General features: G+C 70.8%; 47 protein-coding genes and 2 pseudogenes (2 of these 49 only partly in view). 21 read left to right on the top strand and 28 right to left on the bottom strand.

Features of this window, described 5'->3' with window-relative positions:
* From ACZ5TL_RS12170 to ACZ5TL_RS12160, 3 genes are all read right to left on the bottom strand, one after another.
* Positions 1–722, bottom strand: partial view of an amidohydrolase family protein gene (locus ACZ5TL_RS12170; RefSeq protein ID WP_468589383.1) — the 5' portion only. The gene continues 385 nt to the left of window position 1, outside the view; the window shows 722 of its 1,107 coding nt (coding positions 1–722); its start codon is at positions 720–722; its stop codon lies beyond the left edge, outside the window.
* A 177-nt stretch (positions 723–899) separates the two neighbouring features.
* Entirely contained in the window at positions 900–1,232 is a 333-nt protein-coding gene (locus tag ACZ5TL_RS12165; protein WP_468589381.1) for a hypothetical protein, read from the bottom strand.
* Positions 1,233–1,290: 58 nt separating this feature from the next.
* Entirely contained in the window at positions 1,291–2,208 is a 918-nt protein-coding gene (locus tag ACZ5TL_RS12160; protein WP_468589380.1) for a heme o synthase, read from the bottom strand.
* 383 nt (positions 2,209–2,591) lie between these two features.
* Here ACZ5TL_RS12160 and tkt point away from each other — a divergent pair, with 383 nt between their 5' ends.
* Genes tkt through pgl form a run of 5 tightly spaced genes read left to right on the top strand, consistent with a single transcriptional unit; the run spans position 2,592 to position 9,305 of the window.
* Complete coding sequence (gene tkt / locus ACZ5TL_RS12155; RefSeq protein WP_468589379.1) at positions 2,592–4,679, top strand: transketolase; 2,088 nt, start codon at positions 2,592–2,594, stop codon at positions 4,677–4,679.
* Positions 4,680–4,713: 34 nt separating this feature from the next.
* On the top strand, positions 4,714–5,832 hold the full coding sequence (gene tal, locus ACZ5TL_RS12150) for a transaldolase (protein ID WP_468589378.1): 1,119 nt from the start codon (positions 4,714–4,716) through the stop codon (positions 5,830–5,832).
* A 4-nt stretch (positions 5,833–5,836) separates the two neighbouring features.
* Positions 5,837–7,360 (top strand): glucose-6-phosphate dehydrogenase, encoded by a 1,524-nt coding sequence (gene zwf, locus ACZ5TL_RS12145; RefSeq protein ID WP_468589377.1) that lies wholly within the window; start codon positions 5,837–5,839, stop codon positions 7,358–7,360.
* A complete protein-coding gene (gene opcA, locus ACZ5TL_RS12140; RefSeq protein WP_468589376.1) occupies positions 7,357–8,523 on the top strand; it encodes a glucose-6-phosphate dehydrogenase assembly protein OpcA in 1,167 nt (388 codons plus the stop codon). The genes zwf and opcA overlap by 4 nt, the downstream gene beginning before the upstream one ends.
* Positions 8,520–9,305 carry a 6-phosphogluconolactonase gene (gene pgl / locus ACZ5TL_RS12135; RefSeq protein ID WP_468589375.1) on the top strand — a complete coding sequence of 262 codons (786 nt, stop codon included), beginning with the start codon at positions 8,520–8,522 and terminating at the stop codon, positions 9,303–9,305. Before opcA ends, pgl begins: the two co-directional genes overlap by 4 nt.
* Before the next feature lie 130 nt (positions 9,306–9,435).
* Here the strand turns inward: pgl and ACZ5TL_RS12130 are convergent, their stop codons facing one another.
* From ACZ5TL_RS12130 to ACZ5TL_RS12110, 5 genes are all read right to left on the bottom strand, one after another.
* On the bottom strand, positions 9,436–10,275 hold the full coding sequence (locus tag ACZ5TL_RS12130) for a carbohydrate ABC transporter permease (protein ID WP_468589374.1): 840 nt from the start codon (positions 10,273–10,275) through the stop codon (positions 9,436–9,438).
* Complete coding sequence (locus tag ACZ5TL_RS12125) at positions 10,272–11,633, bottom strand: carbohydrate ABC transporter permease (protein ID WP_468589373.1); 1,362 nt, start codon at positions 11,631–11,633, stop codon at positions 10,272–10,274. Before ACZ5TL_RS12125 ends, ACZ5TL_RS12130 begins: the two co-directional genes overlap by 4 nt.
* A 6-nt stretch (positions 11,634–11,639) precedes the next feature.
* Positions 11,640–12,965 carry an ABC transporter substrate-binding protein gene (locus ACZ5TL_RS12120; protein ID WP_468589372.1) on the bottom strand — a complete coding sequence of 442 codons (1,326 nt, stop codon included), beginning with the start codon at positions 12,963–12,965 and terminating at the stop codon, positions 11,640–11,642.
* A 37-nt stretch (positions 12,966–13,002) separates the two neighbouring features.
* On the bottom strand, positions 13,003–14,661 hold the full coding sequence (locus tag ACZ5TL_RS12115) for a glycoside hydrolase family 13 protein (RefSeq protein WP_468589371.1): 1,659 nt from the start codon (positions 14,659–14,661) through the stop codon (positions 13,003–13,005).
* A 166-nt stretch (positions 14,662–14,827) separates the two neighbouring features.
* Positions 14,828–16,099, bottom strand: a complete 1,272-nt coding sequence (locus tag ACZ5TL_RS12110) for an ABC transporter substrate-binding protein (RefSeq protein WP_468589370.1) — start codon at positions 16,097–16,099, stop codon at positions 14,828–14,830.
* 121 nt (positions 16,100–16,220) lie between these two features.
* Here ACZ5TL_RS12110 and ACZ5TL_RS12105 point away from each other — a divergent pair, with 121 nt between their 5' ends.
* Genes ACZ5TL_RS12105 through ACZ5TL_RS12095 form a run of 3 tightly spaced genes read left to right on the top strand, consistent with a single transcriptional unit; the run spans position 16,221 to position 19,945 of the window.
* Positions 16,221–16,736, top strand: coding sequence for a PadR family transcriptional regulator (locus tag ACZ5TL_RS12105; RefSeq protein ID WP_086561728.1), 516 nt, complete (start codon positions 16,221–16,223; stop codon positions 16,734–16,736).
* Positions 16,733–17,488 (top strand): ABC transporter ATP-binding protein, encoded by a 756-nt coding sequence (locus ACZ5TL_RS12100; RefSeq protein WP_468589369.1) that lies wholly within the window; start codon positions 16,733–16,735, stop codon positions 17,486–17,488. Before ACZ5TL_RS12105 ends, ACZ5TL_RS12100 begins: the two co-directional genes overlap by 4 nt.
* 51 nt (positions 17,489–17,539) lie before the next feature.
* Positions 17,540–19,945, top strand: coding sequence for an ABC transporter permease (locus ACZ5TL_RS12095; RefSeq protein ID WP_468589367.1), 2,406 nt, complete (start codon positions 17,540–17,542; stop codon positions 19,943–19,945).
* Positions 19,946–20,242: 297 nt separating this feature from the next.
* On the opposite strand, the gene pgi is transcribed toward ACZ5TL_RS12095, so the two are convergent.
* The 12 genes from pgi to uvrC all read right to left on the bottom strand — a co-directional run bounded on the left by pgi (position 20,243) and on the right by uvrC (position 35,820).
* A complete protein-coding gene (gene pgi / locus ACZ5TL_RS12090) occupies positions 20,243–21,895 on the bottom strand; it encodes a glucose-6-phosphate isomerase (protein WP_468589366.1) in 1,653 nt (550 codons plus the stop codon).
* A 69-nt stretch (positions 21,896–21,964) separates the two neighbouring features.
* Entirely contained in the window at positions 21,965–23,233 is a 1,269-nt protein-coding gene (locus ACZ5TL_RS12085) for an MFS transporter (protein WP_468589365.1), read from the bottom strand.
* Between the two features lie 123 nt (positions 23,234–23,356).
* Positions 23,357–23,692 (bottom strand): RNA polymerase-binding protein RbpA, encoded by a 336-nt coding sequence (locus ACZ5TL_RS12080; protein WP_003957010.1) that lies wholly within the window; start codon positions 23,690–23,692, stop codon positions 23,357–23,359.
* Between the two features lie 207 nt (positions 23,693–23,899).
* Positions 23,900–24,136, bottom strand: coding sequence for a preprotein translocase subunit SecG (gene secG / locus ACZ5TL_RS12075; protein WP_468589364.1), 237 nt, complete (start codon positions 24,134–24,136; stop codon positions 23,900–23,902).
* Positions 24,137–24,231: 95 nt separating this feature from the next.
* A complete protein-coding gene (gene tpiA / locus ACZ5TL_RS12070) occupies positions 24,232–25,008 on the bottom strand; it encodes a triose-phosphate isomerase (protein ID WP_468589363.1) in 777 nt (258 codons plus the stop codon).
* 5 nt (positions 25,009–25,013) lie between these two features.
* Entirely contained in the window at positions 25,014–26,225 is a 1,212-nt protein-coding gene (locus ACZ5TL_RS12065) for a phosphoglycerate kinase (protein ID WP_468589362.1), read from the bottom strand.
* 142 nt (positions 26,226–26,367) lie between these two features.
* Positions 26,368–27,375: a type I glyceraldehyde-3-phosphate dehydrogenase gene (gene gap, locus ACZ5TL_RS12060; RefSeq protein WP_468589361.1), complete on the bottom strand. Its 1,008-nt coding sequence runs from the start codon at positions 27,373–27,375 to the stop codon at positions 26,368–26,370.
* A 227-nt stretch (positions 27,376–27,602) separates the two neighbouring features.
* Complete coding sequence (locus tag ACZ5TL_RS12055; protein WP_468589359.1) at positions 27,603–30,554, bottom strand: M14 family metallopeptidase; 2,952 nt, start codon at positions 30,552–30,554, stop codon at positions 27,603–27,605.
* A 151-nt stretch (positions 30,555–30,705) separates the two neighbouring features.
* Positions 30,706–31,695 carry a DNA-binding protein WhiA gene (gene whiA, locus ACZ5TL_RS12050; RefSeq protein ID WP_468589358.1) on the bottom strand — a complete coding sequence of 330 codons (990 nt, stop codon included), beginning with the start codon at positions 31,693–31,695 and terminating at the stop codon, positions 30,706–30,708.
* On the bottom strand, positions 31,686–32,765 hold the full coding sequence (locus ACZ5TL_RS12045) for a gluconeogenesis factor YvcK family protein (protein ID WP_468589357.1): 1,080 nt from the start codon (positions 32,763–32,765) through the stop codon (positions 31,686–31,688). Before ACZ5TL_RS12045 ends, whiA begins: the two co-directional genes overlap by 10 nt.
* Positions 32,762–33,721: an RNase adapter RapZ gene (rapZ, locus tag ACZ5TL_RS12040; RefSeq protein ID WP_468589355.1), complete on the bottom strand. Its 960-nt coding sequence runs from the start codon at positions 33,719–33,721 to the stop codon at positions 32,762–32,764. Before rapZ ends, ACZ5TL_RS12045 begins: the two co-directional genes overlap by 4 nt.
* The gene (gene uvrC, locus ACZ5TL_RS12035) at positions 33,718–35,820 is read right to left on the bottom strand and encodes an excinuclease ABC subunit UvrC (protein ID WP_468589353.1); all 2,103 of its coding nucleotides are present in this window, start codon (positions 35,818–35,820) and stop codon (positions 33,718–33,720) included. The genes rapZ and uvrC overlap by 4 nt, the downstream gene beginning before the upstream one ends.
* A 255-nt stretch (positions 35,821–36,075) precedes the next feature.
* On the opposite strand from uvrC, the gene ACZ5TL_RS12030 reads away from it, so the two are divergent.
* From ACZ5TL_RS12030 to ACZ5TL_RS12010, 5 genes are all read left to right on the top strand, one after another.
* A complete protein-coding gene (locus ACZ5TL_RS12030) occupies positions 36,076–36,237 on the top strand; it encodes a hypothetical protein (RefSeq protein WP_468589351.1) in 162 nt (53 codons plus the stop codon).
* 279 nt (positions 36,238–36,516) lie between these two features.
* Complete coding sequence (locus ACZ5TL_RS12025; protein ID WP_468589350.1) at positions 36,517–37,464, top strand: hypothetical protein; 948 nt, start codon at positions 36,517–36,519, stop codon at positions 37,462–37,464.
* A 182-nt stretch (positions 37,465–37,646) separates the two neighbouring features.
* Positions 37,647–38,690, top strand: coding sequence for a LacI family DNA-binding transcriptional regulator (locus tag ACZ5TL_RS12020; protein ID WP_468589349.1), 1,044 nt, complete (start codon positions 37,647–37,649; stop codon positions 38,688–38,690).
* The gene (locus ACZ5TL_RS12015) at positions 38,687–39,595 is read left to right on the top strand and encodes a carbohydrate kinase family protein (RefSeq protein WP_468589348.1); all 909 of its coding nucleotides are present in this window, start codon (positions 38,687–38,689) and stop codon (positions 39,593–39,595) included. Before ACZ5TL_RS12020 ends, ACZ5TL_RS12015 begins: the two co-directional genes overlap by 4 nt.
* 274 nt (positions 39,596–39,869) lie before the next feature.
* On the top strand, positions 39,870–40,091 hold the full coding sequence (locus ACZ5TL_RS12010; protein WP_468589347.1) for a hypothetical protein: 222 nt from the start codon (positions 39,870–39,872) through the stop codon (positions 40,089–40,091).
* A 116-nt stretch (positions 40,092–40,207) separates the two neighbouring features.
* Here ACZ5TL_RS12010 and uvrA read toward each other — a convergent pair whose 3' ends face one another.
* Positions 40,208–43,228 (bottom strand): excinuclease ABC subunit UvrA, encoded by a 3,021-nt coding sequence (uvrA, locus tag ACZ5TL_RS12005; RefSeq protein ID WP_468589346.1) that lies wholly within the window; start codon positions 43,226–43,228, stop codon positions 40,208–40,210.
* 221 nt (positions 43,229–43,449) lie between these two features.
* Here uvrA and ACZ5TL_RS12000 point away from each other — a divergent pair, with 221 nt between their 5' ends.
* Both ACZ5TL_RS12000 and ACZ5TL_RS11995 read left to right on the top strand, forming a co-directional pair.
* Positions 43,450–44,139 carry a maleylpyruvate isomerase family mycothiol-dependent enzyme gene (locus ACZ5TL_RS12000; protein ID WP_468589345.1) on the top strand — a complete coding sequence of 230 codons (690 nt, stop codon included), beginning with the start codon at positions 43,450–43,452 and terminating at the stop codon, positions 44,137–44,139.
* 35 nt (positions 44,140–44,174) lie between these two features.
* The gene (locus ACZ5TL_RS11995) at positions 44,175–44,831 is read left to right on the top strand and encodes an MBL fold metallo-hydrolase (RefSeq protein WP_468589344.1); all 657 of its coding nucleotides are present in this window, start codon (positions 44,175–44,177) and stop codon (positions 44,829–44,831) included.
* A gap of 235 nt (positions 44,832–45,066) precedes the next feature.
* Here ACZ5TL_RS11995 and aroQ read toward each other — a convergent pair whose 3' ends face one another.
* Positions 45,067–45,540, bottom strand: coding sequence for a type II 3-dehydroquinate dehydratase (gene aroQ, locus ACZ5TL_RS11990; RefSeq protein ID WP_468589343.1), 474 nt, complete (start codon positions 45,538–45,540; stop codon positions 45,067–45,069).
* A gap of 218 nt (positions 45,541–45,758) precedes the next feature.
* On the opposite strand from aroQ, the pseudogene ACZ5TL_RS11985 reads away from it, so the two are divergent.
* A pseudogene (locus tag ACZ5TL_RS11985) lies at positions 45,759–45,966 on the top strand (LD-carboxypeptidase); the annotation flags it as partial.
* An 8-nt stretch (positions 45,967–45,974) separates the two neighbouring features.
* Positions 45,975–46,240: pseudogene (locus ACZ5TL_RS11980) on the top strand (MFS transporter); the annotation flags it as partial.
* A 145-nt stretch (positions 46,241–46,385) separates the two neighbouring features.
* Here ACZ5TL_RS11980 and ACZ5TL_RS11975 read toward each other — a convergent pair.
* The 5 genes from ACZ5TL_RS11975 to ACZ5TL_RS11955 all read right to left on the bottom strand — a co-directional run bounded on the left by ACZ5TL_RS11975 (position 46,386) and on the right by ACZ5TL_RS11955 (position 53,492).
* On the bottom strand, positions 46,386–47,387 hold the full coding sequence (locus ACZ5TL_RS11975; RefSeq protein WP_468589341.1) for a TerC/Alx family metal homeostasis membrane protein: 1,002 nt from the start codon (positions 47,385–47,387) through the stop codon (positions 46,386–46,388).
* 222 nt (positions 47,388–47,609) lie between these two features.
* Positions 47,610–49,628, bottom strand: coding sequence for a TerD family protein (locus ACZ5TL_RS11970; protein ID WP_468589339.1), 2,019 nt, complete (start codon positions 49,626–49,628; stop codon positions 47,610–47,612).
* Between the two features lie 76 nt (positions 49,629–49,704).
* A complete protein-coding gene (locus tag ACZ5TL_RS11965; RefSeq protein WP_468589337.1) occupies positions 49,705–50,283 on the bottom strand; it encodes a TerD family protein in 579 nt (192 codons plus the stop codon).
* A 139-nt stretch (positions 50,284–50,422) separates the two neighbouring features.
* Positions 50,423–52,576, bottom strand: coding sequence for an excinuclease ABC subunit UvrB (uvrB, locus tag ACZ5TL_RS11960; protein WP_468589336.1), 2,154 nt, complete (start codon positions 52,574–52,576; stop codon positions 50,423–50,425).
* Between the two features lie 40 nt (positions 52,577–52,616).
* Positions 52,617–53,492, bottom strand: coding sequence for an MHYT domain-containing protein (locus ACZ5TL_RS11955; RefSeq protein ID WP_468589335.1), 876 nt, complete (start codon positions 53,490–53,492; stop codon positions 52,617–52,619).
* 288 nt (positions 53,493–53,780) lie between these two features.
* On the opposite strand from ACZ5TL_RS11955, the gene ACZ5TL_RS11950 reads away from it, so the two are divergent.
* Both ACZ5TL_RS11950 and ACZ5TL_RS11945 read left to right on the top strand, forming a co-directional pair.
* Positions 53,781–54,653, top strand: coding sequence for a glycerophosphodiester phosphodiesterase (locus ACZ5TL_RS11950; RefSeq protein ID WP_468589334.1), 873 nt, complete (start codon positions 53,781–53,783; stop codon positions 54,651–54,653).
* Positions 54,654–54,706: 53 nt separating this feature from the next.
* A complete protein-coding gene (locus tag ACZ5TL_RS11945; RefSeq protein WP_468589332.1) occupies positions 54,707–55,261 on the top strand; it encodes a methylated-DNA--[protein]-cysteine S-methyltransferase in 555 nt (184 codons plus the stop codon).
* Positions 55,262–55,274: 13 nt separating this feature from the next.
* On the opposite strand, the gene ACZ5TL_RS11940 is transcribed toward ACZ5TL_RS11945, so the two are convergent.
* Positions 55,275–55,703, bottom strand: coding sequence for a VOC family protein (locus ACZ5TL_RS11940; protein WP_468589331.1), 429 nt, complete (start codon positions 55,701–55,703; stop codon positions 55,275–55,277).
* A gap of 107 nt (positions 55,704–55,810) precedes the next feature.
* On the opposite strand from ACZ5TL_RS11940, the gene ACZ5TL_RS11935 reads away from it, so the two are divergent.
* Positions 55,811–56,719, top strand: coding sequence for a pseudouridine-5'-phosphate glycosidase (locus ACZ5TL_RS11935; protein WP_468589329.1), 909 nt, complete (start codon positions 55,811–55,813; stop codon positions 56,717–56,719).
* Positions 56,716–57,340 carry the 5' portion of a carbohydrate kinase family protein gene (locus ACZ5TL_RS11930; protein WP_468589328.1) on the top strand. 326 nt of this gene lie beyond the right edge of the window, so only the first 625 of its 951 coding nucleotides appear in the window; it begins with the start codon at positions 56,716–56,718; its stop codon lies beyond the right edge, outside the window. The genes ACZ5TL_RS11935 and ACZ5TL_RS11930 overlap by 4 nt, the downstream gene beginning before the upstream one ends.

Below are 57,340 nucleotides of genomic sequence, written 5' to 3'. Positions count from 1 at the left end.
GTCAGCAGCACCGGGTCCGTACGGTCGGTCCGCAGACCCGGCGCCCCCAGTCCCGCGTGCAGCTGGAGCGGCAGCCCCGAGGCGACCGCGCTCCACAGCAGGTGCCGCAGCAGCACCGGGTCGCTCAGCTCCCCGCCGACCCCGCGCCCGGCGAGCCAGCGGCCGACGGCCCCCCGCACCTCCCCCGGCCCGGGCGGCTCGGGCGCGAGCGCGAGGCCGTGCCGTACACCCGCGACCGAGGTGAAGGCGACGGCGTGCGCGGCGGCGGCGTGCACGGACTCGGCGAGGTTGGCGAGGAAGGACTCGACGGTTCCGGAGGTGTCGGCGACCTGCTCGGCGAGCAGTTCCAGGCGGACGATCTCGTGGGCCTCGGCGGCTCCGGCGGAGGCCAGCTCGCCGGGTTCCGTCAGATCGCCGGGGAGGCCGGTGTCGACCAGGTAGGTCGTGATGCCGCTGCCGCGCAGGAGCCGGCGGGCGGACTCCTGGACACCCAGTTCGCGGCGGCGGGCCAGGTAGCGGGCCGGTGCGCAGTGGGGTTCCAGGCCGAGCAGGGGCGGGCACCAGCGCCTCACGGCGAAGCCGGTCTGGGTGTCGAAGAGGGTGGTGCCGGGGGCGGGTGGGCCCTCGGTGCGGGAGAGGTGGGCCTCGAAGGTGCCGAGGCCCAGCTCTGTACGCAGCACTCCGTGGCAGTACTGGTCCACTAGGGACGGCGTTTCGATCATCCGGGCTCCCCGGTGTGGACCCTGTTCTCAAGGGGCCTAACGGGTGAGCGGGGTTCGAGGTCGCGGTCCCGGAGTGGCGGGGGCGGGGTCTGTTCGGCGGGTGCGGGTCGGGCGTGGTCGTTCGCGCCACGCGGCGGAGCCGCACATCGATGCAGCCCCGCGCCCCTGAGAACAGGGTCAGTCGTTCTTCGGGCCGCCCACCTGGATGCCCGCCATGCGCGTCCACTCGTAGGGGCCCGTCTTCACCTTGGCCGCGAACTCGCCGTCGAAGGACTCGTGGGCCGTGATGCCGGACTTCTCCACGGCCTTCTCGGCGATCTCGAAGGACGGGGCGACCAGGTCGCCCCAGTTGCCGTCCTCGCCGACCAGGACGATGCGGGCGCCGCGTTCGCCGAGGTGGGCCACCTGGCCCTCGGCGCCGCCGTGGGCCTTGGAGAAGGAGCTGATCTGCTGGGCCAGCCGGGCCACCTTGCGCTCGGCCTTCGGGTCAACCTGCTGCGTCTCTGCCATGACCAGGATGCTACTCACGGGTAGACCGACTGGCGAGGGCAGGGCCCTGTGACGTACGTCAGCGCAGGAAGGGATCGACCGCGACCGCCACGAACAGCAGCGAGACGTAGGTGATCGACCAGTGGAACAGGCGCATCTCCTTCAGCTTCGCGCCCGTCACCTCCGCCCTCGCGCGGTTCTGCAGGCCGTGCGCCTCCCAGAGCCAGAAGCCGCCCGCCAGCAGGGCGACCGACGTGTAGAACCAGCCGGTGTAGCCGAGCGGGGTCAGCAGGAGCGAGACGGCGACCATGACCCAGCTGTAGATCACGATCTGCTTGGCGACGACCTTGTTGGAGGCGACCACCGGCAGCATCGGCACGCCCACGCGCGCGTAGTCCTCCCGCACCTTCATGGACAGCGGCCAGTAGTGCGGCGGCGTCCAGAAGAACATGACGAGGAAGAGGATGACCGGCGCCCACGACATCGAGTTCGTGACCGAGGACCAGCCGATCAGCACGGGCAGACAGCCGGCGATGCCGCCCCACACGATGTTCTGCGAGGTACGGCGCTTGAGGATCATCGTGTAGACGACGACGTAGAAGAGGAGCGCGCCGAGGGAGAGCCAGGCGCTCAGCCAGTTCACGGTGAGGCCGAACAGCAGCGTCGAGGCGACCGCCAGCGTGATGCCGAAGACCAGGCACTCGCGCGGGCTGACCATGCCGGTGACCAGCGGACGCTGCGAGGTGCGGTCCATCAGGGCGTCGATGTCGCGGTCGATGTACATGTTGAGCGCGTTGGCGCCGCCCGCGGACATGTATCCGCCGACGCAGGTCAGCAGCACCAGCGTCAGGTCGGGCACGCCCTGCTGCGCCAGGAACATCACCGGCACCGTGGTGATCAGCAGCAGTTCGATGATCCGCGGCTTGGTGAGAGCCACGAACGCCTTGACACGGGCCCCGAACGGCCGGTGGACCGGGCTCTGGTCCGCCCCAAGCATCCCCGCTGGACGGGATTCTACGGCCGTCACGCACACCCCTACAGAGACATCCCAGCAAGCCTCACCCGTGTGAAGTCCCGGTAAAGGCTCGCGCGTACCACGCCACTTTAGACGTTGCCCAGACTCGGACATTCGCGGGGGTCGGCTCGTGTTGGGCGGCACCTTCCGACGGGCGCGCGGAAGCTCGATTGAGCACCCGGATGAGCGGCTCCGTATTCACCTGTCGAATGGGATACGCCCCAGGCAGGAAGCGGATCGAAACGTGTCCCGGCACTCTGGAGTGACTCGAAAGAACGCACGTCCCACGGGGGTAGGCTCGGCTGCGGCCGGTGGACGCCCCGATACACCGGCATCCGACATGTGGAGAGGAGCCCTGACCCAGGGTGAGCACCAAGCCGACCACCACAGACCTCGAGTGGACCGAGTTGGACCAGCGGGCCGTCGACACCGCGCGTGTCCTGGCCGCCGATGCCGTACAGAAGGTCGGTAACGGCCATCCGGGTACGGCGATGAGCCTGGCGCCTGCCGCCTACACCCTCTTCCAGAAGGTGATGCGGCACGACCCGGCGGACGCCGACTGGGTCGGGCGGGACCGCTTCGTGCTGTCCGCCGGCCACTCGTCCCTGACCCTCTACACCCAGCTGTACCTGGCCGGCTTCGGCCTGGAGCTGGACGACCTGAAGTCCTTCCGCACCTGGGGTTCGAAGACCCCCGGTCACCCCGAGTACGGGCACACGACCGGTGTGGAGACGACGACCGGCCCGCTCGGGCAGGGTGTCGCGAACGCGGTCGGCATGGCGATGGCCGCCCGCTACGAGCGCGGCCTGTTCGACCCGGAGGCCGCCGAGGGCGAGTCGCCCTTCGACCACTTCGTCTACTGCGTCGCCGGTGACGGCTGCCTGCAGGAGGGCATCTCCGCCGAGGCGTCCTCGATGGCGGGCCACCAGAAGCTCGGCAACCTGATCCTGCTGTGGGACGACAACCACATCTCGATCGAGGGCGACACCGAGACGGCCGTCTCCGAGGACACCGCACTGCGCTACGAGGCCTACGGCTGGCACGTGCAGCGCGTGGAGCCGAAGGCCGACGGCGACCTGGACCCGGCCGCGATCTACGAGGCGATCCAGCAGGCCAAGGCCGTCACGGACAAGCCGTCGTTCATCGCGATGCGGTCGATCATCGCCTGGCCGGCCCCGAACGCGCAGAACACCGAGGCCGCGCACGGCTCGGCGCTGGGCGAGGACGAGGTCGCGGCCACCAAGCGGGTCCTGGGCTTCGACACGGAGCAGAGCTTCGAGGTCTCCGACGAGGTCATCACGCACACCCGCAAGGCGCTGGAGCGGGGCCAGGCGGCCCGCGCGGTGTGGGAGAAGGCGTACCAGCAGTGGCGGGACAACAACCCCGAGCGCGCCGCCGAGTACGACCGGATCGCCAAGGGTGAGCTGCCCACCGGCTGGGAGGAGAAGATCCCGGTCTTCGAGGTGGGCAAGGGCGTTGCCACACGTGCCGCCTCCGGCAAGGTCCTCCAGGCCCTCGGCGGGGTCATCCCCGAGCTGTGGGGCGGCTCGGCCGACCTGGCCGGTTCCAACAACACCACGATCGACAAGACGAGCTCCTTCCTCCCGGCGGACAACCCGCTGCCGGAGGCGGACCCGTACGGCCGCACGATCCACTTCGGTATCCGCGAGCACGCGATGGCCGCCGAGATGAACGGCATCGCGCTGCACGGCAACACCCGGATCTACGGCGGCACCTTCCTGGTCTTCTCCGACTACATGCGCAACGCCGTACGCCTGTCGGCGCTGATGCACCTGCCGGTCACCTACGTGTGGACGCACGACTCCATCGGCCTCGGCGAGGACGGCCCGACCCACCAGCCGATCGAGCACCTGGCCTCGCTGCGCGCCATCCCGGGCCTGAACATCGTCCGGCCCGCCGACGCCAACGAGACCGCCATCGCCTGGCGCGAGATCCTGAGGCGCTGGACGAAGGAGTTCGGCAAGGGCCAGCCGCACGGCCTGGCGCTGACCCGTCAGGGTGTGCCGACCTACGAGCCGAACGACGACGCGGCCAAGGGCGGTTACGTCCTGTTCGAGGCCGACGGCGGAGAGCCCGAGGTCATCCTCATCGCCACCGGCTCCGAGGTGCACGTCGCCGTCGAGGCGCGCGAGCAGCTCCAGGGCGCCGGCGTGCCCACCCGCGTGGTGTCCATGCCGTCCGTGGAGTGGTTCGAGCAGCAGGACCAGGGGTACCGGGACAGCGTCCTTCCGCCCAGCGTGAGGGCGCGCGTCGCGGTGGAGGCCGGGGTGGGACTCACCTGGCACAAGTACGTGGGAGACGCCGGCCGCATCGTTTCCCTGGAGCACTTCGGTGCTTCGGCCGACGGCAAGGTCCTCTTCCGCGAGTTCGGCTTCACCGCCGAGAACGTGGCCGCCGCCGCGCGGGAATCGATCGCCGCAACTCAGCGCTGACGCTTATATACGACACGTAGGAGATGGAATTTCCATGACAGACGCACTCAAGCGCCTCTCCGAGGAAGGCGTGGCGATCTGGCTGGACGACCTGTCGCGCAAGCGGATCACGTCCGGCAACCTCGCCGAACTGCTCGACCAGCAGCACGTCGTGGGCGTCACCACCAACCCGTCGATCTTCCAGAAGGCGATCTCGCAGGGCGACGGCTACGACACGCAGCTGACCGACCTCGCCGCCCGCAAGGTCACCGTCGAAGAGGCCATCCGCATGATCACCACGGCGGACGTCCGTGACGCCGCCGATGTCCTGCGCCCCGTCTTCGACGCCACCGGCGGCAAGGACGGCCGGGTGTCGATCGAGGTCGACCCGCGCCTGGCGCACAACACGCGGGCCACGGTCGCCGAGGCCAAGCAGCTCGCCTGGCTGGTGGACCGGCCCAACACCCTGATCAAGATCCCGGCGACCGAGGCGGGCATCCCGGCCATCGCCGAGACCATCGGCCTGGGCATCAGCGTCAACGTCACGCTGATCTTCTCGCTGGAGCGCTACCGCCTGGTCATGGACGCGTTCCTGACCGGCCTGGAGAAGGCCAAGGAGCGCGGCCTGGACCTGTCGCAGATCCACTCGGTGGCGTCGTTCTTCGTCTCCCGCGTGGACACCGAGATCGACAAGCGGATCGACGCGCTGGGCACCGACGAGGCCAAGGCACTGCGCGGCAAGGCCGCCATCGCCAACGCCCGTCTGGCCTACCAGGCGTACGAGGAGGTCTTCTCCTCGGACCGCTGGAACGCGCTGGAGAAGGCGGGCGCCAACAAGCAGCGTCCGCTGTGGGCGTCCACCGGCGTGAAGGACAAGGCGTACAAGGACACCATGTACGTCACCGAGCTGGTCGCGCCGAACACGGTGAACACCATGCCGGAGGCGACCCTGTACGCCACCGAGGAGCACGGCGAGATCACCGGCGACACCGTCGCCGGCACGTACGAGCAGGCCCGCGCCGACCTCGACGCGGTCGAGAAGCTCGGGATCAAGTACGACGACGTGGTCCGGCTGCTGGAGGAGGAGGGCGTCGAGAAGTTCGAGGCGTCCTGGACCGACCTGCTGAAGTCGACCGAGGCCGAGCTTCAGCGCCTCGCCCCCTCGGAGGGCTGAACAGGTGTCGAGCAGCAACCCGCTGCGTGACCCCGCGGACCGACGGCTCCCGCGTATCGCGGGGCCGTCGGGCCTGGTCATCTTCGGCGTCACGGGCGACCTGTCCCGGAAGAAGCTCATGCCCGCCGTGTACGACCTCGCCAACCGGGGTCTGCTGCCGCCGGGCTTCTCGCTGGTGGGCTTCGCCCGCCGCGAGTGGGCGCACGAGGACTTCGCCCAGGAGGTCCACGACGCGGTCAAGGAGCACGCCCGCACGCCCTTCCGCGAGGAGGTCTGGCAGCAGCTCATCCAGGGCATGCGCTTCGTGCAGGGCACCTTCGACGACGACGACGCCTTCGAGCGGCTGCGCTCCACGATCGACGAGCTGGACAAGGCACAGGGCACGGGCGGCAACTTCGCCTTCTACCTGTCCGTGCCGCCGAAGTCCTTCCCGGTGGTCATCCAGCAGCTGAAGAAGCACCAGCTGGCCGACCAGACGGGCGGATCCTGGCGGCGCGCGGTCATCGAGAAGCCGTTCGGGCACGACCTGAAGTCGGCCGAGGAGCTCAACAAGGTCGTCCACGAGGTCTTCGCCCCGGACCAGGTCTTCCGCATCGACCACTACCTGGGCAAGGAGACCGTCCAGAACATCCTGGCGCTGCGCTTCGCGAACACGATGTTCGAGCCGATCTGGAACCGGTCCCTCGTGGACCACGTGCAGATCACCATGGCCGAGGACATCGGCATCGGCGGCCGGGCCGGGTACTACGACGGCATCGGCGCCGCCCGTGACGTGATCCAGAATCACCTCCTCCAGCTCCTGGCGCTCACCGCCATGGAGGAGCCGGCCTCCTTCGACGCGGACGCGCTGGCCGCCGAGAAGACCAAAGTGCTCGGCGCGGTGAAGCTGCCCAAGGACATGAGCCGGGACACCGTGCGCGGCCAGTACGCGGCCGGGTGGCAGGGCGGCACGAAGGTGCGCGGCTATCTGGAGGAGGACGGCATCAACGCCTCCTCGAAGACCGACACCTACGCCGCGATCAAGCTGGAGATCGACAACCGCCGCTGGGCGGGCGTCCCCTTCTACCTGCGCACCGGCAAGCGGCTGGGCCGCCGGGTGACGGAGATCGCGGTCGTCTTCCAGCGGGCCCCGCACTCCCCCTTCGACACCACGGCCACCGAGGAGCTGGGCTCCAACGCGATCGTCATCCGCGTCCAGCCGGACGAGGGCGTCACGGTCCGCTTCGGCTCGAAGGTCCCCGGCACGTCCATGGAGATCCGGGACGTGTCGATGGACTTCGCGTACGGCGAGTCCTTCACGGAGTCCAGCCCGGAGGCGTACGAGCGTCTCATCCTGGACGTTCTCCTCGGTGACTCGAACCTCTTCCCGCGCACCGAGGAGGTCGAGCTGTCCTGGAAGATCCTCGACCCGATCGAGGAGCACTGGGAGAAGAACGGCAAGCCCGCCCAGTACCAGGCCGGTACCTGGGGGCCCGCCGAGGCGGACGAAATGCTCGAGCGACACGGACGGAGCTGGCGCCGGCCATGAAGATAGACCTGACGGACACCACGGCCAGCAAGGTCAACAAGGCGCTGGTGCAGGGCCGCCGGGCGATCGGCACCCCGGCGGTCGGCATGGTGCTCACGCTGGTCATCGTGACGGACGAGGAGAACGCCTACGACGCGCTGAAGGCCGCGAGCGACGCCTCGCGCGAGCATCCCTCGCGCACGCTCGTCGTCATCAGGCGCGTCTCCCGCTCGCCCCGCGACCGTACGCAGTCCCGGCTGGACGCGGAGGTCCGGGTCGGCGCGGACGCCGGCACCGGCGAGACGGTGGTGCTCCGGCTGTACGGCGAGGTCGCCGACCACGCCCAGTCGGTGGTGCTGCCGCTGCTGCTGCCGGACGCCCCGGTGGTGGTCTGGTGGCCGGTGAACGCGCCGCTCGACCCGGCGAAGGACCCCCTGGGTGCCCTCGGCCAGCGCCGCGTCACCGACACCTACGCCTCCGAGCAGCCGGTGCGGGACCTGGCCACCCGCTCCGGGACCTACACCCCCGGCGACACGGATCTGTCCTGGACCCGCATCACGCCCTGGCGCTCGATGCTGGCGGCGGCCCTCGACCAGGTGGCCTGCGAGGTCAGGGCCGTCGAGGTGGAGGGCGAGGAGTTCAACCCGAGTTGCGAGCTGCTGGCGATGTGGCTCGCGGACCGGCTGGACGTCCCCGTGAAGCGCTCGCTGTCCGGCGGCCCGGGTCTGACGGCGGTCCGTATGGACACCAACTGCGGCCCGATCAACCTGGGCCGTGCCGACGGGTCCCTGGCGACGCTCTCCATCGAGGGCCAGCCGGACCGCGCGGTGGCGCTCAAGCGCCGTGACACGGCCGAGCTGATCGCGGAGGAACTGCGGCGGCTGGACCCGGACGACACCTACGCGTCCGCCCTGCGGTACGGGGTGGACCGGCTGAAGTCCTCCCGGTCGGCTCCGGCGCCCCAGTCCGCTACGGCGGAGGGGCCGGTGGCCAAAGGAGAGCCGGGAGAGCGGGGACAGCAGGGAGACCGGGGAGAGCCCAAAAGTGACGGACGGGCACGGCTCGCCCTCCCCGCACCCGTCGAAACGGCTGCGAAAGCACCCGCTTCGCAAGCGACGGCGGAGGCACCGGTGAAGCAGGAACCGCCCAAGTTGGAACCGGTACGGAAGGCGACGACGAAGTGAGTACGGCACCGCAGCTCGTCGTCCACCGCGACAAGGAGCTGATGGCGCAGGCCGCGGCGGCCCGGCTGATCACCAGGATCGTGGACGCGCAGGCCTCCCGGGGCTCGGCGTCCGTGGTCCTGACCGGCGGCCGCAACGGCAACGGCCTGCTGGCCGCCCTGGCCGCGGCGCCCGCCCGGGACGCCGTGGACTGGAGCCGGCTCGACCTCTGGTGGGGCGACGAACGGTTCCTGCCCGAGGGCGACCCGGACCGCAACATCACGCAGGCGCGTCAGGCACTGCTCGGCTCGGTACCGCTGGACCCGAAGCGGGTGCACGCGATGCCCGCGTCGGACGGCCCCCACGGCGACGACGTGGACGCGGCGGCGGCCGCGTACGCGGAGGAACTGGCAGCGGCGGCGGGCCCGGAGAACCACGGCCCCGTGCCGACGTTCGACGTGCTGATGCTGGGCGTCGGCCCGGACACGCACGTGGCGTCGCTGTTCCCGGAGCTGCCGGCGGTCCGGGAGACCGACCGCACGGTGGTCGGCGTCCACGGCGCGCCGAAGCCGCCACCGACCCGGGTGACGCTGACGCTGCCGGCGATTCGTGCGGCCCGTGAGGTGTGGCTGCTGGCCGCGGGCGAGGACAAGGCCCGGGCCGCGGCGATCGCGCTCTCGGGCGCGGGCGAGATCCAGGCGCCGGCGGCGGGGGCGTACGGCCGCAGCCGGACCCTGTGGCTGCTGGACGCGGCGGCGGCTTCGCAACTGCCGCGGTCGCTGTATCCGCCGGCTTCCGCCTGAGGTGCGTCCAGGGGGCTCCGCCCCCTGGACCCGGGTCCTTCGCCCCCCACCGTCGCCCGTTCAAGGGCGGTTTCGGGTGGTGGGAGGCGCACAGGCGGGGGTCCAGGGGCGGAGCCCCCTGGTGCAGCGGCTACTTGACCGACCCCGCCATCACGCCCTGCACAAAGTGCTTCTGGAACGCGAAGAACACGACGACGGGCACGACCAGGGACACGAACGCCCCGGGCGCCAGGACATCGATGTTGCTTCCGAACTGCCGTATCTGTGACTGCAGTTGTACCGTCAGCGGCTGTGAGGAACTGTCCGCGAACAGCAACGCCACCAGCATGTCGTTCCACACCCACAGGAACTGGAAGATGGCCAGGGAGGCGATCGCCGGCCGCCCCACGGGCAGGACGAGGCGCGTGAAGATCCTCCATTCGCTGCCGCCGTCCATCCGGGCCGCCTCCAGCATCTCCTTCGGCATCTCGGAGAAGTAGTTGCGGAGCAGGAACACCGCGAACGGCAGGCCGTAGGCCACGTGGAAGAGCACGACGCCGGGGATCGTGCCGAACAACCCCAGCTGCCCGAAGAGTTTGGCGACCGGCAGCAGGCCGATCTGCACGGGCACCACCAGCAGCGCGACCACGAGCAGGAAGATCGCCTCCCGTCCGGGGAAGTCCAGCCACGCGAAGGCGTACCCGGCGAGCGCCGCGATCACCACGACCAGCACCGTCGTGGGCACCGATATCAGCACCGTGTTCCAGAAGGCCTGCGTGATGCCCGCGTTCTGCAGCAGCGCCGAGTAGTTGTCGAAGGAGAGCTGGCCGGGGGCGGCGAACACCGTCCACCAGCCGCCCTTCGCCGTGTCCTCGGCGGATCGCAGCGAGGACAGGAACAGCCCTGCCAGCGGCGTCATCCACACGAGGCCCACGATGACGAGGAAGGCCTGGACGACCCCGTTGCCCAATCCGCGCCGAACCGCGTTCACCGCTGACTCCTTCGGAAACGTCGGACGTTGAACACCATGGCCGGGACGACCAGCAGCAGGAGCAGCACCCCGAGCGCGCTGCCGAGCCCCTGGTTGTTGCCGCCACCGAACGACACCAGCCACATCTGCGTCGCGAGCACGGTCGCGTCCTCCTGCACCGGCCCGGGCGCGATGATGTAGACGAGGTCGAAGACCTTCATCACGTTGATCACCAGCGTCACGAAGACGACCGTCAGGACCGGGGCCAGCAGCGGCACGGTGATCCGCCGGAAGATCTGCCACTCGTTGGCGCCGTCCATCCGCGCCGCCTCCAGCGCGTCCCGCGGCAGCGTCGACAGACCGGCCCCGATCAGCACCATGGCGAAGCCGGTCCAGATCCACAGGTAGGCGCCGATGATCGCCGGGGTGACCAGCGCCGGTCCCAGCCAGGAGACACCCCCGTAGGGCTGGGCGAAGTTCGACGACGGCAGCCTCACCTCGTAGGAGCCGGGTTCGAGGCCCTCGAAGCGGAAGGAGCCGTCGGCGGCGGTGGTCGCCGTGGCGGCCGTCCTGCCGTCGCGTACCGCCTCGACCTTCATCTGGGGCAGTCCGCTCTCCCGCGCGTCGACCTTGCCCTGCTCCCCTCCCCCGCCGGGTGTGAAGTCCAGGTAGACGACACCGCGCAGTTCGTCGGCGGCGGCCTTCTGCCCCGCCGCCGAGGAGGCGGGCCGGGCGTCGCCGGGCAGGTCGCCGGGCCGCACTCCGACCAGGCCCAACGTCACCGCGTCGCCCGGGGACACACTCACCGTCGTGCGGTACGAGCCGTCCTTCTCCTTCGTCAGGCCCTGCCCGTCACGCGCCCGGGCCGTCGGGTACGACGACTCCCCCTTGAAGGCGTCGTGGACCGAGACGACCGCGGCGTTCAGCACGCCCTTGTCCGGGTCCTCGTCGTAGGCGAGCCGGAAGATGATGCCGGCGGCGAGGAAGGAGACCGCCATCGGCATGAAGAGGAGCAGCTTGAAGGCAGTGGCCCAGCGGACCTTCTCCACCAGGACGGCCAGGATCAGGCCGAGGCCGGTGAGCAGGGCCGGGGCCACGACGACCCAGATGGCCGTGTTGCGGACGGCCTTGAGGGTCGCCGGGTCGCGGAACATCTCGGCGTAGTTCTCGCCGCCGACGAAGGTCGTCCCGGAGGCGTCGAAGAAGCTGCGGCCGACGCTGAACAGCACCGGGTAGACGACGAGCGCGCCGAGCAGCAGCAGCGCGGGCAGTACGAACAGCAGGGCGACGATCTTCCCGCGCCGCCGCAGCCGCCGGTTGCGGTCGGCGACGGTGACGGGCGGTGGGGGGTTCGTCTCTTTGACGAGGGTCGCGGTCATGGCGTATCAGTCCCGGTACGCCTTGGCCGCCGCGGCCTCCAGCTTCGCCGCGGTGCCCTTCGGGTCGGACGGGTCGCGCAGGAAGTCCTGGAGCAGCTTCCACTCGCCGGTGCCCTTCGTGCCGCCGAAGGCCGCCGGGGCCTGGTCGGACATGTCGAAGCGGACCGAGTCCCCGGCCTCGACGAGGGATTTGGCGGTGGCGCGGGTGACGTCGTCACCGTAGGAGGCCAGGTCGAGCTTCTTGTTCGGGGAGAGGAAGCCGCCCGCCTCGGCCCACACCGCGGAGGCCTCGGGAGTCGCCAGGAACTCCAGGAGGGCCTGGGCGGCCTTCTGGTTCTTGCCGTCCTTCAGGACGACGGCCGCGTCACCGCCGCTGACCACGGGCGCCTCACCGCCGCCGACCGCCGGGAACGGGAAGAAGTTCGCGTCCTCGCCGATCTTCCTGCCGAACTGGTCCTTGGCGACACCGGCGACGAAGTCGCCCTCGTAGACCATGCCGGCCTCGGGCTCCGGCCCGAACACCTGCTCCACCGAGCCGGGGAAGTCGGTGTTCAGGGCGCCCTTCTGGCCGCCCGCGATGAGCTGCTTGTCCTTGAAGAGCTTGCCGAGCGTGGTGAGCGCGTCGACGACGGACGCGTCGGTCCACTTCAGCTTGTGAGCGGCGAGGGCGTCGTACTTCTCGGGTCCGGCCTGGGAGAGGTAGACGTTCTCGAACCAGTCGGTGAGGGTCCAGCCGTCCTGCCCGGCGACGGAGAAGGCGGCCAGACCGGAGTCGGACACGGTCCGCCCGGCCTCGATCATCTCGTCGTAGGTCTTCGGGGGCTTCACGCCGGCCTGGGCGAGGGCGTCGGGGCTGTACCAGACGGTCGACTTGTGGGCGGCCTTGAAGTAGAGGCCGTAGAGGGTGCCGTCGACGCTGCCGTACTCCTTCCACACGGGGGCGTAGCCCGCGTCCACGGACTGCTCGGTCTTCTTCGACAGCGGCTTGAGCCAGCCCTGCCGCGCGAACTGCTTGAGCACGCCGACCTGCGGGACCATCACGACGTCGGGGGCGTTGCCGCCCTCGATCTTGCTGCCGACGACGGTGGAGACGTTGTCGCCGGTGGACACGAACCGCGTCTTGGCGCCGGTCTTCTCGGTGAAGGCGTCCAGCACCTTCTGGAAGTTCTTCTGCTCGGTGCCGGACCAGACGCCGGCCACGGTGATGGTCTGGCCGTCGAGCGCCTTGTCGCCGCCGCCGGCCGAGACGGGGCCGCCGCCGCAGGCGGTCGCGCCGAGCGCCAGGACGAGGGCGGTGCAGCCGGTGAGCAGGGTGGTACGTCGTCGCATCATCGTTGATGTCCCTTCGGGGAGTTGACTTGCGGGGTGTTCAGGAACGGATCCACCAGGCGGCCGTCGACCCGGACAGCACTCCGGGCGGACAGGGGCCGCTGGTGAGCAGCGGGGCGCCGGAGACCGGCGCGGGTGTGGGGGCGGTACCGAAGTTGACGGCGCACACGAGGTCGTCGCCCCGGGTGAAGGTCAGGACGCCGGGCGGGGCGTCCAGCCAGCGCAGCGTTCCTTCACCCAACTGCGGCAGTGCGGCGCGCAGTTGGAGGCCGTCGCGGTACAGGTGCCAGAAGGAGCGGGTGTCGGCGAGGGCCCGGTCGGTGGCGTACTCGGCGAAGTACTCCGGCTGCGGCAGCCACGGCTTGGCGCTCTCCTCGCCGGAGGTGAAGCCGAACGGTGAGGCCTGCCCCGACCAGGGCAGCGGCACCCGGCAGCCGTCGCGGATGCGGGCACGGCTGCCGGTGCGGCGGAAGATCGGGTCGGTGAGCACGTCGTCGGGCAGGTCCACGACCTCGGGCAGGCCGAGCTCCTCGCCCTGGTAGATGTAGGCGGCGCCGGGCAGGGCCAGCATCAGCAGCGCGGCGGCCCGGGCGCGGGCGGCCCCGATACCGGCGCCCTCGGAGGCTGGCTCGCCGTAGCGGGTGACGGTGCGGACCTGGTCGTGGTTGTTGAGGACCCAGGTGACCGTCGAGCCGGTGCCGGCGATGTCCTGCATGGCCTCGGAGATGACCTTCTGGAAGGCGTCCGGGTCCCAGGGGGCGCTGAGCAGGTCGAAGAAGAAGGCCTGGTGCAGTTCGTCCGGGCGGACGTACTGGGCGTGCTCGCGTGCGGTCGGGACGGAGACCTCGCCGACGAGGAGGCGTTCGCAGCCGTCGCGTTCGGTGTACTCCTCGCATATGGAGCGCCAGCGGCGCCACACGTCGTGCACCTCGGGCTGGTTCCAGGCGAGCGGGTTGACCGAGTCGCGGGTGCGGGCGTCGGCCTCCGGGTCGTCGGAGTCGGGCAGCTCGGGGTGCTTGAAGAGGCCGGCGGCGACGTCGATGCGGAAGCCGTCGATGCCCCGGTCCAGCCAGAAGCGGAGGATCCGGTCGAACTCGGCGGTGATCTCGGGGTTGCGCCAGTTCCAGTCGGGCTGCTCGGGCGCGAACATGTGCAGGTACCACTGGCCGGGCCGTCCGTCGGGCTCGGTCACCCGGCTCCAGGAGGGGCCGCCGAACATGGAGTGCCAGTTGTTGGGCGGCTCGGTGCCGTCCGGGCCGCGGCCGTCGGCGAAGTGGAAGCGGGCGCGGGCCGGGCTGCCGGGCGGCGCATCGAGCGCTTCACGGAACCAGGGGTGCTCGCTGGAGCAGTGGTTCGGGACGATGTCGAGCAGCACCTTGACGCCGAGCCGCCGCGCGGCCCCCACCAGCAGGTCGAACTCGTCGAGGTCGCCGAAGAGCGGGTCGACGTCGCAGTAGTCGGCCACGTCGTAGCCATGGTCGTGCTGCGGCGAGGGATAGAAGGGGCTCAGCCAGATCCCGTCGACGCCGAGCTTCTTGAGGTAGGGCAGTCCCGCCCGGACCCCGGCGAGATCACCGATGCCGTCGCCGGTGCTGTCGAGGAAGCTGCGGACGTACACCTGATAGATCACTGCGTCACGCCACCAGTGGTGCCTGTTCAACCCATCGACCTGTCTCTGAGGAGGGCAGCGGTTATGCATGCATGTTAAGTAGGCGCGTCGAGAGGGTGTCAATGAAATGGCAGAAGCTACCGACGGGTTGTGGTGGTGGAATTCGGCACCTATCGGACATATCTAAGATAGATGAGACGTCCGCGTTACCTAACGAGTAAGTAGGAGGCTCGCCGGATGCGAGCCGCCGACCGCGCTATCGGCGCGAGATGACGGCGAGCTCCCGCGCCAGCCGGCGCACCGCCGCCGCGGGCGTCTGGTGCCCGGCCAGCGCGTCGTGCACGACCGCCTGCACCACCAGACTGACCTGGTCGTACCGCGGGCTCTTGGGACGCGGCTCGGCCGCGAGCACGCTCTCGCGCAGGGTCGGCAGATAGGGGAACCTGCGGATGAGCGCGGGGTCGTCGTAGAGATCGGCCCGGACGGGCGGCAGAGCGCCGCGCGTGAGCACCAGGCGCTGGACGCGCTCACTGGTGAGGTACGCGATCAGGCGGGCCGCCGAGTCGGGGTGCCGGGCATGTGAGCTGACGGCCAGGTTGGAGCCGCCGAGGACGCTCGTCCCCGGGCCGTCCGGTCCCGGCAGGGGTACGGCGCCGACCTCCCCGGAGATCCGGGAGCCCGGGGCGGAGGCACCGACGTAGGCGTACGGCCAGTTCCGCAGGAAGAGCAGCCGGCCGTCCTGGAAGGCCTGCTTGGACTCCTCCTCCTTGTACGTCAGCGCCTCCTTCGGGATCCAGCCCTCGCGCACTCCGCGCGCCAGGAAGCCGATGCCCTCACGGGCCGCCGCCGAGTCGACGGTGACGCGCTCGCCCTCGTCGCCGAGGATCGAACCGCCCGCCGAGTAGACGGCCTCGGCCACGTTGACGGTGAGGCCCTCGTAGGGCAGGAACTGTCCGGCGTAACCGTCGAGGCCGTACTTCGGGGCGATGGTCTTCGCGTACCGTTCCAGCTCCGCCCAGGTGCGCGGCGGCTGCACGCCCTCCTTGGCGAGGACGTCCTTGCGGTAGAGGAGCAGACCGGCGTTGGTGACGTACGGGACGGCGTACAGCTGCCCGTCATAGGTCGCCGTGTCCACGACCGGCTGGAGGAAGGTCTTCAGGGGGACGCGGTCGCGGGGCAGAGGCCGGATCCAGCCCGCCGCGGCGAACTCCGAGGTCCAGTTGACGTCGATGTTGAGCACGTCGAACCGGCTGCGGTCGCCGTCGCGCAGGTCGGTGACCATCTGGGCCTGGGTCTCGTCGGCCGAGTCGGGCAGCTCGACCAGGGTGACCCTCTCACCGGGATGGGTACGATTCCACCCCTCCAGCAGGGGCCCGAGATAGCCGGTGAGGTCCCCGGCGGTGGCCAGGGTGAGCGGTCCGCGACCGTCCTGCGACGGCTCGCCCGCCTGGGCTCCGGCGGCGACGTAGCCTGTCAGGACCACGGCGAGAACGAGAAGGCCCCTACCCGCGGCATGCATCCACCGCATAGGTTCCTCCCTGTACACCGGCGACGGGCACCTTTGCCCGGAACAGAGGCCATGTATACCTGTTAGGTATGGGCGATACTAGGGCCTGGAGCACATTGGACCGGACAGGAGGACTGCACGCGTGCGCCTGCCCCTCCTGGCCCTCCTCGCCCGCGGCCCCGCCCACGGCTACGAGCTCAAGCAGGACCTTGAGCAACTGCTGGGCTCCGCGTACCCTCAGCCGAACGTCGGCCAGATCTATGTGACCCTCGGCCGCCTCGAGAAGTCGGGACTGATCGAGGGCGAGGACGTGGCGCAGTCCAGCCGGCCCAACAAAAAGGTCTACCACCTCACCGACGCCGGGCGGGAGGCGCTGCGCGCCTGGTTCGAGGAGCCCGAGGACGAGCCGCGGGTGCGGGACGAGTTCTTCATGAAGCTGGCGCTCGCTCCGCAGAGCGGTCTCGCCGACCAGATCTCCCTGATCAACCAGCAGCGGCGCCAGTACCTGAACACCATGCGGCAGCTGTCGAAGCTGGCCGCCGCCGAAGACCGGGACAACCGCATCGCGCACCTGCTGATCGAGGGCGCGATGCTGCACCTGCAGGCCGACCTCGACTGGCTGGAACGGTGCCAGGAAGAGCTGGAGGAGCTGGAGTGAGCGACGACCGTCCCGCTCCCGTGCTGCGCGCCGAGGGGCTGGTGAAGACCCACCACGGCGAGGGCGCGCCCGCCCATGCCGTGCGCGGGGTCGACCTGTGCGTCCGGCCCGGCGAGTTCGTGGCGATCACCGGCCCGTCCGGCGCCGGAAAGTCGACGCTGCTGCATCTGCTCGGCGGCCTCCAGCGGCCGGACGCCGGGAGCATCTGGCTCGACGGCGAGTCCACCGACACCTACAGCGAGGCCCGCTGGGCGGTGGAGCGCAGGAAGCGGATCGGGATCGTCTTCCAGTTCTTCAACCTCGTGTCCAACCTGTCCGTCGCCGACAACGTGGAGCTGCCCGCCCTGCTCGCGGGGACCTCGCCGAAGCAGGCCAGGGCCGAGCGGGAGCAGCTGCTGGCCGAGCTGGGCCTGACGGGCAAGGAGCGCAGCATGCCGGGCGAGCTGTCCGGCGGCGAGCAGCAGCGGGTCGCCCTGGCCCGGGCGCTGGTCAACCACCCCCCGCTGCTGCTGGCCGACGAGCCCGCGGGCAGCCTCGACAGCAAGGGCACCCGCGAGGTGATGCGGCTGCTGTCCCGCTTCCACCAGCGCGGCCAGACGATCCTGCTGGTCACCCATGACGCCCGGCTGGCGAGCGCCGCGGACCGGGTGATCAGCTTCTTCGACGGCCGGATCGCCGACGACGCGGAACTCGACGGCGGCGCCCCACCGCGCCGGGCCGGGATATCCGGTGTCCTGGAGCTCAGGGACTGACATGCGGGCCCACGACCACCGCCCGCTCTCCGGGCCGAGGGGCTGAGGCCCGTGCGAGCCACCCTGCGCTGGGCGCACTCCGATCTGCGCACCCACCGCGGCGAAGCGCTGTTCCTGGTGCTGGCCACCGCCGGCATCGTCGCCTCCCTGCTGCTGGCCACGGCCCTGTTCGGGTACGCGACCAACCCCTGGCAGCGGGTCTTCACGCAGTCGCACGGCGCGCACGTGTGGCTGCACACCGACGCCTCCGCCGACACCGGCAGGCTGGCCGCGCTCGACGGCGTCGACTCCGTCGCCGGCCCCTACCCGACCGCCTCCACCACCGTCTCCTCGCGCGGCAGCCGCGCCTCCGTCGAGCTGCGCGGCACCCCGGAACGGCCGGCCGTAGGCCGCCCGCCGATCGTCTCCGGCCGCTGGCTGGACCCCGCGACCCCGAACGGCGTGGTGCTGGAGAGCCGCCTCGCCCGCGCGCTGCTGGCCGAGCCCGGCGACACCCTCTCCGTGCCCGGCACCGCCCGTGAGCTGACCGTCGTCGGCCTCGCCGACAGTGCCGAGCCGCGCTACCGGCCGGGCGAGCAGCCTGGCCTGGTGTGGGCCCTGCCGCGGGCCGTGCCGGAGCCCGGCGGCCAGGCGATCGGACTGCGGCTGACCGACCCGGGCGACACCTCCTACGTCGTCCAGCGTGCCGTGACCCTGCTGGGGGCCGGGTCGATCGACGAGGTGTCCACCTGGCAGCAGGCCCGGGCCGAGGCGCAGGGCGACAACCGGCTCCTCGGTCAGGTGCTGGGGCTGTTCGGGCTGGGCGCGCTGGTCGCCGCCGGGCTCGCGGTGCACGGGGCGATCGGCACCCGCATCCGGGGCCACCTGCGGGACCTCTCCGTGCTGAAGGCCATCGGCTTCACGCCCGGCCAGGTGGTCCGCGTCTTCCTCCTGCAGCACCTCGCCTACGCCCTGCTGGGCGCTGTGGCCGCCGCCGTGCTCGCCGAGGCCCTGGGCAGCCGGATCCCGGGGCGGCTCGGGGACGCGGTCGGGGTGTGGCAGGGCCTGCCCGGGCACGCGGTGGCGCTGGTCGTGGTGCCGGCGGGCGCGGTGCTGTTCATCGGCGCGACCACCGGGCTGGCCGCATGGCGGGCGGGACGCGTGCCGCCGGTGCCGGTGCAGAGGCCCGCGGCGGCGCTCGGCGGGCGGTTGTCCGGGGCGACGGGCCGGGCCCTCGGACCGCGGCCCGCGGCGGCTGCGCCCGGTGGCCGGCCGGCCGGCGGCCTGCGCCGCGTCCTCGGGCTGCGGCCCGCGGCTCCCCGGACCGGGCAGCTCTCCGACCTGGCGCGCCGCGCCCTGGGGGCGCGGATCCCGCCCGCTCTGGTGCTGGGCTGGCACAAGGCGTTCACCGGCCGCCGCCGGTCCCTGGCCGTCGTCGCCCGCCTCACCCTGCCGCTGCTGCTGATCGTCGTGGCGATGAGCGCCTGGACCACCATCGACCGGTTCCACAGCGAGCCCGAGCAGATCGGTCTGCCCACCACCCTCAGTGTCCGCGCCGACGCCGGCCTGGATGAGCGGCAGACCCGCACCCTCCTGGAACGCGACCCGGAGGTGGCCGCCGCCTACCCGGGCGTCGAGACTGCCGCCCTGGTCCCGGGCCAGACGGCGACCATCGCCCTGCGCGGCCTCGGCACCGACCGGGCCCCCTACCCGTACACCCTCGCCGAGGGCCGCCCCGCCCGGGGTGCCGACGAGGCCGTGGCCGGGCAGGGGCTGCTCGACCTGCTGGACGTGCGCGTCGGCGACTGGGTGCGGATGACCGTCGGCGACCAGCCGCAGATCCTGCACATCGTGGGCCGCAGCATCGAACCCGAGAACGCCGGCCGGGTCATCTCCACGTCCCTCGACACCCTCCGCGCGAACGACCCCGGGCTGCGCCCGACCCTGTACGAGCTGCGCCTCGACCCCGGTGCCGACCCGCGGGAGGTGGCCGGACGGCTCACCTCGGCCGGACGCGGGCACCTGGACGTGCACACCGTGACCAACCCTGCCGACGACCTCTCGCCGCTGCGCGCCGTCGTCGCCGGGCTGATCGCCGTGCTCGCCCTCATCGGGCTCATCGAGCTGCTGACCGCGATCGGCGGCACGGTCCGCGAGGGCGAACGGGACCTGCTGGCCCTGAAGGCCATCGGCCTGTCCCCCCGGCAAATCACGGCGATCACGGTCACGGCCACCGGCCTCACGGCGCTCGCGGCCGTACTCGCCGCCATCGCCTTGGGCCTGCCGCTCGCCCACTGGCTGATCGACGCCCAGGGAAGATCGAGCGGCATCGGCGCCGGGATCGCCCAGGGGCCGTCCGCCCTGCTCATCCTGCTGCTCGGGACGGCGGCGGTACTCTGCGCGGCCGCGCTGGCCGCCGTACCCGCGGCCCGGGCGGCGCGGCGGCGGCTGGCGGACACGCTGAGCGCGGTGGCCTGACGTCCCTGAGCCGATCCGGGGTGAGGCTCAGCCCGTGCGGATCACCGGTGACGAGGTCCGGGACGGCCACCAGCCGGCCGGTCACCAGGGCGAGCAGCGGTGGCAGACAGCGGTGCGCGCCTCAGGACGGACCGGACCGTCAGTGTGCCGCCCGTCCGGCTTCCGCGTGTGCGGCCGCTCCGCGCTCCCCCCGAGCACTCGCCGTGATGATCTCCGGGAGTCCACGGGAAGCGGAGGGCGCGCCGCCGGGCGGTGGGCGGACAGCGGCGCCCTGTCCGCCACCCGCCCGGCCGCTCGTCACTGCCGGCCGCGCAGCTCCCGGTACGAGGCGACCAGCGCCTTCGTGGAGGCGTCCAGGCCCTCGACCTCGGCGCCCTCGGTCAACGCGGGCTCGACGCGCTTGGCGAGCACCTTGCCCAGTTCCACGCCCCACTGGTCGAAGGAGTCGATGTTCCACACCGCGCCCTGCACGAACACCTTGTGCTCGTAGAGGGCGACCAACTGGCCGAGGACGGACGGCGTCAGCTCGGGCGCGAGGATGGTGGTCGTCGGGTGGTCGCCCTTGAACGTCTTGTGCGGCACCAGCTCCTCCGGCACACCCTCGGCCCGCACCTCGTCCGGGGTCTTGCCGAAGGCGAGCGCCTGCGTCTGGGCGAAGAAGTTGGCCATCAGCAGGTCGTGCTGCGCCTTCAGTTCGTCGCTCAGTTCGGCGACCGGCCGGGCGAAGCCGATGAAGTCCGCCGGGATGAGCTTCGTGCCCTGGTGGATGAGCTGGTAGTAGGCGTGCTGCCCGTTGGTGCCCGGCGTGCCCCACACCACCGGCCCGGTCTGCCACTCCACCTCACGCCCGTCGCGGCCGACGCACTTGCCGTTGGACTCCATGTCGAGCTGCTGGAGGTAGGCGGTGAACTTCGACAGGTAGTGGCTGTAGGGCAGCACCACGTGCGACTGGGCGTCGTGGAAGTTGCCGTACCAGATGCCCAGCAGGCCCAGCAGGAGCGGCACGTTGGACTCGGCGGGCGAGGTGCGGAAGTGCTCGTCGACGATCCGGAAGCCGTCGAGCATCTCCCGGAAGTTGTCCGGGCCGATGGCGATCATCAGGGCCAGGCCGATCGCGGAGTCGTACGAGTAGCGGCCGCCGACCCAGTCCCAGAACTCGAACATGTTGGCCGTGTCGATACCGAACTCCGCGACCTTCTCGGCGTTCGTCGACAGGGCCACGAAGTGCTGGGCGACCGCGGCCTCGTCGCCGAGCGCGGCCAGCAGCCACGAGCGCGCGGACGTGGCGTTGGTGACCGTCTCGATGGTGGTGAAGGTCTTGGAGGCGATGACGAACAGCGTCTGAGCCGGGTCCAGATCGCGCACCGCCTCGTGCAGGTCGGCACCGTCCACGTTCGACACGAAACGCACCGTCAGCGAGCGGTCCGTGAAGGCGCGCAGCACCTCGTAGGCCATCGCGGGGCCGAGGTCGGAGCCCCCGATGCCGACGTTGACGACGTTGCGGATCCGCTTGCCGGTGTGGCCGGTCCACTCACCGGAGCGCACCCGGTCGGCGAAGTCCGCCATCTTGTCGAGCACGGCGTGCACGTCCGGCACCACGTTCTCACCGTCGACCTCGATCACCGCGTCCCGCGCCGCCCGCAGCGCGGTGTGCAGCACGGCCCGGTTCTCGGTGGTGTTGATCTTCTCGCCGCGGAACATGGCGTCCCGGAGTCCGAAGACGTCGGTGGCGGCGGCCAGTTCGCGCAGCAGCCGCAGGGTGTCGTCGGTGATCAGGTGCTTGGAGTAGTCGACGTACAGGTCGCCGACCCGGAGGGTGTACGCGGTGCCGCGGCCGGGGTCGGCGGCGAACAGCTCGCGCAGCCGGGCATCGCCCAGCTCGTCGCGGTGCTTGGCCAGTGCCGTCCACTCGGACGTCTGGTTGAGCCTGGTGCGGCCGTCTGCGTTCATCTCGGGCTTCAGCCTTCTTTCCTGTCCTGCCTGCGTACCTTGCCCCGCTGCCGGTCCCAACCTAGTTGATCAGTGCGTGGCGTCGGCTGCCGTCGCGCCCTCTTCCGGCTCGGCAACGGATACGTTCACCTTGAGCACGGGTATCAGTGCGAGGACGGCGAGGGCGAAGAAGACGGCCGTGAGCAGGGGCGGGGTGTGCGGCCCCCAGGCGGTGGCGACGGCCCCGCCGAGCAGGGCGCCGAGGGGCACTCCGGCGAAGGCCAGGGTCCGGAAGGCCGAGCTGACCCGGCCGAGGAGCGCTGCGGGGGTGCGCTCCTGCATGAGGGTCGTCGTGTTGACGTTCCACACCATGCCCATGAGACCGAAGACGGCCAGCGCTCCCACCAGCACGGTCAGGCTGCGTACGGTGCCCATGACGACGAGGAGCCCGGTCTGCACCGAGCCGGCGAGCAGCACCGACGGCAGCCGGCCGAGCCGGGCCACCAGCCGGCCGTTCACCACGCCCCCGGCCAGGCTGCCCAGGGTGAAGGCGGTGCCCGCCGCCGCGTAGCCCGCGGGGCCCGCCTCCAGCCAGTCGGTGACGAGGACCACCAGCAGGGCGAGCTGGGTTCCCATGCCGATGTTGCACAGGGCCGTGGCGGCGCACAGGCCGCGCAGCGCGCGGTCCCGCCACAGGGTGCGCAGCCCCTCCGCGATCTCGCGGCGCAGGGTGCTGCCCGCCGGTCTGGGCTTCCGGTCGGACTCGGCGGCCGGCAGCGAGGCGATCAGTGCGGCGGCCACCAGGAAGGTCACGGCGTCGGCCGCGAACGGCACGGCCGCCCCGGCCGCCAGCAGCAGCGGCACGACGGGCCCGCCGAGCAGTCCGCCGGCGATGCGCTGGCCGGTCATCAGCCGCGCGTTGGCGCTGCCGAGCGCGTCCCGCTCGACCAAGGCGGGCAGTAGCGCCGTGGCGGCGTTGTCGAAGAGGGTCTGGAGGGTGGTGAGGGCGACGGCCAGCACGATGAGCAGGCCGATCGAGGCGTGTCCGAGCCCGACGGCGACCGCGAAGGCGGCGACCAGCAGCCCCCGTAAGGCGTCGACCGTCCACATGGCGCGCCGCTGGTCCACGCGGTCGGCGACGGCCCCGCCGAGCAGGCCGAAGACGATCCAGGGCAGATAGCCGCAGGCCGTGACGGAGGCGATGAGCAGCGGCTCGTCGGTCAGCGTGACGGCCAGCAGGGGCAGCGCTGCCGTGCGCAGCGCGTCACCGAAGCTGGACAGCACCGCGGCACTCCACAGCCGCCCGAAACCCCCGCGCCACGCGGGCACGCGCACGCTCCCCGCCTCGACCGTCGCCACCGCTCCCCCTCATGGTTCGTCCGATGCGCAAACCGTAGAGGGCACCACTGACAATCGGTCGGCGGCGAGGGCCGGGAAAGCAGCTCGGCCGGGCACCTGTGGGTGTCCGGCCGGTCTCGACTTCTAGATCTCGCCCCGCAGTTTGGCGAGCGCCTCGGCGAGGATCGCCTCGCCGTCCGCGTCGCTGCGCCGCTCCCGCACGTACGCCAGGTGCGTCTTGTAGGGCTCGGTGCGCGGCGGGTCCGGCGGGTTGTCCCGGTCCTGGCCGGCCGGAAAGCCACAGCGCGGGCAGTCCCAGGTGTCCGGCACCTGCGCGTCGCTGGCGAAGCTCGGCTGGGTCTCGTGTCCGTTGGAGCACCAGAAGGAGATGCGCAGCCGCGGCGCGGACTCGCCGCGCTCGGCCTCGCCCATCGGCCCCGCCCCGACCCGGCTTCCCCGGATCGCGTTGCCACTTGCCACGGTCGTAACTCCCTGCGTGATGGTGCCGCGAAGCGATTCGGCGTTCCGCTTCGCTGCGAGCGCCTCAGTCTACGTAAGGCCCAACGCGCGTCCAGTGATTGGAGTTACAACCCTCACACCTAGACGCAAGCCCCATGATAGGCCGCGCTCAGCTGCGCGTACCGAACATGGGGCCTTACGTACGAGTCCGTGCGGATTGCGGCTCGGTCAGTTGTTCACCTTCATCATGATGCCGAGCGCGATAATGCACGCGAACCACAACAGACCGACCACGACTGTGATCCGGTCGAGGTTGCGCTCGGCGACCGAGGAGCCGCCGACGGAGGACTGCATGCCGCCACCGAACATGTCGGAGAGGCCGCCGCCCTTCCCCTTGTGCATCAGCACCAGCAGCATCAGCAGCAGGCTGAAGACGATCAGGGCGATGGAGAACCCCAGAACCACGGCTGGACCAACTTCCTCGGATGCGGATGGACGACGCGGGGCCCAGCACAGCGCTGGACCCCGCAAGGGTACGACGGATCGCCGCTACGGCCTACTCACTGGTCACGGAAGCGCACGATCTTGACGAACTCGTCGGCGTCGAGCGAGGCGCCACCGACCAGGGCGCCGTCGATGTCGGCCTGGGCCATGATCTCGGCGACGTTGCCCGACTTCACCGAGCCGCCGTACTGGATGCGGACCTTGTCGGCCAGCTCCTGCGAGTACAGCTCGGCGATCTTGCCGCGGATCGCCGCGCAGACCTCCTGGGCGTCCTCGGCGCCGCAGACCTTGCCGGTGCCGATGGCCCAGACGGGCTCGTAGGCGATCACGACGGTCTCGGCCTGCTCGGCGGGGAGGTCCTTCAGACCGCCCTCGACCTGCGCGAGGGTGTGGGAGACGTGGTTGCCCGCCTCGCGGACCTCCAGTTCCTCGCCGACGCACAGGATCGGGGTCAGGCCGTGCTTGTAGGCGGCCTTGACCTTGGCGTTCACCAGCTCGTCGGTCTCGTTGTGGTACTGGCGGCGCTCGCTGTGGCCGATGGCGACGTAGGTGCACTTGAGCTTGGCCAGCATAGGGCCGGAGATCTCGCCGGTGAAGGCACCGCCGTCGTGCGCCGAGATGTCCTGGGCGCCGTACTTGATCTTGAGTTTGTCGCCGTCGACCAGGGTCTGCACGGAGCGCAGGTCGGTGAAGGGCGGCAGGACGGCGACCTCGACGGCCTCGTAATCCTTGTCGGCCAGGGCGAAGGCGAGTTTCTGGACGTGCGCGATGGCCTCGAGGTGGTTGAGGTTCATCTTCCAGTTGCCCGCCATCAGCGGCGTGCGCGTGCTCATTGAGGTCAGTCCTCCAGTGCGGCGAGGCCGGGGAGCGTCTTGCCCTCGAGGTATTCGAGGGAGGCGCCGCCACCGGTCGAGATGTGGCCGAATGCGTTCTCGTCGAAGCCCAGGATGCGGACGGCTGCGGCGGAGTCGCCACCGCCGACCACCGTGAAGGCCTGGGAGTCGAGGAGAGCCTGGGCGACCGCCTTGGTGCCCTCGGCGAAATCGGGGTGCTCGAAGACGCCCATGGGGCCGTTCCAGAAGACGGTGGCGGCGTCGGCGATCTTCGAGGTGTACAGCTTGCGGGACTCGGGACCGATGTCCAGGCCCATCTGGCCGGACGGCATGGCGTCCGCTGCGACGGTGCTGGGCCGGGCCGGAGCCTTGGTCTTGAGGTCCGGGAACTCGGGCGCGACCACGACGTCCACGGGCAGAACCAGCTCGACACCGTTCTTCTCGGCGCGCGCGATGTACTCCTGGACGGCCGGGAGCTGGTCCTCCTGGACCAGGGACGTGCCGATCTCGTGGCCCTTGGCCTTGAGGAAGGTGAAGACCATGCCGCCGCCGATGAGCAGGCGGTCGGCCTTGCCGAGCAGCTGGTCGATGACGGCGAGCTTGTCGGACACCTTGGCACCGCCCAGGACGACGGCGTAGGGCCGCTTGACGTCGTCGGTGAGCTTCCTCAGGACGCCGACCTCGGTGGCGATGAGGTGGCCGGCGTAGTGCGGCAGGCGGGCCGGGAGGTCGAAGACCGAGGCATGCCCCCGGTGCACCGCGCCGAAGCCGTCGCCGACGTAGACGTCGGCGAGCGCGGCGAGCCGGTCGGCGAAGGCGGCGCGCTCGGCGTCGTCCTTGCTGGTCTCGCCGGCGTTGAAGCGCAGGTTCTCGATGACGGCGACCTGACCGTCGGCGAGGCCGGCGACGACGGCCCGGGCGGACTCGCCGACCGTGTCGGCCGCGAAGGCCACGTCCGCCCCGAGGAGTTCACCGAGGCGTGCGGCGGCCGGGGCGAGGGAGAAGGCCGGGTCCGGGGCGCCCTTGGGGCGGCCCAGGTGGGAGGCGACGATCACCCGGGCGCCCGCGTCGGCGAGTGCCTTGACGGTGGGCAGCACGGCGCGGATGCGGCCGTCGTCGGTGATGCGCGTGCCGTCCAGCGGAACGTTCAGATCGGCGCGGACGAAGGCCCGCTTGCCCGCGACCCCTTCGGTGAGGAGTTCGTCGATCGTCTGCATGAAGGGACTCCTGAAAGAGCTCGTGATCGCTCGTAAGCGCTCGTGATCGAACAGCTCTGATCTGTACGTGAGTCAGGGCTCGGACGGCGCGTCCTCGCGCCGCCCGAGCCCTGCTCTCACATGGACGTGCCTACTCGGTTGATCAGAGCTGGTTACCGACGAAGACCGTAAGGTCCACGAGGCGGTTCGAGTAGCCCCACTCGTTGTCGTACCAGCCGATGACCTTCACGTTCTTGCCCTCCTGGACCATGGTCAGGGAGGAGTCGAAGGTGCAGGACGCCGGCGCGTTGACGATGTCGGACGAGACGATCGGGTCCTCCGTGTACTCGAGGATGCCCTTCAGCTCGCCCTCGGCCGCCTTCTGGAAGGCCGCGTTGACCTCTTCCTTGGTGACCTCGCGGCCGAGCTCGAGGACCAGGTCGGTGACCGAACCGGTCGGGACCGGGACGCGCATGGCCATGCCGTCCAGCTTGCCCTTGAGCTGCGGGAGGACCAGCGCGGTGGCCTTGGCTGCACCCGTGGTGGTCGGGATGATGTTCTCGGCGGCGGCACGGGCGCGGCGCAGGTCCTTGTGCGGGAAGTCCAGGATGCGCTGGTCGTTCGTGTACGCGTGCACCGTCGTCATCAGGCCCTTGACGATGCCGAAGTTCTCGTCGAGAACCTTGGCCATCGGCGCCACACAGTTGGTGGTGCAGGAGGCATTGGAGATGACGTGGTGGTTCGCCGGGTCGTAGGTGTCCTGGTTGACGCCCATCACGATGGTGACGTCCTCATCCTTGGCCGGAGCCGAGATGAGGACCTTCTTGGCGCCGCCGGTGATGTGCTTCTCGGCGTCGGCCTTCTTGGTGAAGATGCCGGTCGACTCGATGACGATGTCGACGCCCAGCTCGCCCCACGGGATGTCGGCGGGGTTGCGCTCGGCGAGGACCTTGACGGTCTTGTCGCCGACGGTGATGGTGTCCTCGGTGTGCGAGACCTCCTGCTTGAGGCGGCCGAGGACGGTGTCGTACTTCAGCAGGTGAGCGGTGGTCGCGGTGTCACCCAGGTCGTTGACAGCCACGATCTCGATGTCTGCACCCTGCTCCAGCAGCGCGCGGAAGTAGTTACGACCGATGCGGCCGAAGCCGTTGATGCCTACGCGGATCGTCACGAACCGATCTCCTCGTTGGTACGCCGGCCATGAAGAGCCGGCGAGCTCTGTTTGGGATGTCCCCGACCGCCTACGACCCTACCTCCCTGAGGCCCCGGTGGTGACATCCAGATGCCTCATACACGGCAGGGCGGTCCGTACCGGCCAGTAGGGGTACGGACCGCCCACCGCCGAAAGCGAGATCACTCGATTTCGCTACCGGACGGGTTCCCTGTTGACCAGGGATGTCACACGTCCAGGGACGCGAGTGCCTTCCTCATCAGTGCCGCCCGGTCGGCCGCGGCGGCGATGTGCTCCAGGCCGAAGCCCAGCAGCACCGTGTCGTCCGTGGTGACCGCGCCGTACGTCTGGAACAGGGCGCCGGTGCGCGCCCAGTCCTTGAGGACGGCCGGGCTGCCCTCCGGCGGTCCGGCGACCTTCCAGGCGCCGAGCGAGGTCTCGAAGTCCTCGGTCTCCCGGGCCGTGCCCCCGACGACGAGCGAGGCGTCGTCGGCGAGGACGCCGTGCCCGCCGGTACCCGGGTCGGTGACGTAGCCGAGGGAGATCTCCACCGTCTTGCCGGCGTAGGCGCTCAGGTCGAAGTTCACCTGCTGCCATCCGCTGGAGGCACCGGTGAGGCTGTTCCACGCGCCGGTCGTGCCGGAGGCGGTGCAGCCGTCGGCCGCCTGGGTCAGGTAGTGCTTCAGCCAGGGGTGCTCATTGATGTAGAAGCCGCCCTGGCACTCCGTCGGCACGGCGTTCCCGGTCGCGCCGCCCGCCTCCGGGAGGGTCGTCCAGTCGTCGGCACCCGTGGTGTGCGCCTCCACAAGGACATGGTCGTAGCCGGGCTCGGTGTCCCACAGGAGCTGGGTGCGCAGCGTCGGCTTCTCGGAGGCCGTGACGCCGGTGAGGTCCACGGTGCGGGTGAGGCGCTTGTAGGCGTCGTCGGTGTGGACGGCGGCTGCCATCCAGGAGCCCGCGTACGGGCCGTACGGGTTGGCCGTGCCGGCGAACTGTCCGGCGCCCTTGCTCGCGAACTGCGGGAACTCGTCGGCCGGCAGTTCGTCGGAGGTGACGCTGTAGGTGCCCGCCTGGTCCAGCGGGTTGCCGGGCGCGGCGCTCAGCGGGCTCGTGACGCCGCCCAGCTCGCCGGAACCGGTGAAGCCGGTGGCCCCGGGGGTCGAGGTGCGGGTGTGGGCGCCCAGGTAGTACTGGCTGAAGTCGTTCGACAGGGCGCCGCCGAGGTCCACGGCGCCACCGGCCTGCTCGCCGGCCTCGATCAGCCGGCCGCCCTCGTTGAGGAAGGCGCGCAGCTGGAGCTGGGTGGCGTTGCCGGGAACGGCCGCACCCGTGTAATGGACGACGGTGTCGAAGTGGCTCAGCACGCCGAGCGCGTCCGGCGCGCCCCGCTGTGCGACGTCCCAGACGATCGCCTTGCGGCCGTTGGCCTTGAGCGCGTCCACGTACTTCTGCGCGTGCGTGGCGGTCGCGCCCTCTTCGGCGACGACGAGGGTGTCCGCCCGGGGCCTCTTGGCGACGGCGTAGGTGAAGTGCTCGCTGGAGACCTTCTTGCCGTTCCTGGTCTCCCCGGTGAACCACACCTCGACCTTGTCGCCCGGGTCGCCGTCCTTGACCTTGGCCCGGTACTCGTCGAAGTAGAGGTTGTCCTCACCGCCGTAGGTCTCGCCGCCCTTCCAGGGCTTGAGCGCCATGTCCTCGGTGCGGCCGCCGTTGACGCGGTACTTGAGTTCCTTGTCGCGCACCGACTTCCGTACGACGACGGATACCTCCTGGTCGGCGCCGCGGGAGTGGGACGTGGTGAACGCGGCCGGGGTGAAGGCGGCGGCCTTCAGGCCGACGGACGAGGACGGCCGGTCGGGGTGGGCGGCGGACTCGGCGACGGAGAGCGCGAACGGGACGTTCTTGGTGAACTCCTGCCGGATCAGCTTCTCGTCGTCCGGGAAGGTGAAGATCGACTCGCAGTCGGCCGGCTTCCACTCGTCGTTGGGGTCGACGTCCGAGGCACTCTGGCAGGTCGACATCTCAGGGGTGAACATCGCCAGGCCGTTGACGTTGGCCGCGTGGCCGTCCGCCTCGCCGTTGGTGGTGTACAGCTCGGAGGAGAGCTGCGGGTGGTAGCCGGGGATCGCCGAGTTGCCGGGCGTACCGGCGAGCGCCTCGTACGCGACGTCGTCGGGGGTGGACGTGGCGACCTGCCAGCCGACTCCGTAAAGGATCAGTTCGGCCGCCGAGTGGTAGTTGATGCCGTACGTGAAGCCGATCCGCTTCTGGAAGGCGTCCAGGGCCTGGGTCTCGGGCTCGGAGTTGGGCCCGGCACCACGGTAGGTCTGGCTGGTGGGGTGAGGGGACGAGCCCTCGTCGTCGTAGCCCCACTTGTAGGCGAAGTTGCGGTTGAGGTCGACGCCGTCGCCGGTGCTGATGGTGCCGTCGCCGTTGACGTCCCGGAGGTTCTTGCGCCACTGCCGGTTGTCGTCGTCGGCGAAGGTGAAGTCGTAGCCGTCGGGGTTGGCCGACAGCAGGAACCACAGTTCGGTGGAGTCGACGATCTTCTTGACGCGCCGGTCCTTCTTGTAGTTGTCCAGGTAGTGGTGCATCAGGCGCCGGGTCATCTCCGGCGTGATCCACTCGCGTGCGTGCTGGGCGGACATGTAGAGGACGGCGGGCTTGGAGCCGTCCTTGGTCTTCTTCGCGCGCTTGGTGAGCTTGAGCGCGAGGATGTCCTGGCCCTTGATGGTCTTGCCGATGGAGACGACCTTGGTGAGACCGGGGTGCTCCTGCGCGGTCCGGAGGATCTCCTCCCGCAGGCCGCCCTTGCCGCTGTACGGACGGAACACGCCCTCGGCGGCGGCCTCGACGCGAGCCTCGGCCCTGGTGGAGAGGTCGTGCTCGGTGAGGTCGATGCCCTGCTTCTCGAGCTTCTTCGCCTGCTGGTTGGTCAGGTAGACCTCGACGGTGGCGGTGCCCTTCTCGGGGACCTGCTCGCCGAGTTCGTGGCCGTCCTGGCCGGCCGCCAGCAGCAGGGGTACCTGCTTCTGGGTGACATCGGCACGGAAGACCTTGACCTCGTCCGGGTCGGACGGGGCCTGATTCCCGGGTTGTGCCTGGGCGATGGGTGCGATGCCCGCTCCGCCGAACAGGAGCGCGCCGACAGCGAGGATCGATCTCGCTCTTCGTCTCATGAACCCCCCTAGCGTGGGTCCGCCACAGCAGCGAACAGATGCCAGGCTCATGACAGACCATGATCGAGTCAAGGGTGCCTCAGCGACACGCGAAAGCCGGTGCCGGTCACCCAAGTGGGCTCCGGCACCGGCTTTCTGACGCTGTGTTGGATCAGCCCACGAGGTTGTCGGCCAGCTCGTCGGCGAGGTTGGCCTCCGTGCCCGGAATGCCGAGGTCGGAGGCGCGCTTGTCGGCCATGGCCAGCAGGCGGCGGATCCGGCCGGCGACAGCGTCCTTGGTCAGCGGCGGGTCGGCGAGCGCGCCCAGCTCCTCCAGGGAGGCCTGCTTGTGCTCCATGCGCAGCCGGCCGGCCGCGGCGAGGTGTTCGGGCACGTCGTCGCCGAGGATCTCCAGGGCGCGCTGAACCCGGGCACCGGCGGCGACGGCCGCGCGGGCCGAGCGGCGCAGGTTGGCGTCGTCGAAGTTGGCGAGCCGGTTCGCCGTGGCGCGCACCTCGCGGCGCATCCGGCGCTCCTCCCAGGCCAGCACCGACTCGTGGGCGCCGAGACGCGTCAGCAGGGCGCCGATCGCGTCACCGTCACGGACGACGACCCGGTCCACGCCGCGCACCTCGCGGGCCTTCGCGGGGATCCGGAGGCGCCGGGCGGCGCCGACCAGGGCGAGCGCCGCCTCGGGGCCCGGGCAGGTCACCTCCAGGGAGGAGGAGCGGCCGGGCTCGGTGAGCGAGCCGTGCGCCAGGAAGGCGCCACGCCAGGCGGCCTCGGCGTCGCAGGTGGCCCCCGAGACCACCTGCGGCGGCAGGCCGCGGATCGGGCGGCCCCGCCCGTCGACCAGGCCGGTCTGGCGGGCCAGCTGGTCACCGCCCGCGACCACACGCACCACGTAGCGCGAACCGCGGCGCAGGCCGCCGGGTGCCATCACGATCAGTTCGGAGCTGTGGCCGAAGATCTCCAGGATGTCCCGCTTGAGGCGGCGGGCCGCCATCGCCGTGTCCAGCTCCGCCTCGATCACAATCCGACCGCTCACCAGGTGGAGGCCGCCGGCGAACCGCAGGACGGCGGAGACCTCCGCCTTTCTGCAGCAGGTCCGGGTGACGGGGAGCCGGGAGATCTCGTCCTTCACCGCTGCCGTCATCGCCATGGGCCGATCCTTCCATGCATCCGAAAAATACGGTCGTACGCGGCGGCCAACAGCTCCGGGTCGTGCCTCGGGGTTCCGTCGGGCCTGGCCACCGGCGCCAGCTCGACCGCGGCCCCGAACCGCTTGGCGGCGTCGGTCAGGGAGTCACGGTCGGGCACGGCGGCCTCGTCGGCCAGCACCACGTCCAGGGCGAGTTTAGGGGCGTGTCGTCCCAAAACCTCCAAATGACGCTGCGGGGAGAAGCCCTCGGTTTCTCCGGGCTGCGGGGCGAGGTTCAGCGAGAGTACCCGGCGGGCCTTCGTCTGGGTGAGCGCGTCCAGCAGCTCGGGCACCAGCAGGTGCGGGATGACCGAGGAGAACCAGGAGCCGGGGCCGAGCACCACCCAGTCCGCGTCGAGGACGGCCTCGACCGCCTCGGGGACGGCCGGCGGGTCGTTCGGCACCAGGTGCACGGACTGCACCTCGCCCGGGGTGAGGGCGACGGTGGCCTGGCCGCGGACGGTGTCGACCTCGTCCGGGCGCGCCGGATCATGGCCCCTGACCAGGGCCTGGAGCTCCAGCGGCACGGCGGACATGGGCAGCACGCGGCCCTGTGCGCCCAGCAGCCGCCCGACCAGGTCGAGGGCCTGGACGTGGTCGCCGAGCTGCTCCCACAGGGCGACGATCAGCAGGTTGCCGACCGCGTGCTCGTGCAGGTCGCCCTGGGACTGGAAGCGGTGCTGGATGACCCGGGCCCAGGTCTGGCCCCAGTCGTCGTCCCCGCACAGCGCGGCCAGCGCCTTGCGCAGGTCGCCGGGAGGCAGCACGCCCAGCTCGTCGCGCAGGCGCCCGCTGGAGCCGCCGTCGTCGGCCACGGTGACGACGGCGGTGAGGTCGCCGGTGATCCGGCGTAGCGCGGCGAGCGAGGCGGACAGGCCCATGCCGCCGCCCAGGGCGACGACCTTGGGCTGTGTGCCGCGGCGGCGCGGTCTGCCGCCCCGGGCTTCGGCGGGCCGGCCGCCCTTCCCGCCGGAGTTGCCCTCGGGCACCACCCGGCGCAGCCGGCTCAGCCGCGGAGTACGTCGTGTCATTCGCGTCCCATGTCCCGGTGTACGACCACCGTCTCCACACCCTCGGCGGCGAGCCGGGCGGCGAGCTTCTCCGACATGGCGACCGAGCGGTGCTTGCCGCCGGTGCAGCCCACGGCGATGGTCACATAGCGCTTGCCCTCACGGCGGTAGCCGGTGGCGACGAGCTGGAGGAGCTCCGTGTAGCGGTCGAGGAACTCCTTGGCGCCGGGCTGGTTGAAGACGTACCCGGACACCTCGTCGTTGAGGCCCGTGTACGGGCGCAGCTCCGGGACCCAGTGCGGGTTCGGCAGGAAGCGGCAGTCGACGACCAGGTCGGCGTCGACCGGCAGGCCGTACTTGTAGCCGAACGACATGACCGTGGCCCGCAGCTCCGGCTCCTCCTCGCCGGCGAACTGGGCGTCCATCTTGGCGCGCAGCTCGTGCACGTTCAGGCTGGAGGTGTCGATCACCAGGTCGGCGTCGCCGCGCAGCTCGCGCAGCAGCTCGCGCTCGGCGTCGATGCCGTCGACGATGCGCCCGTCGCCCTGGAGGGGGTGCGGGCGGCGCACCGACTCGAAGCGGCGCACCAGAGCCTCGTCGGAGGACTCCAGGAAGACGATCCTCCGGGTGACGTTCTTCGCCTCCAGGTCGGCGAGGGACTCGCGGAGGTTGTCGAAGAAGCGACGGCCGCGGACGTCGACGACGACGGCGATCCGCGCCACGTTGCCCTGGGAGCGGGCGCCGAGTTCCACCATGGTGGGGATCAGCGCGGGCGGCAGGTTGTCGACGACGAACCAGCCGAGGTCCTCCAGGCACTTCGCGGCCGTCGAGCGGCCCGCCCCGGACATGCCGGAGATGATCACCAGCTCGGGGATGGCCGCCTCCGGAACCGGGGCCTTGTCGTTGGGCGTGCCCGTACTCACCTGTGCTCCGTCTCCGGCTTGCTCTGTGTGGCTGTCGTGCTCGTTCACATTCATGTCTCCTGCCCCCGTCGTTCGTTCGGGGCACCCGCCGTCACGGGTTCCCCACTGGAACCCATGGTGCCTGGTTCCTCTTCCATGATCTCTCCAGTCGCCGTGTTGACGGCGGGTGCGGCCGGGGCCGAGCGGGCCAGGGCCGCGGCGATCGTCTCGGCGGTCTTGCGGCCTATGCCGGGGACCTCGCAGATCTGGTCGATGGTGGCGGATCGCAGTTTCTTCAACGAACCGAAGTGCTTCAGGAGTGCCTGCCTGCGCGTGTCCCCGAGCCCGGGGACGTCGTCCAGGGGGCTGGAGCGGAAGCGCTTGGACCGCTTCACGCGCTGGTAGGTGATCGCGAAGCGGTGGGCCTCGTCACGGACCCGCTGGAGCAGGTAGAGGCCCTCGCTGGTGCGGGGCAGGACGACCGGGTCGTCGTCGCCGGGCAGCCAGACCTCCTCCAGGCGCTTGGCGAGGCCGCACACGGCGATGTCGTCGATGCCGAGCTCGTCCAGGGCCCGCCGGGCGGCCGCGACCTGCGGCGCGCCGCCGTCGACGACGACGAGCTGGGGCGGGTAGGCGAACTTCTTGGGGCGGCCGTCGTCCTCGGTGAGGGTGCTCGTACCGGTGATGGGGCTCTCGTCGGCCTCGGCGGTCCCGGCGGTCCCGGCGGTCCCGGCGGTCCCGGCGGTCTCGCCGTCCGTCCACTCGCCCGTCTTCTCCTTCTCGGCGAGGTAGCGCCGGAAGCGGCGGGTGATCACCTCGTGCATGGAGCGGACGTCGTCCTGCCCGGCGAAGCCCTTGATCTGGAACCGCCGGTACTCGCTCTTGCGCGCGAGGCCGTCCTCGAAGACGACCATGGAGGCCACGACGTCGTCACCCTGGAGGTGGGAGATGTCGTAGCACTCGATCCGGAGCGGGGCGCTGTCCAGGTCGAGGGCGTCGGCGATCTCCTCCAGGGCGCGCGAGCGCGTGGTCAGGTCGGAGGCGCGCTTGGTCTTGTGCAGCACGAGCGCTTGCTGGGCGTTGCGCTGCACGGTCTCCATGAGGGCCTTCTTGTCGCCGCGCTGCGGGACGCGCAGGGAGACCCCGGAGCCGCGCCGCCCGGCGAGCCACTCCTGGACGGGCTCGACGGGTTCGGGCAGGGCCGGGACGAGGACCTCCTTGGGGACGGCGTCGCCCTTCTCCTCGCCGTACAGCTGCTGCAGGGCGTGTTCCACGAGAGCCGCGGTGGTGATTTCCTCCACCTTGTCGGTGACCCAGCCGCGCTGGCCTCGGACGCGTCCGCCGCGCACGTGGAAGATCTGGACGGCCGCCTCCAGTTCGTCCTCGGCGACCGCGATCAGGTCGGCGTCGGTCGCGTCGGCGAGCACGACCGCGTTCTTCTCCATGGCCTTCTTCAGGGCCTCGATGTCGTCGCGCAGCCTGGCTGCCCGCTCGTACTCCATGTCTTCCGCCGCCTCGCCCATCTGCTTCTCCAGGCGGCGGATGTACGTGCTCGTCCGGCCGGTCATGAAGTCGCAGAACTCGTCGGCCAGTTCGCGGTGCTCCTCGGCGGAGACCCGGTCGACACAGGGCGCCGAGCACTTGCCGATGTAGCCGAGGAGGCAGGGGCGGCCGGTACGGGCGGCGTTCTTGAAGACACCGGCCGAGCACGTGCGCACGGGGAAGACGCGCAGCAGCAGGTCGACCGTGTCACGGATCGCCCACGCGTGCGCGTACGGCCCGAAGTAGCGGACGCCCTTCTTCTTGTGACCGCGCATCACCTGCACGCGCGGGTACTCCTCGTTCATCGTCACCGCGAGGTACGGGTAGCTCTTGTCGTCGCGGTACTTGACGTTGAACCGGGGGTCGTACTCCTTGATCCACGAGTACTCCAGCTGGAGCGCCTCGACCTCCGTGGACACCACCGTCCACTCCACGGACGCGGCCGTGGTGACCATGGAGCGGGTGCGCGGGTGCAGGCCCGCCAGGTCCTGGAAGTAGTTCGCCAGGCGCTGGCGCAGGCTTTTCGCCTTTCCGACGTAGATCACCCGGCGGTGCTCGTCACGGAACCTGTAGACCCCCGGCGAGTCGGGGATCTCACCCGGTTTGGGGCGGTAGCTGGAGGGGTCGGCCATGTCTCACACCCTACTGGCGGGCACCGACAGTCCGAGGGGCAGCGGGGCACGATCACGGGCCCGGCGGGAGGGCGATTTCCCATGGCATGTCCCGTCCCGGGGTTACGGCGGTCCGGTAGCGGGAATGCAGGCTTCCCACGGAGACACGGCGATGTCCGGCGGACGGAGGCCATGTCGGTGCAGGCACACGTTGTCAGGCGGACCGGCCGCTCCCGGCGCGGAGCGGAACGGGCCACGGGTCGGAGGGCTGCGCACATGAAGCGGATGCGGATCGAGAAGAGCCGGCGGGCGGCCCGTGCCCGCCGGTACGCGGACGAGCCGTTCGCACTGCGCGACGCGCTGGACCCCCGCGACCCCGACATAGTGCGGGCCAAGCAGCTGGCCCTCGAGGAGCGGGGCGGAAGCGAACGCTCCTAGAAGCCCCTCTCCCTCTCCCTCTCCCTCTCCCTCTGTCGCGAACGCCCGGGGCGCCCGCCCCGGGCGTTCGCATGTCCGGACAGGCCCGGCCGGGAGTACGTCACTGTCCGGCATCAGGTGTTGTCGGGACCAGGTCAACACGCTTCAATGCGGGGGAACTCGGGACCTTGAACGACGGCATACGGATGTGAAGACCTCCCCGCGCCGGCGAGACGGGCCCCCGGGCGCACCGTGCGAACGGTCTGACCAGCCGTTGCCGACTCACAGAGAGGCCCCTGCATGCCGCACGCCACACAGCACGCGGACGTCGCCACCGCGGAACTGGACTCCGTTCTGCGAGGCGGCCCCTTCCACGTCGCCCTGCGTGCCGCGATAGCCGCCCGCGGGCTGCCGCTGCAACGCGTGCAGCACCACCTCTCCCGCCACGGCGTGAAAGTCGGCGTCACCAGCCTGAGTTACTGGCAGCAGGGCGCCAGGCGTCCGCAGCGCCCGGAGTCGCTGCGGGCCGTGCGCGCGCTGGAGGAGATCCTGGAGCTGCCCGAGGAGTCGCTGATCCGGCTGCTCGCCGAGTCCGGCGACGGCCCGTCCGGGCAGCGCGCCGCCGCCCGGTCCTACCGTTCCCTCGTCGAGGCCTCCGGGGTCCTGGACCAGCTGCTGGCCGAGCTGGAGTGCCCACCGGACGGGGGCCTGCACGCCCTCGGACACCACGAGCGGCTGCGGATCGGGGCCGGGCGCGAGCTGGTCGAGCGGGAGTCGCACCACATCGTGCGCGCCCACCGGGACGGCGTCGACCGCTTCGTGGCCGTCCACCACGGCGACCGGGGAGCCGTGCCGGAGCGCATGCGGGTGCACGCCCTGGAGAACTGCCGCACGGGACGCGTGCGTTGGCACAACGACACGGGGGTGCTCGCGGCCGAGCTGCTCTTCGACACCCGGCTGCGCGCCGGGGACACCTTCCTGTTCCGCTACGGCGTCGAGGACGGGACGGCGGGCGTCTCGCGCGAGTACGTCCGCGGCTTCGACTCGCCCGGCGGCCAGTACGCGCTCCAGGTCTGCTTCGACGCCGCGGCCCTCCCGCTGCGCTGCCACCGGTTCGCCCAGCACTCGGTTGCCGCGCCCCGGAACGGATGCCAGGAGCTGGGGCTGAGCGGGCGGCATCGGTCGGTGCATCTCGTCGAGCCGCGGGTGCGGGCCGGGTTCCTGGGGATCGGCTGGGACTGGGACTAGCACGCGCCGGCGGACGAGACGGCGGAAGCTGTCTCGGGCGCTGAGGGCCACCACCGTAGGACGCACACTGAAGGCCGAGCGCTGGAGGTCGAACGCTTGCGTAAACGATTGCGCAAGCGTTTACGTGTGCCGCCGGATGCGATACGTTCCCCACCTGAGCGCCAAGAGGAGGAGGGAGCGGCATGGCGACCATGGCCGACGTCGCGCGAAGCGCCGGTGTCTCCGTGGCGACCGTCTCGCACGTGCTGAACGGCACCCGGCCGGTGCTGCCGCACACCCGCCAGGCGGTACTGGACGCCGTGGAGGAGCTCGGCTACACCACGAACACACTGGCCCGTTCCCTGGTGACGGCCCGGACGCGATCCATCGGGCTGGCCGTGTCCGCGATCAGCAACCCGTATTTCACGGAGATCCTCCAGGGTGTCGAGGCCGCCGCGCTGGAGGCCGGCTACAGCCTGCTCATCGCCGATCCGCACGACGACCCGGACCACGAGCGCAAGGTCGTCCAGCTACTGCACGAGCGCCGGGTGGACGGCATGATCGTCGCTCCCTCCGCGGCTCCGCGCGGACTGCTGGCCTACCTGGGGCGGCACGACGTACCGGCCGTGCTCCTGGACCGGCTGGTGGACGCGCCGGGGGCGGACGGCAGGCCACGTTTCGACCAGGTCTGCGCCGACAACGCCGAGCCGACGTCCCGGCTGGTCACCCATCTCGCCGGGCTGGGCCACCGGCGGATCGGGCTGGTGGCCGGGCGGCCGGGGCTCAGCACCACGAGCGAGCGGATCATGGGCTACCGCAGCGGTCTCGCGTTCGCGGGGCTGCCGTACGACGAGCGGCTGCTGGTGCACGGCGACTCGGAGTCGGCGGGTGCCGAGCAGGCCACGGCTGCCCTGCTGTCCCTCGGCGGGCCGCCCACCGCGCTGGTCACCGGCAACAACGCCATGACCATCGGGGTACTGCGGGCTCTGCGCGCGCACGGCCTGTCCGTGCCGGGCGACATCGCGCTGTGCTGCTTCGACGACTTCGCCTGGGCCGATCTGTTCTCGCCCCGGCTCACCGTGATCGCCCAGCCCAGCAAGGACATCGGCGCCCGGGCCGTGCGTGTGCTCCTGGAGCGTCTCGACGAGCCGGGCCGGCCCGCCCGGACCGTGCGGCTCCCCTGCACCTTCGTCCACCGCACCTCGTGCGGCTGTTCCGACCCGTCCGAGAAGGGAATCCCGTTGTGATCGTCGTCGCCGGTGAGGCACTGATCGACCTGGTACCACGGGGCGCGGGCGCCCTGGCGGCGCTGCAGCCGGCGCTCGGCGGCGGCCCGTACAACACGGCCGTGGCGCTCGGCCGCCTCGGCTCCCCCACCGCCTTCTGCTCCCGGGTGTCGTACGACGCCTTCGGGGAGGCCCTGCTGGACCGGCTGCGGGAGACCGGGGTGGACGTGTCGTCGGTGCAGCGGGGCTCCGAGCCGACGACCCTGGCCGTCGCCACGGTCGGTACGGACGGCTCGGCGGCGTACTCCTTCTACGTCGACGGGACGGCGGACCGGCTGTTCTCGGCGCCCTCAACGCTGCCGCCGAACACCCGCGCGCTCTCCTTCGGCACCTGCTCGCTGGTGCTGGAGCCGGGGGCGAGCGCGTACGAGGAGCTGATGCGTGCGGCGTCCGCGCAGGGGGTGTTCACCGCACTGGACCCGAACATCAGGGCCGGGCTGATCCCGGACGCGGACACCTACCGGTCGCGGTTCAAGAGCTGGCTCCCGTCGGTGTCGCTGCTGAAGCTGTCCGCGGAGGACGCCGAGTGGCTCGGCGGCACTCCCCAGGAGTGGCTGGCGGCCGGCCCGGCGGCGGTGGTGATCACCCGGGGCGGCGACGGACTGACCGCCTTCACCGCCGACGGCGGCGAGTACGCGGTGCCGGGTGAACGGGTGCGGGTCGTGGACACGATCGGAGCGGGCGACACGGTGAACGCGGCGCTGCTGCACGGGCTCGCGGCCCGCGACGCGCTCAGCACGCGGGCACTGGCCGCGCTGGGACCCGACGGCTGGTCGGAGCTGCTGGGCTTCGCGGCCCGGGCGGCGGCGATCACCTGCTCGCGCGCCGGGGCCGAGCCGCCGTACGCGCGGGAACTGGAGGCCTGACACCCGGTCCGCCGTCCGTCGGCCCTGGGGCGGTGGGCCGGCCTTGTCGGCCCCGGGCCCGTTCATGGGGCTCAGTCCGTCTCCGCCACCGCTCGCAGCGCGCCGGGGCGGCGACCGTTGAGACGGTCCAGGGCCGCGGCCGTGGCGTCGTCCGCGGGGGGGGTGGACGATGACGCGCTGTCCCTCGTCCAGGTGCGCGAGCGTCTCGTGCAGCAGTCGCAGGGACCCGGCCTCCGGGGGTTCGAGGTGCCGGGCGCCCGTCGGCCGCGGTGTCATGGCCAGGTCGGCGAAGTCCCGCCCCGGCCGTCACCGTCAGCTCGTCGGCCGGGTCGGCGAGGTACGGATCCCGGAGCGGAACGCCGTGCCGGAGCCGGACGACGAGGTCGTCGGCCACCCGGTCCCAGTCGAACCCGCCGGGTTGGACTGGGACCGGGTGAGATCCGGCGCAGCGATTTACGGGCTCCGCTTCGCGCCCGGTCTGCTCTCGGGGACGTGATGAAGATCCAGCTCGACACGCAGTTCGTGGAGCCGAAGAACGCCTGACCGGCAGCAGAACGACGCGTGCGTGCCCCACAGGGAGTCCCTGTGGGGCACGCACGTCGGCAGGAGGCGTCAGCCCTTGGTGGTCCGCGTCGTCTTCTTCGCCGCGGCCTTCGTGGACTTGGCGGCTGTCTTCTTGGCCGCGGTGCTGTTTGCCGTCCTGGTGACGGTCCTGGTCGCCGTGGCCTGCGCCGGGACGGTCTTCTTGGCCGCCCGGCGCGGTGCCTTCACCGAGGACGCGTCGCTGACGCGGTCGGCGCCGAGAACCTCCCGCAGGAACTTGCCGGTGTGACTGGCCGGGACCCCGGCGACCTGCTCGGGCGTGCCCTCGGCGACGACCAGGCCACCACCGGCGCCCCCTTCGGGGCCCATGTCGACGATCCAGTCCGCGGTCTTGATCACATCGAGGTTGTGCTCGATGACGATGACCGTGTTGCCCTTGTCGACCAGTCCGGACAGGACCGTCAGCAGCTTGCTGATGTCCTCGAAGTGCAGACCGGTGGTCGGCTCGTCCAGGACGTAGACCGTGCGGCCGGTGGAGCGGCGCTGGAGCTCGCTGGCGAGCTTGACGCGCTGGGCCTCACCGCCGGACAGGGTGGTCGCGGACTGGCCGAGCCGGACGTAGCCGAGGCCGACGTCCTTCAGGGTCTTCATGTGGCGGGAGATCGCGGGGACCGCCTCGAAGAACTCGGTGGCCTCCTCGATCGGCATGTTCAGGACGTCGGCAATGGACTTGCCCTTGTAGTGGACCTCCAGGGTCTCCCGGTTGTACCGGGCGCCGTGGCAGACCTCGCACGGGACGTAGACGTCCGGGAGGAAGTTCATCTCGATCTTGATGGTGCCGTCGCCCGCGCAGTTCTCGCAGCGGCCGCCCTTGACGTTGAAGGAGAAGCGGCCGGGCATGTAGCCGCGGACCTTCGCCTCGGTGGTCTCGGCGAAAAGCTTGCGGATGTGGTCGAAGACGCCGGTGTACGTGGCCGGGTTGGAGCGCGGGGTACGGCCGATGGGCGACTGGTCGACGTGCACGACCTTGTCGACGAGGTCGTCGCCGTCCACGCGCGTGTGCCGCCCGGGCACGTTTCTCGCGCCGTTCAGCTCGCGGGCCAGGTGCGTGTACAGGATGTCGTTGACCAGGGTCGACTTGCCGGAGCCGGAGACGCCGGTGACGGCGGTGAAGACGCCCAGCGGGAACGAGACGTCGATGTCCTGGAGGTTGTTCTCCCGGGCGCCGTGCACCGTGAGCTGCCGGGACGGGTCCAGCGGGCGCCGGATACCGGGCAGCGGGATGGCCTTCTTGCCGGACAGGTACTGACCGGTCTGCGACTCGTCGTTGGCGAGGAGTTCCTTCAAGGAGCCGCTGTGCACGACCTTGCCGCCGTGCTCACCGGCACCGGGGCCGATGTCGACGATCCAGTCGGCGGTCTTGATCGTGTCCTCGTCGTGCTCGACGACGATGAGCGTGTTGCCCATGTCACGCAGCCGGACCAAGGTCTCGATCAGCCGGTGGTTGTCGCGCTGGTGCAGGCCGATGGAGGGCTCGTCGAGGACGTACAGCACGCCGACGAGGCCGGAGCCGATCTGGGTGGCCAAGCGGATGCGCTGGGCCTCGCCGCCGGAGAGGGTCCCGGCCGCTCGGTTGAGCGAGAGGTAGTCCAGGCCGACGTCGACCAGGAACCGCAGCCGCTCGTTGACCTCCTTCAGGACGCGCTCGGCGATCTTCTTGTCGCGGGCGGTGAGCTTCAGCTCGCCCAGGAAGTCCGCGCAGTCGCTGATGGACATCGCAGCGACCTCGGCGATGGACCTGCCCATGATCGTGACCGCGAGGACGACCGGCTTCAGGCGCGTGCCCTCACAGGTCGGGCAGGGCACCTCTCGCATGTAGCCCTCGAAGCGCTCGCGGCTCGCGTCGCTCTCGGCCTCGCTGTGCCGGCGCTTGACGAAGGGGACGGCGCCCTCGAAGGCGGTGGTGTAGCGGCGCTCGCGCCCATAGCGGTTGCGGTAGCGGACCTCGACCTGGGTCTTGTGGCCGTGGAGCAGGGCCTTCTTGGCGCGCTGCGGCAGGCCCGCGAAGGGGATGTCCGTACGGAAGCCCAGCGCGTCGCCGAGGGCGCCGATCAGGCGGCCGAAGTAGTCCTTGGTGTGGCCGTGCGACCACGGGTGGATGGCGCCCTCGTCGAGGCTCTTGTCCGGGTCGGGGACGATCAGCTCCGGATCGACCTCCATGCGCGTGCCGATGCCGGTGCAGTCCGGGCAGGCGCCGAAGGGCGAGTTGAAGGAGAAGGAGCGGGGCTCCAGTTCCTCGAAGGACAGGTCGTCGTACGCGCAGTACAGGTGCTCCGAGTACATGCGCTCGCGCTCGGGGTCGTCCTCGGGGAGGTCGACGAAGTCGAGTACGACCATGCCGCCGGACAGGCCGAGGGCGGTCTCGACGGAGTCGGTGAGGCGGCGCTTCGCGGAGTCCTTCACCGTGAGACGGTCGACGACCACCTCGATGGTGTGCTTCTCCTGCTTCTTCAGCGTGGGCGGGTTCGACAGCTGGATCGTCTCGCCGTCCACCCGCGCGCGGGAGTAGCCCTTGGTCTGGAGGTCGGCGAAGAGGTCGACGAACTCGCCCTTGCGCTCGCGCACCAGCGGTGACAGCACCTGGAAGCGGCTGCCCTCGGGCAGCTCCAGGACCTTGTCGACGATGGCCTGCGGCGACTGGCGGGAGATCGGGCGCCCGCACTCGGGGCAGTGCGGCTTGCCGATGCGCGCGAAAAGCAACCGCAGGTAGTCGTAGACCTCGGTGATCGTGCCGACCGTCGAGCGGGGGTTGCGCGAGGTCGACTTCTGGTCGATGGAGACCGCCGGGGAGAGACCCTCGATGAAGTCGACGTCCGGCTTGTCCATCTGTCCGAGGAACTGCCGGGCGTACGAGGACAGCGACTCCACATAGCGCCGCTGGCCCTCGGCGAAGATGGTGTCGAAGGCCAGCGAGGACTTGCCCGACCCCGACAGGCCCGTGAAGACGATGAGCGAGTCGCGCGGGAGGTCGAGCGAGACGTTCTTGAGGTTGTGCTCGCGCGCTCCACGAACGATGAGACGGTCGGCCACGCCGGTCCGCACCTTTCTTGAGAGAAGTGACAGGGGCGGGGCCCCCGTCTTTCTCAGACTAGGGGGAGCCACTGACAACGCCGGTCGCATTCGCCTGTGCCAACAAACCCCGGCTTTCCAGCATGCCCGACGCCACGACCGACCTTATAGCACGTGCTTTCGATTTACGGCACGGGCTCACCACCTTCACCCGAAGGAGTGGCGGAGCTAGGGTCAGCACCATGATTGATCACGCTCATGACCTGGCGTCTGTACGTGACGCGACGCAACGGCTGCTGACCGCAGTCGGCGCACTGGACAACGCCTCTGTGACGCAGCCGTCACGGCTGCCCGGCTGGAGCCGCGGCCACGTCCTGGCACACCTCGCCCGCAACGCGGACGCCCTCGCGAACGTCCTCGAAGGGCGTCCCATGTACGTCTCCGGCGAGGCCCGCGACGCCGACATCGAGCGGGACGCCCCGCGCGCCCTCGACGTCCAGCTCGCCGACCTGCGCGAGAGCGCGGCCCGCTTCCAGGAGGCCGGGGACGCTCCGGCGGACTGGTCGCGCGTGGTGGAACTCCGCAACGGGGTCACGGACTCCGCCTCCCGGGTGCCGTTCCGGCGGTGGGTCGAGGTGGAGCTGCATCACGTGGACCTGGGGATCGGGTACGAGCTGGAGGATCTGCCGGCGGAGTTCGCCGAGCGGGAGATCGGCTTCCTCGCCGACCGGTTCGCCGGGCATCCCGACGTACCGTCCACGCGCGTCACGGACGGCACGCGCGCGTGGAGCACGGGACGCCGGCCGGGTGACGGACCCGAGATGACCGTCACCGGCGCCCCGGCCGACCTCCTCGGCTGGCTGGCCGGCCGCCGCACCGGCGCCGCACTCACCGTGGACGGCGGCCCGCTCCCGGCGCTCCCGCCGCTCTAGGACCCGGACCGCTCCCCCGCTATAGGCTGGCTGACATGATGTACAGCGGACAGGTGACGGTCGGCGGGCCCGCGGACGTGCACGAGCTCAAGGACCTGATGATCACCAAGATCGCGGTGGGTCCGATGAACAACAACGCCTATCTGCTGCGCTGCCGGGCCACGGACGAGCAGCTGCTGATCGACGCGGCGAACGAGGCGGAGACACTGCTCGGAATGATCGGCGACGACGGCATCGCGTCGGTCGTCACGACCCACCGGCACGGCGACCACTGGCAGGCGCTCGCCGAGGTCGTGGCGGCCACCGGCGCCCGCACCTACGCGGGCAGGGAGGACGCCGAGGGCATCCCCGTACGGACCGATGTGCTGGTCGACGACGGCGACACCATCCGGGTGGGGCGCGTGGAACTCACCGCGCGCCACCTGGTCGGACACACACCCGGCTCGATCGCCCTGGTCTACGACGACCCGCACGGCCATCCCCATGTGTTCACCGGGGACTGCCTCTTCCCCGGCGGTGTGGGGAACACCCACAAGGACCCGAAGGCGTTCTCCAGTCTCCTCCACGACGTCGAGACCAAGATCTTCGACGTACTCCCGGACGAGACGTGGGTCTACCCGGGGCACGGCAACGACACGTCCCTGGGCGCGGAGCGCCCGCATCTGCCGGAGTGGCACGCGCGCGGGTGGTGAAGGGCTACGTAGGGGCGCACGCGCGTTGAGTGGTGAGCCGCGCACGCGCCCCGTGTGAATCCTTCGCACACGCCGGTGTCGTACGTGCGCTCCCCTCTCCGCTGGTTGCGCGGTCAACTGGTGCCAGCCCCGCGCAGGAAGACAGCTCCTGAGCGGATGGGCCGCCGGTCTGTCGATCCCCGCCCTCGGCCGGCGGCCCCGGCGACTACCTGAGTTCAGGGCTTGCGCCCCCGCCTCAGGCGTCCGCCTTTCCCGCCCCTGCCAGGGCCGCGACCCGCTCCACGCCGAACACGTACCCCTGCACCCCGCAGCCCGCGATGACCCCGTCGGCACGCAGCGAGACGTACGAGTGGTGCCGGAACGACTCGCGCTGGTGGATGTTGGAGATGTGGACCTCCAACACCGGCATGCCGTCACAGGTGTTGAGGGCGTCCAGGATGGCGACGGAGGTGTGGGAGTAGGCGCCCGGGTTGATCACGATGCCGCAGTGGTTCAGCCGCGCATCGTGGATCCAGTCGACCAGCTCGCCCTCGTGGTTGGACTGGCGGAAGTCGACCGTACCGCCGTGCGCGGCCGCCGCCTTGGCGCACAAGGCCTCGACGTCGGCGAGGGTGTCGGAGCCGTAGATATCCGGCTGGCGCTGGCCGAGCAGGTTGAGATTGGGGCCGTTGAGGATCATGATCGGGGCGTGGGCCAGGGTGCGGGGCACGGTTCCTCCGGTCCGGTCAGGGTCGGGCGGCCCGTCAGGACCGCTGCTCACAGCCGGTCTATCACGGTGCGCCGACAGCCCGCGGGCCGTAGCCTCCCCGGCATGACGAGCCTGGCCTACCCGCCCAAGCCGTCTCCCGGTGACCGCGTCGCCGTCATCTCGCCCTCCTCCGGTCTGCCAGGGCTCTGGAAGACCGGATCACCGTGCTCGCGCATCTGGACGGGGAGACGGCCCGCGACCTCTCCCGGTACGACGGCGGTGCGCTGCTCCTAAAGACTGCTTCTGGAGACCTCGGAGGACATGCCGAGCGCCACGGAGGTCTACCGCACCCTGCGGAACATGGGCGAGCGCGGGCTGCTCCGGCGCTTTCCGGCCCTGCTGATGGGCCGCCCGAAGTCCTGGTCCCTCGGCCTGCCCAGCAGCCCCGGGAAGGCATGTTCGCCGTGATCGCCGCGTATCTGCCGGAGTTGTACGAGCCGCGGGTGCGGTGCACGGGCGCCGCCGTCGGCTACAACCTCGGTGGCGTCATCGGGGGCGCCCTCACACCGATCGTGGCGACGGCACTGGCGAGCAGGGCGGTCGAGTGCCGTGGAGCGTGGCCGCGTATCTGACGGCGATCGCACTGTTCAGCCTGGTGTGCTTCGCGAAGCTGCCGGAGACGCGGCCGGCGGGGACGGCTACGAAGGTCGCTTCTGGGTGACCTCGAGGGTGGCCGGTGGCACTACGGGCCGGGGGCCAGGGGCGGGGCCGGGGATCGCGCACAGGAACAAGCAAGCACCTCGAGCGGTGCTCGGCGCATTGACGAGCACCGCTCCCGGTGATGGTTGTTCTTACGTCCGACTTGGTCAGACGTCGATGCTGTCCTTCGGAGCGCTTCCGCTCTTGCCCTGCGCCTCCTCGGCCACCGCCTGCTTCTTGGAAGCCCGCAGACTGGTGATCGTGGTGACGATAAGGACGGAGCAGATCACGCCGAGCGAGACCGGAATGCTGATCTCGGGGACGTGCACCCCGGACTCGTGCAGCGCGTGCAGCACGAGCTTCACTCCGATGAAGCCGAGGATGATCGACAGGCCGTAGCTGAGGTGGACCAGCTTCCTCAGCAGGCCGCCGATGAGGAAGTACAGCTGGCGCAGACCCATCAGGGCGAACGCGTTGGCCGTGAAGACGATGTACGGGTCCTGCGTCAGGCCGAAGATCGCGGGGATGGAGTCGAGCGCGAACAGCACGTCCGTGGTGCCGATCGCGAGCATTACGACCAGCATCGGGGTCATGACCCGCTTGCCGTTCTCCTCGATCCACAACTTGGTGCCGTGGTAGCGGTCGGCCACACCGAAGCGGCGCTCGGCGGCCTTGAGCAGCCTGTTCTCCTCGAACTCCTCGTCCTCCTCGTCGGCCCGGGCCTCCTGGATGAGCTTCCAGGCGGTCCAGATCAGGAAGGCGCCGAAGAGGTAGAAGACCCACGAGAAGCTGGCGAGGATCGCCGCGCCCGCGGCGATGAAGATAGCCCGCAGGACCAGGGCTATGAGGACACCGATCAGGAGGACGCGCTGCTGGTACTGCGAGGGCACCGCGAACTTCGCCATGATCAGGACGAACACGAAGAGGTTGTCGACGCTCAGCGACTTCTCGGTGATGAAGCCCGCGAAGAACTCGCCGGCGGGCTGGCCGCCACCGAACACGAGCAGACCGAGCCCGAAGATCACGGCCAGGACGATCCAGACGACCGTCCAGATCCCGGCTTCCTTGATCGACACGTCGTGCGGCTTGCGGCCGATGAAGAAGTCGACCGCGATCAGGGCGGCGAGGCCCACGATCGTCAGGACCCATAGGGTCATGGAAACATCCACTGCGCCTCCGGCAGTCGTAACGGCAGATGTCAGCGTCGTCGCTGCCGGAGGTCTCTTCCACCCAGGGATGGGCCGACGCCCCGGGATCTGGCTTGATCCGTATTGACGGGCACGTCGCAGCAGACAGGGAGTACTCCCCTCCGTGCCGGTAACAGTACCCAATCACCAAGAACCGGTAAAGCCCTCGGTAAAAGAAGGGCCAAAATTCCTGGTCAGCGCGCTTTACGTGTACTTGGTACGGGCTGCCGCCACCTGGGTGAGGACCTGCTGGAGGACCTGGCTGCCGGGCGGCACGAGCGACGGCTCGTACGTCCAGGCGTGACCGACCCAGGGGTCGGCGAGATGGTCGTCGGCCAGCGGGGTCAGCCGCAGCAGCGAACGCCACAACGGGTCGAGCAAAGGACCGTATCCGGAGGTCTCCTCGCGATCGGCCACCAGCATCAGATGGACGCCGAAGGCGGGGCCCTCGTCGGCGAGGTAACGCAACTGGTTCACGGCCCGGTCGTCGAAGCCGTGCGGGAAGTCGTTGACGATCAGCAACTGCTGGGAGGTGTCGAAGCCGGGCGGGAGGGCGTCGGCGGCACCGCCTCGGACCGCCATCTGCACCAGGTCGACCCGCTGGGTCAGCCGGCCCAGCACATCCGCCACCCCGGCGGCGCCGAGCGCGGGCGGGCCCGCGAGCACGCTCGTCCGCACGAGCGGGGCCAGGGGCTGCGCTCCCGAGCCGGCCGGGTCGATGACATGGACGGTGAACTCGCCCGCCGGGTAGACGGCGAGCAGCCGGGCCGCGTGCGCGACCGCCGTCTCCATCGCGAGACGTCCCAGGGCGTGCGCGTCGGTGAACAGCCCGTCGGACGACTCGGTCCGTCCGCTGTCGATCCACAGGCCGCGCTCCAGCGGCAGCCTCACCAGCATCGGGATGCGGATCCGGTCGGCCTCGGAAAGATGGAGGTCGCCCAGGCGCAGGGCCATGGGGATCTCCATCGGCACCCGGTACGACTGCCACACGGGGTTGTCCCAGCGGGCGTACGCCGGCGGCAGGGCCGGTTCGACGACGTCGGCCTCGGCCGTGAGCTGGGCGAGGTCCCGGTCGAGGGCCTCCCTGGCCTGGTCGACGAGCTGGGCGTGCCGGGCGCGGGCCGCCTCACGGGCGGCGTCGCCCTGCCCGCCGACGCGGCTGCGCGGGTCGGACAGGACCTGTTCGAGCTCCTTGTCCATGCGGGACTCGGCGAAGTCCACGGCGCTGCGGTAGGCGGCGGTGGTGCGGGCGAGGTCCTCGAACATCCCCCACACCTGGTTGTAGAGCCGCTCCTCCATGGACCAGCCGGTCGCGTCGCCCGCGACGGGTTGTGCGGGCTGTCCGGGCGCGGCAGGGGGTGCGGCCGGCGGGGGCGAGGGCGGAGCCGCGTTCTGGCGGCGCGGGTGGCTGTAGTCGATCGGTGCGCCGGCGGGGGACGCGGACGGCGGCGTCACGGCGTTGAGGTCCGGCGCGGCCCCGGGGTATGACGGTGTCTGCGGGGCGGTCTGCCCTGGTCCGCCCGTCGTCTGGCCGCCGTACGGGGACACCGGGGGTACCGGGCCGGGCTGGGGCGCGGTGCCGCCCTGGTCCGGGCCGAGGGCCGGGGCCGCGGCCTGCCGGGAACGGTCGCCGTCCGCCGTGCGCGGCGGGGGCGCCTGGACCGAGCGGGCCAGGCCCTGGGCCACCGCGTCGTGGATGCTGCCGGCGAGCTGCCGGGCCTGTTGCAGGCCCTGGTCGGTGAGGAGCTCGGCGAGGCCGCCGGCGTAGCCCTGGCCGACGGCGCGCACCTTCCAGGCGCCCTGCCTGCGGTAGAGCTCCAGGGCGACGACGGCCGACTCGGCGTCCAGGCCGGTGATGGTGTAGCCGACGATCCCGGCGCCATCGAGGCCGGTGACGGCGACGAAGGGGGCGGCCACGGCCCCGAAACGGACCGGGCCGGTTCCGCCGGTGGGCAGGGCGAGCAGCACGCTGACACGGTGGACGGCCTGCGGCACGGCGTCCAGATCCACCGCGAGGCGGTGGTCGGCGGCCGCTTGCCGGGAGACCTCGAGACCCGGCTGGGTGGGTGCGCCCGGGTGGGCCACCCACTCCACGCCGTGGATCCGGCCGTTCTCGTCGCTGAGCGAGGCCACGGCCACGATCGGCGTGCCGGCCGAGATCCGGATCTCGAGACGGGACTGGGAGAGCGGGTGGTTCTGCCCCCGCACCAGCTCGGCCGTCATCGCCTTCGTCCCCCTGTGTCGTTGTGTGGTGTCGTGTGCTGCTCGCCGGCCCGCCCGGTCCGGGGCCCGGGTGCTCTCAGAGGAGCGGCAGGATCGCCGGCATCAGGTCCTGGAAGGTGCGGCCGTTGGCCGGGTTGCCCAGAGCCGTCATCGTCCAGCCCGGACCCGAACGGTGCACCTTCGCCATGATCTGGGCCGTGTACTGGCCGCCGCCGGCGAGCGTGTAGCGGGCGAGTTCCTGGCCGTTGGTCTCGTCGACCAGGCGGCAGAACGCGTTCTGCACCTCCTGGAAGGTCTGGCCCGTGAACGAGTTCACCGTGAAGACGATCTGGTCGATGTGGACCGGGATGCGCGCGAGGTCGACGAGGATCGCCTCGTCGTCGCCGCCCTGGCCGACACCGCCGACGAGGTTGTCACCGGTGTGGCGCACCGAGCCGTCGTCGCTCACCAGGTGGCGGAAGAAGACGACGTCGACCGGCTGCTTGTCCGCGAAGAGGACAGCGGAGGCGTCGAGGTCGATCTCTCGCGTGCGCGAGCCGAACAGGCCGCGCCGGGGAGCCGCCTGCCAGCCGAGACCCATACGCACCGCGGTCAGGCTGCCGCCGTCGCTCTTCTGCAGACTGATGGCCTGACCCTTGGTCATGTTGACGGTCACGCGCTGATTCCCCTCTCGAACGTCCCCTGTTGCCGCGAAGTCGCGGGTTGACCAGAACCCTACGCAGGAGCACTGACAGTGACGCACCCCGGTCCGCATGTTGTGTCGGTCTTGCAACACAGTGCGTACGCGGTCCGTGTCAGGCCAGGCCGGCCTCCTTCATCTGGCGCAGTTCCTTCTTCATCTCGGAGACCTCGTCGCGCAGCCGGGCCGCGATCTCGAACTGCAGGTCCGCTGCGGCGGCCCGCATGCGCGTGGTGAGCTCCTCGATCTGCTCGGCGAGTTCGGCCGCTGGGCGGTCGGTCGGCACCGTCTCCTCGGCCTTGCTCTTGCCCTTGGCGGACCTGGCGGACTTGGCGGTCTCGGCCGCCTTGCCGAGGGAGGGCACGGGCGCCTTGGCGCCGCCGCCGTCCTTCCTCGACTTGCGGTAGCCCGAGCCGAGCAACTGCTCGGTGTCGATGTCCTCGCGGGCGATCTGGGCGACGATGTCGTTGATCTTCTTGCGGAGGGGCTGGGGGTCGATGCCGTGCTCCGTGTTGTACGCGATCTGCTTCTCCCGGCGCCGGTTGGTCTCGTCGATGGCCTTCTCCATCGCCGGAGTGATCTTGTCGGCGTACATGTGGACCTGGCCGGAAACGTTCCGCGCGGCGCGGCCGATGGTCTGGATCAGGGAGGTGCCGGAGCGCAGGAAGCCCTCCTTGTCGGCGTCCAGGATCGCCACCAGGGACACCTCGGGCAGGTCGAGGCCCTCGCGCAGGAGGTTGATGCCGACCAGTACGTCGTACTCGCCGGCGCGCAGCTCACGCAGCAGCTCGACCCGGCGCAGGGTGTCTACGTCGCTGTGCAGGTAGCGCACCTGGATGCCGAGCTCGAGGAAGTAGTCCGTGAGGTCCTCGGCCATCTTCTTGGTGAGCGTGGTGACCAGGACGCGCTCGTCCTTCTCCGTGCGCTGCCGGATCTCGTGCACCAGGTCGTCGATCTGGCCCTCGGTGGGCTTGACGACGACTTCCGGGTCGACGAGGCCGGTGGGGCGGATGATCTGCTCGACGAAACCGTCCGAGCGGGACATCTCGTAGGTGCCCGGGGTGGCCGACAGGTAGACCGACTGGCCGATGCGCTCCTGGAACTCCTCCCACTTCAGGGGGCGGTTGTCCAGGGCGGAGGGCAGCCGGAAGCCGTGGTCGACAAGGGTGCGCTTGCGGGAGGCGTCGCCCTCGTACATGGCGCCGATCTGCGGGACGGTGACGTGCGACTCGTCGATGACGAGCAGGAAGTCGTCCGGGAAGTAGTCGAGCAGGGTGTTCGGCGGGGAGCCGGGCAGACGGCCGTCGAAGTGCATCGAGTAGTTCTCGACGCCGGAGCAGGAGCCGATCTGGCGGAGCATCTCGATGTCGTACGTCGTGCGCATGCGCAGGCGCTGGGCCTCCAGGAGCTTGCCCTGCTTCTCCAGCTCCCCGAGTCGCTCGGTCAGTTCCTTCTCGATGTCGTTGACGGCCCGCTCAAGGCGCTCGGGCCCCGCGACGTAGTGGGAGGCCGGGAAGACGTACAGCTGCTGGTCGTCGCTGATGATCTCGCCGGTGAGCGGGTGCAGCGTGGACAGCGCCTCGATCTCGTCGCCGAACATCTCGATGCGGACGGCCAGCTCCTCGTAGACCGGGAAGATCTCGATGGTGTCGCCGCGGACGCGGAAGGTGCCGCGGGAGAACGCCATGTCGTTGCGCGTGTACTGGATGTCCACGAAGCGGCGCAGCAGCTCGTCACGGTCGATCTCCTCGCCGACCCTGAGGGGAACCATGCGGTCGACGTACTCCTGCGGGGTGCCGAGGCCGTAGATGCAGGAGACCGAGGCGACCACGACGACGTCGCGGCGGGTGAGCAGCGAGTTCGTCGCGGAGTGGCGCAGGCGCTCGACCTCCTCGTTGATCGAGGAGTCCTTCTCGATGTAGGTGTCCGACTGCGGGACGTACGCCTCGGGCTGGTAGTAGTCGTAGTACGAGACGAAGTACTCGACGGCGTTGTTCGGCAGCAGCTCGCGGAACTCGTTCGCCAGCTGGGCGGCCAGCGTCTTGTTCGGCGCCATCACGAGCGTGGGGCGCTGGAGCTTCTCGATCATCCACGCGGTGGTGGCGGACTTGCCGGTGCCGGTCGCGCCGAGCAGGACGACGTCCTTCTCGCCTGCCTGGACGCGCCGGGCGAGCTCGGCGATGGCCGCCGGCTGATCGCCGTTGGGCTGGTAGGGGCTGACGACCTCGAAGGGCGCCACCGTGCGTTCGATCTGGGATACGGGCCGCATGGGATCCACCGTACGACTCCGCACTGACAACGGGCTCCGATCAGCGGTTCTGCGGTGTTCGGGAGGTCCGGTGCTCCACGGGGCGGCGGGGGCGGAACCGCATGCGGTGGGCGGAGTGGTGCTGGACGGTGGTGTGGGTGTGGGCGGGGACGCCCGGTCTCCGCTCGGTGGGGACCACGGCGGGCTTCCCCATGACCATCAGCGGGTCGAACATCACCACGGCGCCGGCGAGCAGGAGGAAGGCGAGCGGGCCGATCAGCATGGGCGCGAGCAGGGCGGCGGGCGTCTCCCCCGTGGTGGGTTCGGCCGTGCCGTGGAGGTGGATTTCGAGGGCGGCCATCCCGGTGTAGTGCATGCCGGTCACGGCGAGTCCCATGACGAGGCCGGCGCCCACGCTCCACAGGAAGCCCCGGACCTGGCCAGCCGCCCACAGGGCGGCGGTGGCGGCGCCCATGGCGATCACGACGGAGGCACCGACGGTCAGCGTGTTGTACTCCAGCTTGCCGTCCAGGCTCATGCTGGCCATGCCGAGGTAGTGCATCGACGCGATACCCAGGCCGGTGATGGTGCCCCCGGTGAACAGGGCCGTCCCGCGGGCCCCCTTGAAGCCGACGATGAAGATCCCGACGCCCACCATCACGATCGCGACGGCCAGGCTCGCGAAGGTCATCGCCTTGTCGTAGTGGATCGGAACCCCCCGGACCGTGAACCCCATCATCGCGATGAAGTGCATGGTCCATATACCGGAGCCGATGGCGGCCGAGCCGAGGGCGAGCCAGCCGGGGCGCCACGACTGGGCGACCAGCATGGATCTGGTGGTGCAGCGCAGGCCCAGGGCGCCGCCGAGGCAGGCCATGAGGTAGGCCACCAGGGGTGTGACCAGGCCGTAGCTGAATCCGTCGACCGTGCCCTGCATGCGCGGCTGCCCTTCCCGCCCTTTGCGTCCCGGAATATCTGATGTGCGCCCCCTCCCAGGACCGCAGGAGCGGTCAGGGTTGACGCAGAGAGTATGACTCCCACCGGAATGGTCGAACGACTTTCCGGCAAACAAACACCGCCTTGCCCCAGTTGTGCGGTACCAGTGAGCGGAGTTGGGTCATCTCCGTTCAACCTGTGGCCATCCTGCACTCCTCTCGCGTTGACCCTCCGCTGTCACAGTTGTGCTGTCTGTGATGTTGCCTAGCGCTCGACACGAGGAGTACGCATGCACGCGCGCGCTGTTGTCGCCTCGACCACCGCACTCCTGGGGGCCGCCGCTCTCCTCTTCCCCCTCTCCCCCGCGCGGGCCGCGAGCGGGGGTGCGGGGCCGCTCGTCATCGCTCACCGGGGGGCCTCCGCGTACGCGCCCGAGAACACCCTGGCCGCCGTCGACAAGGCGGCCGAGCTGGGCATCCGCTGGGTGGAGAACGACGTCCAGCGGACCAGGGACGGTGAGCTGGTCGTCCTCCACGACGACAACCTGCGGCGCACCACCGATGTCGAGGAGGTCTTCCCGGACCGGGCTCCGTGGAAGGTGAAGGACTTCACGGCCGCCGAGATCGCCCGCCTGGACGCGGGCAGCTGGTTCGGCCCCGCGTACGCGGGCGCGCGTGTGCCGACGCTGGAGCAGTTCGTGGACCGTGTGGAGCGCCGGCACCAGAAACTCCTCCTGGAAATCAAGAACCCGGAGCTGTACCCGGGCATCGAGCGGCAGACGCTGAAGGTCCTCAGCAACGAGGGCTGGCTCGACCGGTCGCATCTGGCGGGCCGGCTGATCGTGCAGAGCTTCAGCGCGGACAGCGTGCGGACGGTGCACGAGCTGAAGCCGGGCGTGAAGACCGGCCTCCTGGGCACGCCGTCCGTGGCGGACGTGCCGGGCTACGCCGAGTTCGCGGACCAGATCAACCCCTCGCACGGCTCGCTCTCCCCGGCCTACGTGGCCTCGGTCCAGGCGTTCACCGGGCCGCACGGCAGGCCGATGGAGGTCTTCACCTGGACGGTCGACGACGCGGCGACGGCCCAGCGGGTCGCCGGGTACGGCGTCGACGGGATCATCACCAACAAGCCGGATGTGGTGCGCAACGCCGTGGGCGGGTGATGCTGCGTCCCGGCCGGGGCGGCGCTGTCAGTGGTGGGTCGTACCGTGGGCGCATGGACAGTCAGGGGCAGGCCGGACCGCGGGTCGTGTGGGCGGTCGTCGAGAGCGGGATCGGGCCGCTGCTGCTCGCCGCGAGCCGGGACGGCCTGGTCAACGTGGTGTTCCACGCCACGGACGCGGTGCGCGACCGTGCGGTCGAGCGGCTGGCGTCGCGGCTGGGCACCGAGCCCGTCGAGGCGCCCGGCTCCCCGCTGCTGGCCGAGGCGATACGCCAGGTCCAGGCGTATTTCGCGGGCGAGCGCCACACCTTCGACCTGCCGCTGGACTGGTCGCTGATCTCCGGATTCAACCGGGAGGTCCTGCGCGAACTGGCCTCCGGTGTGCCGTACGGCACAGTCGTGGGGTACGGCGATCTGGCCGGGCGCGTCGGCCAGCCGGGCGCCGCCCAGGCGGTGGGCATGGCGATGGGCGCCAACCCGCTGCCGGTGGTGGTGCCCTGTCACCGGGTCGTCGAGAGCGGCGGCGGCATCGGCGGCTTCGGCGGCGGGCTGGAGACCAAGCGGAAGCTGCTCGCCCTGGAAGGGGTGCTTCCCGAGCCGCTGTTCTGAGGCGCGCGTTCGCTCAGTCGTAGTGCCGTGCCTCGAAGACGTTGCCGTCCGGGTCCCGGAAGTAGAAGCTGCGCGTGGCCTTGCCCCGGGCTCCGAAGGAGTCGTGGGAGAGCTTCGACATGGGTACGGAGTGTTCCTGGAGGCGGCTGAGCAGGGCGTCGAAGTCGCCGCGGGACAGGGACAGGCAGACGTGATTGACGGGGTGCCCCGCGCTGTCGGCGGAGCCGGGCAGCATCGTCATACGCTCCGCGAAGGTCAGCGGCATGAGGTCGAGGATGGTCTCGTCGTTGACGCGTACGGACGGGAACGGCACCTCCCCGGCGGTGAATTCGGCGAGCCTGACCGGCTCCAGGCCGACGGCTTCCTCGTAGAAGCCGGCGGCGGCGACCGGGTCGCGCACCCAGAGGACGATGTGGTCGAGGCGTGGTGTGTGGTCGGTCATGCACCCCAGGCTCGTGACGTCTCCGACGGCCCGCAAGGGTTTGGCCCGGCGCGCCGCCCGCCAGGGATGAGGGAAGACCGATTGACCGGGTGACAGGAGGCAGGCGCGTGGTGCTGGTGACGTCCGAAGAGGTACGGGAGGCGATCGACGCGCGCCGGCCCGTGGTGGCCCTGGAGTCCACGATCATCGCCCACGGCCTGCCGCGGCCGCGCAACCTCCAGGTGGCGCTGGAGCTGGAGAGGGCCGTGCGGCAGAAGGGCGCGGTGCCCGCGACGATCGCCGTGCTGGACGGACGGCCCCATGTCGGTCTGGACAAGGAGCAGCTGGAGCGGGTCGCGAACCAGGACGGCATCCGCAAGCTGGGCCACCGTGACCTGCCGCTCGCCATGGCCTCCGGTGCGAGCGGGGCCACCACGGTGTCGGCGACCGCGCTGCTCGCGGCGCTGGCGGGCGTGCGGGTGTTCGCGACGGGCGGGCTCGGCGGGGTGCACCGGGAGTGGACGGTCACGCAGGACGAGTCGGCCGACCTGGGGCTGCTGGCGCGCACGCGGATCACCGTGGTGTGTGCCGGGGTGAAGTCGATCCTGGACGTGCCGGCGACGCTGCAGCGGCTGGAGACGCTGGGGGTGGCGGTGGCCGGTTACGGCACCGGGCGGTTCCCCGGCTTCTACCTGTCCGACTCGGGGCATCCGGTGGACTGGACGCTGGGGACGCCGGAGGAGGTGGCGGGCGTCATGCGGTCCCAGGACGCGCTCGCCGGGCCGGAGTCGGCGCTGATCGTCGCCAACCCCGTCCCCGAGGGGGAGCAGCTCGATCCGGAGCTGCACGCGCGTGTGCTCGCTGACGCGCTGCACGCGTGCGAGGCGGAGGGGATCACCGGCCAGGCGGTCACGCCGTTCCTGCTCGACTACCTGGTGCGGCACACCGACGGCGCCTCCCTGAGCGCCAATCTCGCGGCGGTCCGCGGCAACGTACGCCTGGCGGCGCGGATCGCGGCGGCCTGGGCCCGGGGATGACCGGCGGCGGGGCCGGTCCGGCGGAAGGCGGCGCCGGCGCGCGGGAGGGCCGGGCGCTGCTGGTCGTCGGGGACGTCATCACCGATGTCGTCGCGCGGCACCGGGGGCCGCTCGCGCCCGGCACGGACACGGCTGCCTCGATCCGGACGGTACCCGGCGGGGCGGGCGCCAACGTGGCGTGCTGGGCGGCCCACCGGGGTCCGGCGGAGGTGCGGCTGCTCGGGTGTGTGGGAGCGGAGGCGGCCGCCTGGCACGAGCGTGAGCTGGTGGCCCACGGCGTGCGACCGCGGCTCGTCGTCGATCCGGCGGCGCCGACCGGCACGGTGATCTGCCTGGTGGACGGGGGCGCTGCGGCGGAGCGGACGTTCCTCACCGACAGTGGCGCGTCGTTGCGGCTCGAAGCCGCCGACTGGTCGGACGCACTGCTCGACGGGGTGGCCCGGCTGCATCTGTCGGGCTATCTCCTGTTCTCGGAGTCGAGCCGGGGCCTGGTGGCGGTGGCTCTGCGAGCCGCACGTGCGCGTGGCGTGCCGGTGAGCCTGGATCCGGCCTCGTCCGGCTTTCTCGCGGAGCTGGGCGCGGAGCGGTTCCTGGCGCTCGTGGAGGGCGTGGACGTCCTGC

The sequence above is a fragment of the Streptomyces sp. NPDC033136 genome (assembly GCF_055578235.1).
Note: the sequence above shows the minus strand (reverse complement) of the source record. Positions and strands in the feature narration are given on the sequence as shown.

What these genes read in the sequence shown, in the direction of transcription:
- ACZ5TL_RS12125 (WP_468589373.1), bottom strand. Translation starts at nt 11,633, where the DNA reads ATGACCGCGACCCTCGTCAAAGAGACGAACCCCCCACCGCCCGTCACC.
- tpiA (WP_468589363.1), bottom strand. Translation starts at nt 25,008, where the DNA reads ATGAGCACGCGCACGCCGCTGATGGCGGGCAACTGGAAGATGAACCTC.
- ACZ5TL_RS12115 (WP_468589371.1), bottom strand. Translation starts at nt 14,661, where the DNA reads ATGCATAACCGCTGCCCTCCTCAGAGACAGGTCGATGGGTTGAACAGG.
- ACZ5TL_RS12065 (WP_468589362.1), bottom strand. Translation starts at nt 26,225, where the DNA reads ATGCAGACGATCGACGAACTCCTCACCGAAGGGGTCGCGGGCAAGCGG.
- ACZ5TL_RS12160 (WP_468589380.1), bottom strand. Translation starts at nt 2,208, where the DNA reads ATGCTTGGGGCGGACCAGAGCCCGGTCCACCGGCCGTTCGGGGCCCGT.
- ACZ5TL_RS12055 (WP_468589359.1), bottom strand. Translation starts at nt 30,554, where the DNA reads ATGAGACGAAGAGCGAGATCGATCCTCGCTGTCGGCGCGCTCCTGTTC.
- uvrB (WP_468589336.1), bottom strand. Translation starts at nt 52,576, where the DNA reads ATGCGGCCCGTATCCCAGATCGAACGCACGGTGGCGCCCTTCGAGGTC.
- ACZ5TL_RS11970 (WP_468589339.1), bottom strand. Translation starts at nt 49,628, where the DNA reads ATGACGGCCGAGCTGGTGCGGGGGCAGAACCACCCGCTCTCCCAGTCC.
- ACZ5TL_RS12045 (WP_468589357.1), bottom strand. Translation starts at nt 32,765, where the DNA reads ATGACACGACGTACTCCGCGGCTGAGCCGGCTGCGCCGGGTGGTGCCC.
- ACZ5TL_RS12020 (WP_468589349.1), top strand. Translation starts at nt 37,647, where the DNA reads ATGGCGACCATGGCCGACGTCGCGCGAAGCGCCGGTGTCTCCGTGGCG.
- opcA (WP_468589376.1), top strand. Translation starts at nt 7,357, where the DNA reads ATGAAGATAGACCTGACGGACACCACGGCCAGCAAGGTCAACAAGGCG.
- ACZ5TL_RS11940 (WP_468589331.1), bottom strand. Translation starts at nt 55,703, where the DNA reads ATGACCGACCACACACCACGCCTCGACCACATCGTCCTCTGGGTGCGC.
- ACZ5TL_RS12110 (WP_468589370.1), bottom strand. Translation starts at nt 16,099, where the DNA reads ATGCGGTGGATGCATGCCGCGGGTAGGGGCCTTCTCGTTCTCGCCGTG.
- ACZ5TL_RS12010 (WP_468589347.1), top strand. Translation starts at nt 39,870, where the DNA reads ATGGCCAGGTCGGCGAAGTCCCGCCCCGGCCGTCACCGTCAGCTCGTC.
- ACZ5TL_RS12030 (WP_468589351.1), top strand. Translation starts at nt 36,076, where the DNA reads ATGAAGCGGATGCGGATCGAGAAGAGCCGGCGGGCGGCCCGTGCCCGC.
- ACZ5TL_RS11945 (WP_468589332.1), top strand. Translation starts at nt 54,707, where the DNA reads ATGGACAGTCAGGGGCAGGCCGGACCGCGGGTCGTGTGGGCGGTCGTC.
- ACZ5TL_RS12165 (WP_468589381.1), bottom strand. Translation starts at nt 1,232, where the DNA reads ATGGCAGAGACGCAGCAGGTTGACCCGAAGGCCGAGCGCAAGGTGGCC.
- whiA (WP_468589358.1), bottom strand. Translation starts at nt 31,695, where the DNA reads ATGGCGATGACGGCAGCGGTGAAGGACGAGATCTCCCGGCTCCCCGTC.
- tal (WP_468589378.1), top strand. Translation starts at nt 4,714, where the DNA reads ATGACAGACGCACTCAAGCGCCTCTCCGAGGAAGGCGTGGCGATCTGG.
- ACZ5TL_RS11950 (WP_468589334.1), top strand. Translation starts at nt 53,781, where the DNA reads ATGCACGCGCGCGCTGTTGTCGCCTCGACCACCGCACTCCTGGGGGCC.
- rapZ (WP_468589355.1), bottom strand. Translation starts at nt 33,721, where the DNA reads ATGAATGTGAACGAGCACGACAGCCACACAGAGCAAGCCGGAGACGGA.
- uvrC (WP_468589353.1), bottom strand. Translation starts at nt 35,820, where the DNA reads ATGGCCGACCCCTCCAGCTACCGCCCCAAACCGGGTGAGATCCCCGAC.
- ACZ5TL_RS12000 (WP_468589345.1), top strand. Translation starts at nt 43,450, where the DNA reads ATGATTGATCACGCTCATGACCTGGCGTCTGTACGTGACGCGACGCAA.
- ACZ5TL_RS12025 (WP_468589350.1), top strand. Translation starts at nt 36,517, where the DNA reads ATGCCGCACGCCACACAGCACGCGGACGTCGCCACCGCGGAACTGGAC.
- ACZ5TL_RS11995 (WP_468589344.1), top strand. Translation starts at nt 44,175, where the DNA reads ATGATGTACAGCGGACAGGTGACGGTCGGCGGGCCCGCGGACGTGCAC.
- ACZ5TL_RS12120 (WP_468589372.1), bottom strand. Translation starts at nt 12,965, where the DNA reads ATGATGCGACGACGTACCACCCTGCTCACCGGCTGCACCGCCCTCGTC.
- pgi (WP_468589366.1), bottom strand. Translation starts at nt 21,895, where the DNA reads ATGAACGCAGACGGCCGCACCAGGCTCAACCAGACGTCCGAGTGGACG.
- ACZ5TL_RS11955 (WP_468589335.1), bottom strand. Translation starts at nt 53,492, where the DNA reads ATGCAGGGCACGGTCGACGGATTCAGCTACGGCCTGGTCACACCCCTG.